The organism is Mechercharimyces mesophilus, assembly GCF_059818345.1.
Genome location: NZ_JCBAPH010000007.1, coordinates 1 through 57,671 on the forward strand (window position 1 = coordinate 1; position 57,671 = coordinate 57,671).

At 46.1% G+C, this 57,671-nt stretch carries 44 protein-coding genes (1 of these 44 running past the window's edge); 7 read left to right on the forward strand and 37 right to left on the reverse strand.

Annotation, left to right across the window (positions count from 1 at the left end):
- Nucleotides 1-257: 257 nt before the first annotated feature.
- The 4 genes from AC6RGY_RS15015 to AC6RGY_RS15030 form a co-directional block, all read right to left on the reverse strand.
- A complete protein-coding gene (locus AC6RGY_RS15015; protein ID WP_499864334.1) occupies nucleotides 258-1,100 on the reverse strand; it encodes a hypothetical protein in 843 nt (280 codons plus the stop codon).
- Nucleotides 1,101-1,221: 121 nt separating this feature from the next.
- Entirely contained in the window at nucleotides 1,222-2,292 is a 1,071-nt protein-coding gene (locus AC6RGY_RS15020; RefSeq protein WP_499864336.1) for a PDDEXK family nuclease, read from the reverse strand.
- Nucleotides 2,276-3,466, reverse strand: a complete 1,191-nt coding sequence (locus AC6RGY_RS15025; RefSeq protein WP_499864338.1) for a DNA cytosine methyltransferase — start codon at nucleotides 3,464-3,466, stop codon at nucleotides 2,276-2,278. Before AC6RGY_RS15025 ends, AC6RGY_RS15020 begins: the two co-directional genes overlap by 17 nt.
- Nucleotides 3,467-3,502: 36 nt before the next feature.
- Entirely contained in the window at nucleotides 3,503-3,781 is a 279-nt protein-coding gene (locus tag AC6RGY_RS15030) for a hypothetical protein (RefSeq protein WP_499864340.1), read from the reverse strand.
- 220 nt (nucleotides 3,782-4,001) lie between these two features.
- Between AC6RGY_RS15030 and AC6RGY_RS15035 the strand changes: the two genes are divergently transcribed.
- Nucleotides 4,002-4,289 (forward strand): S1C family serine protease, encoded by a 288-nt coding sequence (locus AC6RGY_RS15035; RefSeq protein WP_499864342.1) that lies wholly within the window; start codon nucleotides 4,002-4,004, stop codon nucleotides 4,287-4,289.
- Between the two features lie 589 nt (nucleotides 4,290-4,878).
- On the opposite strand, the gene AC6RGY_RS15040 is transcribed toward AC6RGY_RS15035, so the two are convergent.
- From AC6RGY_RS15040 to AC6RGY_RS15080, 9 genes are all read right to left on the reverse strand, one after another.
- Nucleotides 4,879-6,951: an SBBP repeat-containing protein gene (locus AC6RGY_RS15040; RefSeq protein WP_499864344.1), complete on the reverse strand. Its 2,073-nt coding sequence runs from the start codon at nucleotides 6,949-6,951 to the stop codon at nucleotides 4,879-4,881.
- Nucleotides 6,952-7,044: 93 nt separating this feature from the next.
- Complete coding sequence (locus AC6RGY_RS15045; protein ID WP_499864346.1) at nucleotides 7,045-7,302, reverse strand: hypothetical protein; 258 nt, start codon at nucleotides 7,300-7,302, stop codon at nucleotides 7,045-7,047.
- 129 nt (nucleotides 7,303-7,431) lie between these two features.
- Nucleotides 7,432-9,516, reverse strand: a complete 2,085-nt coding sequence (locus tag AC6RGY_RS15050) for an SBBP repeat-containing protein (RefSeq protein WP_499864348.1) — start codon at nucleotides 9,514-9,516, stop codon at nucleotides 7,432-7,434.
- Between the two features lie 530 nt (nucleotides 9,517-10,046).
- The gene (locus AC6RGY_RS15055) at nucleotides 10,047-10,385 is read right to left on the reverse strand and encodes a hypothetical protein (protein WP_499864350.1); all 339 of its coding nucleotides are present in this window, start codon (nucleotides 10,383-10,385) and stop codon (nucleotides 10,047-10,049) included.
- Nucleotides 10,386-10,535: 150 nt separating this feature from the next.
- On the reverse strand, nucleotides 10,536-10,823 hold the full coding sequence (locus tag AC6RGY_RS15060; RefSeq protein ID WP_499864352.1) for an SBBP repeat-containing protein: 288 nt from the start codon (nucleotides 10,821-10,823) through the stop codon (nucleotides 10,536-10,538).
- A complete protein-coding gene (locus AC6RGY_RS15065; protein WP_499864353.1) occupies nucleotides 10,808-11,005 on the reverse strand; it encodes an SBBP repeat-containing protein in 198 nt (65 codons plus the stop codon). The genes AC6RGY_RS15060 and AC6RGY_RS15065 overlap by 16 nt, the downstream gene beginning before the upstream one ends.
- Complete coding sequence (locus AC6RGY_RS15070) at nucleotides 10,999-11,187, reverse strand: SBBP repeat-containing protein (protein ID WP_499864355.1); 189 nt, start codon at nucleotides 11,185-11,187, stop codon at nucleotides 10,999-11,001. Before AC6RGY_RS15070 ends, AC6RGY_RS15065 begins: the two co-directional genes overlap by 7 nt.
- Nucleotides 11,188-11,207: 20 nt before the next feature.
- Complete coding sequence (locus AC6RGY_RS15075; RefSeq protein WP_499864357.1) at nucleotides 11,208-11,366, reverse strand: hypothetical protein; 159 nt, start codon at nucleotides 11,364-11,366, stop codon at nucleotides 11,208-11,210.
- Between the two features lie 432 nt (nucleotides 11,367-11,798).
- Nucleotides 11,799-13,859, reverse strand: a complete 2,061-nt coding sequence (locus tag AC6RGY_RS15080; RefSeq protein WP_499864359.1) for an SBBP repeat-containing protein — start codon at nucleotides 13,857-13,859, stop codon at nucleotides 11,799-11,801.
- A 75-nt stretch (nucleotides 13,860-13,934) separates the two neighbouring features.
- Between AC6RGY_RS15080 and AC6RGY_RS15085 the strand changes: the two genes are divergently transcribed.
- Entirely contained in the window at nucleotides 13,935-14,135 is a 201-nt protein-coding gene (locus AC6RGY_RS15085; RefSeq protein ID WP_499864361.1) for a hypothetical protein, read from the forward strand.
- A 321-nt stretch (nucleotides 14,136-14,456) separates the two neighbouring features.
- Nucleotides 14,457-14,642, forward strand: coding sequence for a hypothetical protein (locus AC6RGY_RS15090; RefSeq protein ID WP_499864362.1), 186 nt, complete (start codon nucleotides 14,457-14,459; stop codon nucleotides 14,640-14,642).
- 141 nt (nucleotides 14,643-14,783) lie between these two features.
- Here AC6RGY_RS15090 and AC6RGY_RS15095 read toward each other — a convergent pair whose 3' ends face one another.
- The 6 genes from AC6RGY_RS15095 to AC6RGY_RS15120 all read right to left on the reverse strand — a co-directional run bounded on the left by AC6RGY_RS15095 (nucleotide 14,784) and on the right by AC6RGY_RS15120 (nucleotide 24,734).
- Nucleotides 14,784-16,850: an SBBP repeat-containing protein gene (locus AC6RGY_RS15095; RefSeq protein WP_499864365.1), complete on the reverse strand. Its 2,067-nt coding sequence runs from the start codon at nucleotides 16,848-16,850 to the stop codon at nucleotides 14,784-14,786.
- A gap of 210 nt (nucleotides 16,851-17,060) precedes the next feature.
- The gene (locus AC6RGY_RS15100) at nucleotides 17,061-17,312 is read right to left on the reverse strand and encodes a hypothetical protein (RefSeq protein ID WP_499864367.1); all 252 of its coding nucleotides are present in this window, start codon (nucleotides 17,310-17,312) and stop codon (nucleotides 17,061-17,063) included.
- 89 nt (nucleotides 17,313-17,401) lie between these two features.
- A complete protein-coding gene (locus tag AC6RGY_RS15105) occupies nucleotides 17,402-17,941 on the reverse strand; it encodes a hypothetical protein (RefSeq protein WP_499864369.1) in 540 nt (179 codons plus the stop codon).
- Between the two features lie 157 nt (nucleotides 17,942-18,098).
- The gene (locus AC6RGY_RS15110) at nucleotides 18,099-20,243 is read right to left on the reverse strand and encodes an SBBP repeat-containing protein (RefSeq protein ID WP_499864371.1); all 2,145 of its coding nucleotides are present in this window, start codon (nucleotides 20,241-20,243) and stop codon (nucleotides 18,099-18,101) included.
- A 114-nt stretch (nucleotides 20,244-20,357) separates the two neighbouring features.
- The gene (locus AC6RGY_RS15115; RefSeq protein WP_499864372.1) at nucleotides 20,358-22,532 is read right to left on the reverse strand and encodes an SBBP repeat-containing protein; all 2,175 of its coding nucleotides are present in this window, start codon (nucleotides 22,530-22,532) and stop codon (nucleotides 20,358-20,360) included.
- Between the two features lie 117 nt (nucleotides 22,533-22,649).
- The gene (locus AC6RGY_RS15120) at nucleotides 22,650-24,734 is read right to left on the reverse strand and encodes an SBBP repeat-containing protein (protein ID WP_499864374.1); all 2,085 of its coding nucleotides are present in this window, start codon (nucleotides 24,732-24,734) and stop codon (nucleotides 22,650-22,652) included.
- 461 nt (nucleotides 24,735-25,195) lie between these two features.
- On the opposite strand from AC6RGY_RS15120, the gene AC6RGY_RS15125 reads away from it, so the two are divergent.
- Nucleotides 25,196-26,623: a fascin domain-containing protein gene (locus AC6RGY_RS15125; protein WP_499864376.1), complete on the forward strand. Its 1,428-nt coding sequence runs from the start codon at nucleotides 25,196-25,198 to the stop codon at nucleotides 26,621-26,623.
- 177 nt (nucleotides 26,624-26,800) lie between these two features.
- Here the strand turns inward: AC6RGY_RS15125 and AC6RGY_RS15130 are convergent, their stop codons facing one another.
- The 4 genes from AC6RGY_RS15130 to AC6RGY_RS15145 form a co-directional block, all read right to left on the reverse strand.
- Nucleotides 26,801-26,938 (reverse strand): hypothetical protein, encoded by a 138-nt coding sequence (locus AC6RGY_RS15130; protein WP_499864378.1) that lies wholly within the window; start codon nucleotides 26,936-26,938, stop codon nucleotides 26,801-26,803.
- Nucleotides 26,939-27,032: 94 nt separating this feature from the next.
- Entirely contained in the window at nucleotides 27,033-29,096 is a 2,064-nt protein-coding gene (locus AC6RGY_RS15135) for an SBBP repeat-containing protein (protein WP_499864380.1), read from the reverse strand.
- A 338-nt stretch (nucleotides 29,097-29,434) separates the two neighbouring features.
- Nucleotides 29,435-30,460, reverse strand: a complete 1,026-nt coding sequence (locus tag AC6RGY_RS15140; RefSeq protein WP_499864382.1) for a hypothetical protein — start codon at nucleotides 30,458-30,460, stop codon at nucleotides 29,435-29,437.
- 448 nt (nucleotides 30,461-30,908) lie between these two features.
- Complete coding sequence (locus tag AC6RGY_RS15145) at nucleotides 30,909-32,972, reverse strand: SBBP repeat-containing protein (RefSeq protein WP_499864384.1); 2,064 nt, start codon at nucleotides 32,970-32,972, stop codon at nucleotides 30,909-30,911.
- Nucleotides 32,973-33,397: 425 nt separating this feature from the next.
- Here AC6RGY_RS15145 and AC6RGY_RS15150 point away from each other — a divergent pair, with 425 nt between their 5' ends.
- Nucleotides 33,398-35,431: an SBBP repeat-containing protein gene (locus AC6RGY_RS15150; protein ID WP_499864385.1), complete on the forward strand. Its 2,034-nt coding sequence runs from the start codon at nucleotides 33,398-33,400 to the stop codon at nucleotides 35,429-35,431.
- A 123-nt stretch (nucleotides 35,432-35,554) separates the two neighbouring features.
- Here the strand turns inward: AC6RGY_RS15150 and AC6RGY_RS15155 are convergent, their stop codons facing one another.
- The 5 genes from AC6RGY_RS15155 to AC6RGY_RS15175 form a co-directional block, all read right to left on the reverse strand.
- The gene (locus AC6RGY_RS15155) at nucleotides 35,555-35,797 is read right to left on the reverse strand and encodes a hypothetical protein (protein ID WP_499864387.1); all 243 of its coding nucleotides are present in this window, start codon (nucleotides 35,795-35,797) and stop codon (nucleotides 35,555-35,557) included.
- Nucleotides 35,763-37,859 carry a DUF7948 domain-containing protein gene (locus AC6RGY_RS15160; protein ID WP_499864388.1) on the reverse strand — a complete coding sequence of 699 codons (2,097 nt, stop codon included), beginning with the start codon at nucleotides 37,857-37,859 and terminating at the stop codon, nucleotides 35,763-35,765. Before AC6RGY_RS15160 ends, AC6RGY_RS15155 begins: the two co-directional genes overlap by 35 nt.
- Nucleotides 37,860-38,014: 155 nt before the next feature.
- The gene (locus AC6RGY_RS15165; protein WP_499864389.1) at nucleotides 38,015-38,353 is read right to left on the reverse strand and encodes a YolD-like family protein; all 339 of its coding nucleotides are present in this window, start codon (nucleotides 38,351-38,353) and stop codon (nucleotides 38,015-38,017) included.
- A 571-nt stretch (nucleotides 38,354-38,924) separates the two neighbouring features.
- Nucleotides 38,925-39,221, reverse strand: coding sequence for a hypothetical protein (locus AC6RGY_RS15170; RefSeq protein WP_499864391.1), 297 nt, complete (start codon nucleotides 39,219-39,221; stop codon nucleotides 38,925-38,927).
- A gap of 411 nt (nucleotides 39,222-39,632) precedes the next feature.
- Nucleotides 39,633-41,708, reverse strand: coding sequence for an SBBP repeat-containing protein (locus tag AC6RGY_RS15175; protein ID WP_499864392.1), 2,076 nt, complete (start codon nucleotides 41,706-41,708; stop codon nucleotides 39,633-39,635).
- Between the two features lie 137 nt (nucleotides 41,709-41,845).
- Between AC6RGY_RS15175 and AC6RGY_RS15180 the strand changes: the two genes are divergently transcribed.
- Entirely contained in the window at nucleotides 41,846-43,384 is a 1,539-nt protein-coding gene (locus tag AC6RGY_RS15180; RefSeq protein ID WP_499864393.1) for a multicopper oxidase family protein, read from the forward strand.
- An 89-nt stretch (nucleotides 43,385-43,473) separates the two neighbouring features.
- Here the strand turns inward: AC6RGY_RS15180 and AC6RGY_RS15185 are convergent, their stop codons facing one another.
- Complete coding sequence (locus tag AC6RGY_RS15185; RefSeq protein WP_499864395.1) at nucleotides 43,474-44,163, reverse strand: Bax inhibitor-1/YccA family protein; 690 nt, start codon at nucleotides 44,161-44,163, stop codon at nucleotides 43,474-43,476.
- A 170-nt stretch (nucleotides 44,164-44,333) separates the two neighbouring features.
- Between AC6RGY_RS15185 and AC6RGY_RS15190 the strand changes: the two genes are divergently transcribed.
- Complete coding sequence (locus tag AC6RGY_RS15190; RefSeq protein ID WP_499864396.1) at nucleotides 44,334-45,617, forward strand: MFS transporter; 1,284 nt, start codon at nucleotides 44,334-44,336, stop codon at nucleotides 45,615-45,617.
- 148 nt (nucleotides 45,618-45,765) lie between these two features.
- On the opposite strand, the gene AC6RGY_RS15195 is transcribed toward AC6RGY_RS15190, so the two are convergent.
- The 8 genes from AC6RGY_RS15195 to AC6RGY_RS15230 all read right to left on the reverse strand — a co-directional run.
- Nucleotides 45,766-46,422, reverse strand: coding sequence for an NUDIX hydrolase (locus AC6RGY_RS15195; RefSeq protein WP_499864398.1), 657 nt, complete (start codon nucleotides 46,420-46,422; stop codon nucleotides 45,766-45,768).
- 99 nt (nucleotides 46,423-46,521) lie between these two features.
- Nucleotides 46,522-47,949: an NAD-dependent succinate-semialdehyde dehydrogenase gene (locus AC6RGY_RS15200; RefSeq protein ID WP_499864400.1), complete on the reverse strand. Its 1,428-nt coding sequence runs from the start codon at nucleotides 47,947-47,949 to the stop codon at nucleotides 46,522-46,524.
- 233 nt (nucleotides 47,950-48,182) lie between these two features.
- The gene (locus tag AC6RGY_RS15205) at nucleotides 48,183-50,270 is read right to left on the reverse strand and encodes a DUF7948 domain-containing protein (RefSeq protein WP_499864402.1); all 2,088 of its coding nucleotides are present in this window, start codon (nucleotides 50,268-50,270) and stop codon (nucleotides 48,183-48,185) included.
- Between the two features lie 207 nt (nucleotides 50,271-50,477).
- Nucleotides 50,478-52,493, reverse strand: coding sequence for a DUF7948 domain-containing protein (locus AC6RGY_RS15210; protein ID WP_499864404.1), 2,016 nt, complete (start codon nucleotides 52,491-52,493; stop codon nucleotides 50,478-50,480).
- A 43-nt stretch (nucleotides 52,494-52,536) separates the two neighbouring features.
- The gene (locus AC6RGY_RS15215) at nucleotides 52,537-53,559 is read right to left on the reverse strand and encodes a sensor histidine kinase (protein ID WP_499864405.1); all 1,023 of its coding nucleotides are present in this window, start codon (nucleotides 53,557-53,559) and stop codon (nucleotides 52,537-52,539) included.
- Entirely contained in the window at nucleotides 53,556-54,257 is a 702-nt protein-coding gene (locus AC6RGY_RS15220; protein ID WP_499864407.1) for a response regulator, read from the reverse strand. The genes AC6RGY_RS15215 and AC6RGY_RS15220 overlap by 4 nt, the downstream gene beginning before the upstream one ends.
- Before the next feature lie 56 nt (nucleotides 54,258-54,313).
- On the reverse strand, nucleotides 54,314-57,121 hold the full coding sequence (locus AC6RGY_RS15225) for an ABC transporter permease (RefSeq protein WP_499864409.1): 2,808 nt from the start codon (nucleotides 57,119-57,121) through the stop codon (nucleotides 54,314-54,316).
- A protein-coding gene (locus tag AC6RGY_RS15230) for an ABC transporter ATP-binding protein (protein WP_499864411.1) crosses the window boundary here: on the reverse strand, nucleotides 57,109-57,671 show its 3' portion. The gene runs 166 nt beyond the window's last position; the window shows 563 of its 729 coding nt (coding positions 167-729); its start codon lies off the right edge, out of view — the gene reads right to left on this strand; the stop codon is at nucleotides 57,109-57,111. The genes AC6RGY_RS15225 and AC6RGY_RS15230 overlap by 13 nt, the downstream gene beginning before the upstream one ends.

Sequence of the window (57,671 nt, forward strand, 5' to 3'; positions counted from 1 at the left end):
CTTCGCATTCATCGCAGATATAGAGGATTTTATGGAGCTTGACTATTCGCACTTCATCTACTAGCCCATTTCCAAAACATAGAGGGCAAACCACCCTACCTTTAAATATTTCCATTACTTCGTACTCCTTTCACCTTGCAACAATTTTACCACACTAAACATCGTCACCTCTTTCTTAAATAACCTTAAACTCTCACTCAGCATCAACCTCACCTGCACTTCTCTGTCAAGAACATGCCCATTCATCTACTTAAAATTTATCGCTTTCTCTTCTTCTTAATCGCAAACATCTCCGTCAACGTATCGTCAGGCTTACCGTTTTTTCGATAGAAGATCCAGGGATTCAACTTGTAGTATCGCTTACGCCCTACGCTCACCTTAGCGAAGACGTACTGATCTCCGACAGTCAGACGAAGATACCGCGACATCTTTGCGTTAGAGAGGTCACATAGCTCCGCGATTTGCTCTCCCATTAGCTGCTCAATCTTTGCGGGATTACGTTCAAACGGATTGGAACAGATCGTATTCGTATTCTGATGAATATACGGCAATAATTTGTAGATCATACCGACTTCATGCGGTTTTAGCTCTTCGGCCATCTCCTTAAGCCGATTCGTAAACGTCTTGATGACACGCTTGTTCTCCGGTAATTCGTTGCGGAAATGATAGCGTGGATTCACTCTCAACACGACTTCTCCGTCTTCATTCGCGGTTCTTTCGATGATGTCGTTGTTTAGCATAGCCTTCTTGAAATCCGTCATGGAACGCTTGCTAACGTTGAGTACCTTTCTCGCATCGTCCCACGACATGTACTCCTTGTCTTCGCGGATCAGGAACCCCGTATACAGCTCCATGTAGCATTGTAAGTGTAATAAGTGACCGCAATGAGCAGTGGATAGCGTAGCAATCACCTCACGTATGTTCTCCATATCGGTAAACGAAAAATGACGGCGGTCTTTGCCGATGTTAAAGAACCTCTTTGCGGCTTCGATTTGCTGATGTGATTTGGCTTGGAATGGACGGCCAGATTGGTCAGCAAAGTTATTGCCCCCTATCGGGTATAACGGTCCATCAGGTTTATCCAAACGAATACGACGCATCCGCTCTCGTAGCTCTTCGATTAGTCATCGCCTCCTTGTTTTGTTTGCGTAATGAAGACACAAAAAACCCGCCACGCTGGACGGGTGATCTTCATAGATGTATGTAATTCAATAATGTACTTTACATAGTTAATTCTTTAAGTTTAGAAATGAGTGAAGTCATTGGATAAATGTATCCTTTTAAAGCAACATGCTCACGATACTCCTCAAGCACTTTTGAATCATCTGCTACAAAGAATAAATGTCTATATCCCCCCATCTCACCAATTTTTGTATCGGATAAGTCTCTGTCGTTATTAAGGAGATGTATAATATACTTAATTTTATATCTATCCATTAATGCAATTTCGGTTGAATAAGTTTGTTTCCAGCGCTCCCTTAGTGTCCTTTTTAAGCTAATGCCTATATACCATCCTTTTCTATCCTTAATCCAATTATCGAGTTCCATGCCCGCATTAAAATGTTCAGGACCACTAGCGGATTTGAATCCAAAGTAGTCAAGAATAAACGATGTTGCACTTTCCAAATCATTACCAGCTCTCTGTTTTCTTTTCTGACTGACTCTCCTTTCAAACTCTTGGCAGGTTGCAGTTAACACCATATCAAGTTCCTCGTTAGAAAGATTACCTTCAAATGATTTTTTCACTTCGATAAAAAGCCCATTTATTATTTCTCTTTCCCTGTTTAAACAAATATCTTCAGTAATTATGTCCCATTCTCTAATTAAATTAGATAAACCTTCCTCTTTTTTTTCATCCAAAACTGCTTTCGCATATGTTCTTGCAAAGTCAATTCCTTCTTTAGAGGGAACTTCATTAACTGCGCTGTTTGTTGGTAGAAGAACATCTCTAATCACAACAGCAAATACAAAAAAGTCCTTCGGGATTGTCAAAAAGTCTTCAAGACTCTTCAAAAAAGCTAGAGTCTGGTAGTATTTTTTTGTTTGCTCTCTAACACCCTCTAAGATAACTTCTTTCAGTACTTGGTACATTATTTTACATTTGATTTGATCAGAGTCCTCAGTGCTACATGTTCTCTGGTAGGACGCTAATAAAAATTCTTGGAGCTTGCTTAACTTTCTACCATCTCTATGCAAACCTCCATACCTATCAGTATTTACTAACATACGTAAGTACCAATATGACTTTTCCCAGCTCGACAAATCCTCTCTCGTCTTAAACGTTAATGACAATTCTCTCTACCTCTTTTCTATCTTCTGAGAGCATATTCTTTACGTGCAACGCAAGATGGTACGCTAACAAGGGAGGTACCGCATTTCCTATCTGCTTAAACATAGCAGTTTGAGAACCCGCAAACACGAAGTCATCAGGAAAACTCTGTAATCTTGCGGCTTCTCTAACTGAAATTGATCTTGCTTGGTCAGTATCAGGATGGATAAACGCTAAACCATCTTTATACAAATGAGCTATAATTGTGGGTGAAGGCCTTTTAAAGTCCATCTTCCTATAGAAGTCATGAAAACCCTTTCGCAACCTAATAGGTATAATATCAGGATCTAGGTCTTTCAACTTTTGAAACGGCTCTAAAGCCCTAAATAGCTCTCGGTCACGATCATTGTGAAATCTAGTTATATGGTTATAGATATGCCCTACTTTGTAATTGTTCTGCCTATTAATAGTTCCACCATTTAGCATATCAATATATTCATTTTTTGTATAGACATGAGGAATTTCGTATTCCCCATCTTTAATATCTAATACTGGTAAGTCTTTAATTGCATCTTCCACAGTAAAGTAATTATCATGACCGTAAACAGCCTCAGGAATACTTGCTTTTTTCTGAAGATCCTTCCTAACTCCAATAAAAATCAAGCGCTCCCGATTTTGCGGGACTCCAAATTCAACTGCCTTTACAATCCCAGAAACTACGTTATATCCTAAATACTCTCCGTTTGATCCGTCAATAGAGAAGTCTCGTTCAATATCATTTTTAACAGCACCATTATCCATTGAGTACAATCCAGGTACATTCTCCATTAGAAAAACCTTAGGTTGGAAATACCGAACATATTTTACAAACTCTTTATACAATTTATTCCTCGGGTCCTCACCAAACTCCCCGAATTTCTTGCTAGTCCCTAGTCTCGTACCAATCAATGAAAAGCCTTGACACGGCGGTCCGCCGATAACTAGATCAAACTCTTCTATATTTTCACTAGCTGCAAGTTGTTGTGGACTCAACTTAGTCAAATCCCCTTGTATTACTTTGGTTTCAGGATGGTTTTGCTGTTGTGTTTCACATGCTTTCGCTTCTATCTCAATTGATACTGCAACGTCGAATCCTGCTCTCACAAACCCTTCACTCAGTCCTCCACATCCGGAGAATAAATCCAAGACTTTATACAATTTGCTCACCCTTCTTGCCTATTAAAATGTTCCTGTCTAGAACTGCTTATTTTGATTATATACTTCGATTCTGGGAGGTGCAACGAACGGTATATTAACTGCGTATTTTCTGCAATTGGTATCAGAATATTCATCTCTTAGCCTACCGACTCCCTGATTGTGCGTAAGAAACGTTAAGGTCGGCTTCGTATGCTTCCGGATAAAGGCTTCGGATCTGCTTTGCGATGCCAGCGCCCATTTTTCCTTGACCATTGCATTGGTGGGCGATAATCGAGTAATCGGTTGAAGCCGATCGCCTTCGATGATAAGAATCATATGACGTTCCTCCTTTCGATTGCTTTCGATGGTAGTATAGCTAAACGAAGTAAACAGAAAAACTCCTTCTATAACGTATAGCCGTCTGAAGGAGTGAGATACAAGTGGTTGCGAGATTTATTTTTTATTTTTTTTCGGCGGCGAATAGATGCCTCTATGTTACATAATAACGAAGAGCACCAAATATGGCGTAGATTCAACGTCTTGTTGCTTATAATTTATGGTCAATTTACGTGCTGTCGGAAATCCACTAGGCCTGGATCATACGGTCACCTTGGGTGTAATCAGCGGAAAAGATCGACCGCTTAAGGTGGGAGACCGCTTCTATAGCAATGTCATTCAAACCGATGCGGCCATTAATCCAGGGAATAGCGGCGGACCCCTGATCAACATTAAAGGAGAGGTCATCGGGATCAATACACTCATCATCTATCCCTCGCAAAGCATCGGCTTTGCTATTCCCATTGACGAAGTGAAACGGCTCATGGATCGCGGGTTTCGGGAGTAGAGAGAGCAAGAGGAAAATGAGAGGCTTCTGCATGGTCAATGGACGGCGCTAGGGAGCGCTTTTTTTATTGGAGCAAAGCGGAATGGATGACCGTTACGCTGGGAGCGAGTTTGCTATGCTTGGCGCCTTTGGTCACGCTATTAGTGTAATAAGTGACCACAATGAGCCGTCGATAGCGTAGCAATCACCTCACGTATGTTCTCCATATCGGTAAACGAAAAGTGACTACGGTCCTTGCCAACGTTGAACTTTCTTTTCGCGGCATCCATTTGACTCTGCGTACGAACGACACATAGGCGCCCTATTTCACCCAAACATTTGTCATTGTATACCCGAGTCAAAGTTTCATACGGTTAATCCAAGCGAATACGACGCATCCTCTCTCGTAACTCTTCGATTAGTCATCGCCTCCTTTTATTCGCGTAATGAAGACACAAAAAACCCGCCACACTGGACGGATTTTGAGCTATTGTTTTCTTCGCTTAGGTGTCGGAGCAGAAAAAAACTCCCTCGTAACGTAGAGCCTTCTAAGGGAGCAACATACAAGTGGTTTACGGGAACTATTTTTTCTTACGAAGATGGGTAATTGCTAAGCACTAAACTCTCCGCCACCTGTGCCACGCGGACCTCTTGGTCCTCTCGGACCACGCCTTCCTCTCGGTCCTCTTGGACCTTGCGCTCCGGTGGCTCCGGCCGGTCCTGTTGCACCCGTTGGACCCGTTGCCCCAACAGAAGTGAGTTGCCCGACTTTGGTGACGAAGGCATCACTATTTCCTCCGAATATCGATTGGAAAGCATTGAAAGTAACAGGAAAGTCGGTGGATATGGTAGAACCCGTAAAATAAGCCGACTCGGCGGAGTCAACAGCGACACCATTTCCACGATCGGTAGCCCTTCCTCCCAGATACGAAGAAAACGACAGCCCCTGACCGGAAAAGCTCACCTGCGTGACGAAGGCATCGAATGAGCCCGCTAGACGATTCTGAAAGGCATTCGAGGTGACGGGAAAATTCGTTGATACTGTTCTTCCCGTCACCCAAGCCGCTCCGAAGGCATCGACTGCAATACCCAATCCTTGGTCAAGCAAACTCCCGCCTAAATAAGTGGAGTAAATCAGAGCGCTTCCCACCGCATTGAGTTTGGTAACGAAAGCATCCTGCTCTCCTTGCAACACTGTCTGAAAGGCATTATTGGTGACAGGGAAATCAGTAGAAAAAGTTCCTCCTACAACGTAGGCATTATTCGCTCCATCGAGATCAATGCCTCGTCCCCCATCAAGATTCCTTCCACCCAAGAAGGTGGAATACACCAACGAGGACCCTGCGGAATTCAACTTGGTAATAAAGGCATCGCAGGCGCCAGCAAATATGGTTTGAAAGGCGCCGGAAGTAACGGGGAAATCAGAGGAACGGGTGCTCCCTGTCACATAAGCACTCCCAAGACTATCTACCACAATGCCGTTCCCCAGATCTTGATTGCTCCCTCCTAAGAAGGTTGAATACACTAGCGAGGTTCCTAGAGTATTCAATTTTGTCACAAAGGCATCACGTACTCCTCCCCCAAATATGGTTTGGAAGGCACCGGGTGTCGTCGGAAAGTTGGTTGCAGCTGTAAGTCCTGTTACATATGCATTAAGATTTCCGTCTAGTGTAATACCAAATCCTGTGTTTATTCCAGCCGAGCCACCGAGGTAAGTCGAATACACCAGCGAGGACCCTGCGGAATTCAACTTGGTAACGAAAGCATCCTGTAAAGCTACCGAGAGAATCATTGTTTGAAATGCTCCAGATGTCACGGGGTAGTTAGTGGAACTAGTTAATCCCGTTACGTAGGCACTGTTCGAGGAGTCCACAGCAATACCCATTCCAAAATCCGGGAATCTCCCACCAATATACGTTGAATAGACAAGGGAGCTCCCCGCCTCATTGAATTTGCTGACAAATACGTCCCGATTCCCCGCATTCATCACCTGAAACGCACCCGATGTGACGGGAAAATTAGTTGAAAGCGTTTGCCCCGTTACATAGGCGTTCCGTGAAGAATCCACCGCTATTCCGTTTCCTTTGTCATTAGCCGATCCCCCTAAGTAGGTAGAGTAGAAGACGATGGGATCGATAACGAGTGCTTTTGCCGAATCATAGGTTGTCTTATCCACTGCAAATCCGATGGATTGATCCTCTTGGATGTGAAACTGTGTTGGAACGGTTTGTTTTCCTCCCGCTGTCCATTGAAAGCTAACCGGCTTGCCTTCGCGGAGGACACCTTGTTGCGTGTGAACAAATAAGTCACCATATTCATCAATGCTTACCGTCCCTCCACCCTCATATCGCAAGCGAACATCTGCAACGCTAGCCCCAGGATAGACCATAACATCATACTTTAACTGTTCCTCGTTTCCTGAAAAAATGAGGTCAATTCCCTCCCAGATCCCTTTATACGTAACCTGGTTCTCTTCGTCCAACTGCATGTCGACATTCGGATGAGCATCGATAAATCGGAGAGCCAGTTTCGCGTCCTCTTCATCCACTGCAAACTGAAACTCTACGCGATCATGGAGAAAGGTAAATCGACAACCTTCTCCGTCTGCGCGGTAGCAATACTCTTCGTTACACCCTTTTTTACTTGACACAAACATAAGGGAACTGGAAACGTTTTTATTCACTTCACACATCTCCTTTAGATTTCCGGTCCATATGGGATTTCCACATAACCACCCTATTCCTTTCTCCAATAAGAGGTGTGGGCGAATGTTGTTTTATAGGAGTTTTATAGGAGTTTTATTAGCGTTCGCTTCGGTTAAAGAGATGCCGATTCCCCGACTGCGCGTAAGAGACGTTACCCAGACGTTGTTCTCCGAAAGGAACAGAAAGTTACGCTCGGCTTCGTATGCTTCCGGATAAAGGCTTCGAATCTGCTTTGCGATGCCTACACCCATTTTCCCATGACAATTGCATTGGTGAGCGATAACCGAGCAATCGGATTGAAGTAGGTCGCCTTCGATGATATGGATCATTTGCGTCCCTTCTTTCGTGATTAAACGAAGAAAACAGAAAAAAACTCCCTCTATAACGGTTAGCCGTCTGAGGGAGCAACATACAAGTGGTTTACGGGAACTATTTTTTCTTACGAAGATGGATAAATGCTAACCGCCAAATTCTCCCCCACCTGCACCACGCGGACCTCTTGGTCCCCTCTGACCTCTCGGTCCTCTTGGACCTTGCGGTCCAGTAGCTCCTGCCGGACCTGCTGGACCTGTCGATCCCGTTGAACCTTGCGGTCCTGTGGCTCCTGCTGGACCTGTCGGACCTGTTGCACCAACAGCGGTTCGTTGCCCTATTTTGACGACGTAAGCATCGGTTCCTCCGCCATATAGAAGCTGGAACGCATCCAAGGTAACAGGGAAATCGCTAGAACTGGTGCTACCTGTAAAATAGGCAGACCCAGCGGAGTCAACAGCGACATCATTTCCAACATCTATATTCCCACCTCCAAGATAAGAAGAATACGACAGCCCCTGACCGGAAAAGCTCATCTGTGTGACAAAGGCATTGGTGAGCCCAGCATTACTATCTTGAAACGCATCTGAGGTAACGGGAAAATTGGTTGAACTCGTTCTCCCCGTCACCCAAGCCTCTCCGAAGAAATCGACTGCAATACCAAATCCTCTATCATTAGAAGTGCCACCTAAATAAGTAGAGTAACTCAGGGCGGTCCCCTGCGGAATGAATTTGGTAACGAAAGCATCTTCTAATCCTCGAGACACCGTCTGAAAGGCATTATTGGTTGTGGGAAAGTCTATAGAGTTTGTACCACCTGTGACATAGGCGTTAGTCGCTCTATCGAGATCAATGGCCCTTCCCGTTTCGGTACTACTCCCACCCAAGTAGGTAGAATACACGAGGGAGGAACCCGAGACATTCAATTTCGTAATAAAAGCATCACTAGGGCCGGCTAACGTGGGTTGAAAAGCGTTCAAAGTGGGGAAATCAGTGGAAAAGGTTTCCCCTGTCACGTAGGCACTCCCTGAGCCATCTACCACGATGCCATATCCAATATCAACATCACTCCCGCCCAGGAAGGTAGAATACACCAGCGAGGTTCCTGCGGAATTGAACTTGGTAACGAAAGCGTCTAAGACACCTCCAAACATCAATTGGAAGGCACCCGCTGTTGTCGGAAAGTTGGTTGCATCTGTCTGTCCCGTTACATACGCGTTCAGGCTTCCGTCTAGTGCAATACTATTTCCTCCCGTCGATCCAGCCGAGCCACCAAGATATGTCGAATACACCAATGAGGAACCTGCAGAATTCAACTTGGTAACGAAAGCATCTTGTGTTCCGAGTAACATCGTCTGAAACGCTCCCGATGTCACGGGATAGTTAGTGGAACTAGTAAATCCCGTTACGTAGGCACTGTTCGAGGAGTCCACTGCTATTCCATTTCCGAAATCAGATTGGCTCCCACCAATATACGTCGAATAGACAAGGGAGCTTCCTGCCTCATTCAACTTGCTGACAAATACGTCCGAACCTCCCGAAAACATTGTCTGAAACGCTCCCGTTGTAATAGGGAAATTAGTGGAAATGGTGAACCCCGTTACATAGGCATTGCGTGCAGAATCCACTGCTATTCCATTTCCTTGATCAAAAGATGATCCCCCTAAGAAGGTAGAGTAGAAGACGGTGGGATCGATAACAAGCACTTTTGCCGAATCATAGGTTTCCCTATCCACTGCAAATCCGATGGATTGATCCTCTTGGAGGTGAAACTGCGTCGGAACCGTTTGTTTTCCTTCCACTTTCCATTGAAAGCTAACCGGCTTGCCTTCACGGAGTACACCTTGTTGCGTGTGAACAAATAAGTCACCATTTTCATCAACACTTACCGTCCCTCCACCCTCATATCGCAAGCGAACATCTGCAACGCTAGCCCCAGGATAGACAATAACATCATACTTTAACTGTTCCTCATTTCCTGAAAAAATGAGGTCAATTCCCTCCCAGACCCCTTTATAAGTAACCTGGTTCTCTTCGTCCAACTGCATGTCGACATTCGGATGAGCATCGATAAACCGGAGAGACAGTTTCGCGTCCTCTTCAACCCCTGTAAACTCAAACTCCACGCGATCACGGAGAAAGAAAAATCGACAACCTTCTCCGTCTGCACGATAATACTTCCCATCTTTACTTGACACAAACACAAGGGAACTGGAAACGTTTTTATTCACTTCACACATCTCCTTTAGATTTCCGGTCCATATGGGATTTCCACATAACCACCCTATTCCTTCATCCCAAAAGAGGTGTGGGCGAATGTTGTTTTGTAGGAGTTTTATTAGCGTTCGCTTCGGTTAAAGAGATGCCGATTCCCTGGTTGTGCGTAAGAGATGTTACCCAGACGTTGTTCTCCGAAAAGAACAGAGAAGTGCAATCGGCTTCGTATGCTTCCGGATAAAGGCTTCGGATCTGCTTTGCGATGCCTGGAAATTACATTAGTGAGCGATAATCGAGCAACCGGATTGAAGTAAATCTCCTTCGATGATAACGTAGCAAGGCGAAGTGAACAGAAAAAAACTCCCTCTATAACGTATAGCCGTCTGAAGGAGTGAAATATAAGTGGGTTGCGAGATTTATTTTTGTTTATTCTTCATAAAAATTGTAATAGCGCTTTTCAGCGTCTTTTCGCCTTTATATCTACTCTTCTGTAGTCACTTTACTGACCGCAGGTGATCCCATCGACTAATAAAGAAAGAGGTTATTATCTAATTATCCAAGAAACACGGGCAAATTCATCTCTCAAAGAAGACCCCGTCGTAACAAAAAATATTCCTCTATTTATAACTTGATTAAAGGATGGGAATGACTGATCAAATAAGATAAGCTCCTTAAATGGATTTACAGTTGGGTCAGTTAAATCTTGATCTATGATGATAGAAACATTAATAGCTTCACTAGGAATACTAATTGAAGCAGCCTCACCTCTCCTAATCGCTAAATGTAACACTTGAATAGGGAGCGGAATATCCGGAATATTGTACTTGATCATTAAATCAACTACAAATGTACTATTATTCTTTAGTGCAACTACTTTAGCCACCACATTACCTCCACACTTTCAGCTTCGCCATAGTATATTAACAATTAATGTGAAGTGATTATACGTTTGCCATTCCACTTTTCAAAAAGGCTCCGAATGTGGGATATATCCATATGAAGGAAGGAAATATGTCATCTTGAAAACTATCTTTTATTTTTTATTTTCGAGAGAAGAAGAAAACGACAGCCCCTGACCGGAAAAGCTCATCTGTGTGACAAAGGCATTGGTGAGCCCAGCATTACTATCTTGAAACGCATCTGAGGTAACGGGAAAATTGGTTGAATTCGTTCTCCCCGTCACCCAAGCCTCTCCGAAGAAATCGACTGCAATACCAAATCCTCTATCATTAGAAGTGCCACCTAAATAAGTAGAGTAACTCAGGGCGGTCCCTTGCGGAATGAATTTGGTAACGAAAGCATCTTCTAATCCTCGAGACACCGTCTGAAAGGCATTATTGTTTTGGGAAAGTCTATAGAGTTTGTACCACCTGTGACATAGGCGTTAGTCGCTCTATCGAGATCAATGGCCCTTCCCGTTTCGGTACTACTCCCAGAATACACGAGGGAGGAACCGGAGACATTCAATTTCGTAATAAAAGCATCACTAGGGCCGGCTAACATGGGTTAAAAGTGGGGAAATCAGGAGAAAAGGTTTCCCCGGTCACGTAGGCACTCCCTGAGCCATCCACCACGATGCCATATCCAATATCAACATTACTCCCGCCCAGGAAGGTAGAATACACCAGCGAGGTTCCTGCGGAATTGAACTTGGTAACGAAAGCATCTTGTGTTCCGAGTAACATCGTCTGAAACGCTCCCGATGTCACGGGATAGCTAGTTTCGCGTCCTCTTCATCCACTGCAAACTGAAACTCTACGCGATCATGGAGAAAGTAAAATCGACAACCTTCTCCGTCTGCGCGATAATACTTCCCTTCTTTATTTGACACAAACACAAGGGAACTGGAAACGTTTTTATTCACTTCACACATCTCCTTTCGATTTCCGGTCCATATGGGATTTCCACATAACCACCCTATTCCTTCCATCAATAAGAGGTGTGGGCGAATGTTGTTTTGTAGGAGTTTTATAGGAGTTTTATTAGCATTCGCTTCGGTTAAAGAGATGCCGATTCCCCGACTGCGCGTAAGAGACGTTACCCAGACGTTGTTCTCCGAAAGGAACCGAAATATTCCGATCGACTTCGTATGCTTCCGGATAAAGGCTTCGGATCTGTTTTGCGATTCCTGCGCTCATTTTTCCGTGACAATTACATTGGTGGACGATAATCGAGCAATCGGATGGAAGCAAATCGCCTTCGATGATAGCAAAAGCCAAACGAAGTAAATAGAAAAAACTCCTTCTATAACGTATTGCCGTCTGAGGGAGTGAAATACAAGTAGTTTTCGGGAATGCTAACCACTAAACTCTCCACCACCTGCACCACGCGGACCTCTCGGTCCTCTCGGTCCACGCCGTCCTCTCGATCCTCTTGGACCTTGCGCTCCGCTGGCTCCCGTCGGGCCGGTTGCACCCGTTGGACCGGTTGCGCCAACAGAAGTGAGTTGCCCTACTTTCGTGATGAAGGCATCAGTGCTTCCTCCAAATAGTGACTGCAACACTGCAAAAGTTACCGGGAAATCACTCGACCTGGTAAATCCTGCGAGATAAGCACTTCCTAAAGCATCGACTGCCACATCACTTCCGATATCGAAACGGCTCCCACCCAAATAGGAAGAGAAAGACAGCCCTTGACCGGAAAAACTGACCTCCGTAACGAAGGCATCCCCATCGGTAGAAGCTAGACTGTCTTGAAAAGCATCGGAGGTAATGGGGAAATGCGTAGACAAAGTAAACCCTGTCACCCATGCCGCTCCGAAGGCATCAACGGCAATGCCAAACCCACTATCCACATCCCTCCCACCTAAATAGGTGGAATAAATCGGTGCGCTCCCCGATGCATTGAGTTTGGTTACAAAGGCATCTGTTACACCAGCAAACAGGGTTTGAAAAGCATTATTCGTTGTGGGGAAATCAGTCGAACTCGTCCCCCCTGCAACATAGGCATTATTCGCCCCATCTAGGTCAATGGCACTACCCATGTCTCCACTTCTCCCACCCAAATAGGTGGAGTAGAGGAGCGCAGACCCTTGGGCATTCAGTTTTGTAATAAAGGCATCTGTTGCACCAGCAAATAGGGTTTGAAAGGCTCCCGAAGTAACAGGGAAATCACTAGATTCTGTACGTCCTGTTACATACGCACTCCCCAGACCATCCACCACAATATCATTTCCTATATCAACCCCACTCCCACCTAAAAAAGTGGAGTACACCAGTGTCGTCCCCAACGCATTGAATTTGGTCACGAAGACGTCTAGGAGTCCTCCGCTAAAGATGGTTTGAAAGGCACCTACTGTTGTTGGGAAGTTGGTTGCTAATGTTAATCCTGTTACATACGCATTGAAACTACCATCTACGGCTATGCTAAACCCTTGGGTACCACCACCAGTGCCACCCAAGTAGGTCGAATAAACAAGTGAGCTCCCTGTAGCATTTAACTTTGTTACAAAGGCACTTGGGTTTCTCTGTAACATCGTCTGGAAGGCGCCCGATGTTACGGGATAATTCGTGGAGGAGGTATCTCCCGTGACATAAGCCTGATTCGCGGTATCTACCGCCATTCGAATACCAAAATCACCATCATTTCCTCCTATAAATGTAGAGTAAAGGAGAGAGCTTCCCGTCTGATTCAGCTTGCTAACAAACACATTGATACCTAACAAAATCGTCTGGAAGGCACCCGTGGTTATGGGAAAGTTCGTAGACGCAGTAAACCCAGATATATAGGCATTTCGCGCAGAATCCACCGCAATTCCTGTCCCTAGGTCAATATTCGATCCCCCTAAATAGGTGGAGTAGAAAACGACGGGATCAATAACCAGCACGTTTGTCGGATCATAGGTTGCCCTATCCACTGCAAATCCGATGGATTCATCCGGGTGTACAAGGAACTGCGTCGGAACGGTTTGCTTTCCTTCCGCTGTCCATTGGAAGCTAAACGGCTTCCCTTCACGGAGTACACCTTGATGAGTGTGAACGAACAAATCTCCTTTTGCATCAACATGAATGGAGTCTCCACCTTCATAGTACAAACGGATATCCTCCATGCACGCTCCAGGATAAACATTGACGTCATACTTTAATTGTTCCTCGCTTACTGAGAAAATAAGGTCAATTCCCTCCCAGACCCCTTTATAAGTAATCTGGTTATCTTCGCCTAACTGCATATCTACATTCGGATGAGCATCGATAAACCGGAGAGCAAGTTTCGCGTCCTCTTTACCCACTGCAAACGGAAACTCCACGCGATCACGGAAAAAGGTAAATCGACAACCCTCTCCGTCTGCGCGATAATTCTCCTCGTTCCCTTCTTTACTTGACACAAACACAAGCGAGCTGGAAACGTTTTTATTCACTTCGCATTCCTCCCTCAATTCCGGTCCCTATTGGATTTCCTGGTAACCATCCTATTCCGTTACCCAAAAGGAGGTATGGGCGAATGTTGTTTTGTAGGAGTTTTATTAGCGTTCGCTTCGGTTAAAGAGATGCCGATTCCCCTGATTGTGCGTAAGAGACGTTACCCAGACGTTGTTCTCCGAAAGGAACCGAAATATTCCGATCGGCTTCGTATGCTTGCGGATAAAGTCTACGGATATGCTTGGCAATGCCTGCGCTTTGGGTATCGGGAGTAGAGAGAGCATGAGGAAAATGAGAGGCTTCTGCATGGTCAATGGACCGCGCTAGAGAGCGCTTATTTATTGGAACAAAGCGGTATGGATGACCGTTACGCTGGGAGCGAGTTAGAGACGGAGATGATCTTTTGCATAGGAAAAGCCAAGCGAGGAAACCCTCACTTGGCTTTGTCGTCAGTATAGCTTACTTAATCATTCTGTAAAAGCCTCGCACATGTAATAGATTTTATCTACCTCATTTTAGTAAGTAAAGGGTTGTATTTGGATTTCTTTTTTACTAGAGTCTTTACTATATTTCTTATTTCCAAAGGAGGTTATAAAATGACGAGGAATATTTTCATGTTCACCGTACTCTTTAGTGTCATAGGGACTGGATTATTTTTTTTAACCGGATGGATTATCGGTGGGATAGTAGCGTTTGGAATAATAGGAGGTTTGTTAGCTAGTATATTGAGTCATTTATTTGAGACCTCAAAAACGGAGGATGAGCAGGACACATCTTCATAAAAAGCTTTTTATGACAACGGTTTGTGCCGTTGCCTCTGTACCCTGCCCCATTGATATCATAATAAGAAACTCCTAGCCGTCTGAGAAAGTGAAATACAAATGGTTTACGGAAACTATATTTCTTATGAAGATGAGTAGATACTAACCGCCAAACTCTCCGCCACCTGCTCCCCGCGGACCTCTCGGTCCTCTTGGACCACGCCGTCCTCTTGGACCTTGCGCTCCGATCGCTCCGGTCGCTCCAGCTGGACCCGTTGCTCCTGTGGCTCCGGTCGGACCCGTTACTACGACTACTTGCTCGCCTACTTTTGTGACGAAGGCATCTTGCCCTCCCGCATTTTGACTCTGGAAGGCAATAGAAGTAACTGGGAAATCAACTGAAACCGTCTGTCCAGTAAAGTAGGCATCCCCTTCTTCGTCCACGGCGGTATCAAAACCCATATCAGTAGAAACTCCTCCTAAATAGGAAGAAAAGGACAGCCCTTGACCGGAGAAGCTCACCTGGGTAACAAAGGCATCCATAGCACCCGCCAGGCTGTCCTGAAATGCATCGGATGTATTGGGGAAATTGGTTGAGTTTGTTTGCCCTGTTACCCAAGCACCGCCAAAAGAGTCTACCGCAATGCCATCCCCTACTTCCGAACCATTTCCACCTAAGTAGGTTGAGTACACCAGGTTACTTCCCACCCGATTCAATCTAGATACAAAGGCATCCCTCGTACCTTGCAAGGTGACCTGAAACGCATTATTCGTTATCGGAAAATCTGTGGACTGCGTGGAACCCGTCACATAAGCATAATTGCCTCCATCCAAATCAATGGCAAACCCTCGATCGTTATTCTCTCCTCCCAAAAAGGTGGAATAGACAAGCGAGGAACCCAGGACATTTAGTTTTGTAATGAATGCATCACTACCGCCAGCAAATACCGTTTGAAAAGCTCCCGAAGTAACAGGGAAATTATTCGAATTTGTTTCTCCTGTCACATACGCATTCCCTGAACCATCCACCGCGATGCCCTCCCCTCGATCCGAACTACTCCCACCTAAGTAAGTTGAGTACACCAGTGACGTTCCAAACGGATTGAACTTTGTGGCGAAGACATCATTCGCTCCGCCACCATAGACAGTTTGAAAAGCACCCCCAGTGGTCGGAAAGTCGACGGACGTTGTCTCGCCAGCTATATACGCGTTGAGGCTACCATCGAGGGCGATGCTTGCCCCGATATCAAGACCCGATCCACCTAAGTAGGTCGAATAAATCAGCGAGGATCCGATGGCGTTTAGCTTCGTAACAAAAGCACTATTTTGGCCTCCCAGCATTGTTTGAAAAGCTCCCGATGTGACAGGATAGTCAGTCGAGGTCGTTAATCCTGTCACATAAGCATTGTTGGAATCGTCTACCGCAATCGAATTTCCACTTTGTGCATTAACTCCACCTATAAACGTGGAGTAGATCAAGGAACTCCCGGACTCATCAAACTTGGTGACAAACACATCAAGTGCACCTGCAAGCATCGTCTGAAAGGCTCCCGATGTCACAGGAAAATTCAGAGAGTTCGTTCCGCCTGTTACATACGCTTGACGCTCAGAGTCCACGGCTATGCCATTCCCGAGATCACTATTCGATCCACCTAAGTAGGTCGAATAAAAGACAATGGGGTCAATCACAAGCACCTTGGCAGGATCATATTTCACCTTTTCCACAGTAAATCCAATGGTTGCATCTGGATACTGATAGAAGTGCGTCGATATGATCCTTCTCCCTTTCTTCGTCCATTGAAAACTAACCGGTTTTGCTTCACGAAGAATGCCTTTACGTGTATGAACAAACAAGTCTCCACTTGAACCAATGCTTACTGTATCCCCACCTTCATAGCGCAAGCGAATATCCTCCATGCATGCTCCCGGATAGACAATGACATCATACTTTAATTGCTCATCATTCCCTGAGAAAATAAGGTCAATCCCATTCCATATCCCTTTATAAGTAACCTGCTTCCCTTCTTCCAACAGAATGTCTACGTTCGGATTAGCGCCTACTAACCGCAAAGCAAGATTCGCCTTCCCTTCATCCTCTTTAAAGCAAAATTCCACACGATCACGGTAAAAGGTAAATCGACAACCCTTTCCGTCTGCACGGTAGCAATACTTTTCGTTACACCCTTCTCTGGACACAAACACAATCGAGTTGGAAACATCACTATTCATATCACACACTCCTTTATAATTTCCAATCCAGTCGGATCACCTAATTGACACAGTATTCCAACAATCAAAAGGAGGTGTGGGCTAAAATATTCCGCTTCAGATGTAGCCCGGTCACCGTACTAAAGAAGATGAGATTCAAGTCAAGCTCCATGATACTTCTGAACTACTTGAACGAAGTCCAAGGGAACTTAATACCCTATCTTAGTTCTACTAACTGAATTGTTTCAGGTAAAATACTTTATTGGCTGTCTGATCTAACTCCATCTTCGTCTGTGGATGAGGGTTTACAAGCCTCAGGGTAAGATTCGCATCCTCATCAGCAGCGTCGAACCGGAATTCCACGCGGTCACGATAAAAGGTAAACCGGCATCCTACTCCATCTGCTCGATAATGATATTCTGTCTTCCTTCTCTCTTCTCCACTCGATACAAAAACAAGTGAGCTCAGTGCTCCCTTATTCATTTCGTATTTCTCCTTTCCACAAACAAAAACAGCCTGACACCCATAGATGTCATGCTGTTTTGAAATTTTAATTTAGATTTCTTTAGAGCTTACTCAACTTCAAATTGGGTGGTGTTCGTATTGCTGACCTCAAAGTCATCCCCATCTAGATACAATGACCAAGGAGCATCAGCAAAGCGGAATGAATCAACCTCAGTGAAGGAGATTTGGCTTGTTTTGTCGATGCAGCTTGCTGAGTCAGAGTTGATATAGTACATATCAGACCAACTTTTACCATAAAACACGGTGGAGGTTTCCCCTGCTAGTGAGTAAACATAGTCACCACTCTCGTCATCGGCAATTGAAATTCTTACAATATCGCCATTCTCAATGCAACTTTGACTATTAAAAAAACTTTTGTACAACAGGTGGATATCCAATTGTGTTGCATCTGCAAGATCCGATGTCCCACTTACCGTACCATGAATGGTTGGGTGCGAATAGTCCGTGTCCACTTTCACATACGTGTCCCCACTCTTTAGATAGACATCGTTTAAGTCCTGCGATGTTCCAGCATGAACTGTCCCCGAAAAAGAAACCCCACACACAAGAGCGACACCCAACATGATTGACAATATTGATTTTTTCACAAATATAGCCTCCTTTTAGAAATCCATGAATATTATAGCATTTTATTTTCTGAAGTGCAAGTCAGTAATTTTTTTAAGGACAGACGCCTCACTTTGGATTGGATTTGTCCTGCAGAAAAAGCACCCGCTTTCCGGATGCTCTCTTCTCCGTAAAATACTAACCGTCAAATTCTCCTCCTTCCCCTGCGCCACTCCGTCCCCTCGGTCCCCTTGGACCTCGTGGTCCAGCAGGTCCAGTCAATCCCATTGGACCCGTTGCTCCTAACGAAGCGAGAGTACCAACTTTGGTGACAAAGGCATCGGTTTGCCCTCCAAATATCAATTGAAAAGCATGAAAAGTAACAGGGAAATCAGTCGATTCAGAATATCCCATAAAATAAGCCGATCCAGCGACGTCAACAGCGACATCATTTCCAGCGTCGCTTCCCCTTCCTCCCAGATACGAAGAAAACAACAGTCCCTGGCCGAAAGAGCTCACCTGCGTGACGAATGCATCCAATGAACCCGCTAGACGATGCTGGAAAGCATCTGAGGTGACTGGAAAATCGGCTGAAAGCGTTTGCCCCGTTACCCAGGCCGCTCCGAAGGTACCCACGGCAATACCCAATCCACTATCATCAACATTCCCACCTAAATAAGTGGAGTAAATGAGAGTGCTCCCCTCTGCATCCAGTTTGGTGACGAAAGCATTCCTCACTCCCCCTTGAAACACCGTCTGAAAGGCATGATTGGTCACCGGGAAATTCGTAGAACTTGTAGAACCTGTAACATAGGCATTGGTCATTCCATCGAGGTCAATGGCATTACCAAAGTCCTCCCTGCTCCCTCCCAGATAAGTCGAGTACACGAGCGAGGACCCTAAAACGTTTAATTTCGTAACAAAAGCATCCGTGCCACCAACAAATACAGTTTGAAAGGCTCCCGAAGTAACAGGAAAATCAGGGGAAAGGGTTAACCCTGCTACATATGCACTCCCTAGACGATCCACCACAATACTATTTCCTCGATCATTCACATTCCCACCCAAGAAGGTCGAATAAATTAGCGAGGACCCTGTGGAATTCAACTTGGTTACAAAGGCATCATTGCCTCCCCCAAATATGGTTTGGAAGGCACCCGATGTGATCGGAAAGTTTGTTGCATTTGTCTGCCCAGTGACATACGCATTTAGACTTCCATCTATTGCGATACTGGTTCCACTACTCGGCCCACCTGTGCCACCGAGGTAAGTGGAATACTCCAGCGAGGACCCTGTGGGATTCAACTTGGTAACGAAAGCATCCTGTCCAAATGTGGGAGACAGCTTCGTTTGAAACGCTCCAGATGTGACCGGATAATTAGTGGAAGTAGTAAATCCCGTTACGTAGGCACTGTTCGAGGAGTCCACAGCCATTCCAAACCCGATATCCAAATTCACACCACCAAGAAAGGTTGAATAGACAAGGGAGCTCCCTGCCTCATTTAACTTGCTTACAAATACATCAAAATCTCCTCCTTTCATTGTCTGAAATGCTCCCGTCGTAATAGGGAAATTAATAGAAAGTGTCTGCCCCGTTACATAGGCATTGCGCATAGAGTCCACCGCAATACCACGACCCCTGTCACTTCTGCTACCACCTAAATAGGTCGAGTAGAAAACAACCGGATCAATAATGAGCACTTTTGTGTGATCATAAGCTGACTTCTCCACTGCAAATCCGATGGCTTGATCCTCTTGGATGGAGAAATGCGTCGGAACACTTCGCTTTCCTTGCCGTGTTTCTTGATAGCTAACCGGCTTGCCTTCGCGAAGGACACCCAGGCCTGTGTGGACCATTAAGTCGCCTTGGTCATTGAGCGTCACACCATCTCCACCTTCATACTGCAGACGAATATCTTCAATACAAGCACCTGGATGGACAATGATATCGTACTTTAACCTTTCGTCGTTGCCAGAGAAGATGAGGTCGATGCCTTTCCATACCTCTCGATAGATCACCCTGTTTTCCTTCCGTTCTAACGCTATGTCCACTTTCCGATTGGCATGGATAAAATGCAGAAAAAGGGTTTCATCCTCTTTGGCATGGTCAAACTGAAACTCCACACGATCTCGATAAAAGGTAAAACGGCATCCAGCTCCTTCCGCGCGATAACCATACTCCGTCTCTCTTTGAGCTTCACTCGATACAAACACCATTGAACGCAACACTTTTGGCTCCACTTTGTCTGCCCCTTTCAGATGCGGATACTCCGTAGAAAATTCTTCTATCCTAGTTATACGCCGCCATCCAAAAGAAGGTGTCTGCGTGACAAGCTTGTTCACTTTCCTCGCGCTTCCCCTTCACTAGCTTCGTTCTTCATTTGATCCCTCTGTTCGTTTTTGCCTGAACAAAGAAAAAAGCATCCGCTTTCCGGATGCCTACTCTTTCGTAAAATACTAACCGCCAAATTCCCCTCCCCCTGTGCCACGTGGACCTCTCGGTCCCCTTGGACCCCGTCGTCCTCTCGGTCCTCTTGGACCTTGCGGTCCGGTCGCTCCTGTTGGACCTGTGGCACCCGTTGGTCCCGTTACACCTAATGCAGCAGGGGTTCCGACTTTCGTAACGAAGACATCATCACCCACTCCACCCAGTTGAGACTGAAAAGCTTCGGCAGTGACGGGAAAATCATTTGATGAAGTCCGACCGGTAAAATAAGCCGATCCAGTGGAATCAAGAGCGACATCATTTCCAACTTCAACACTCCCTCCTCCGAGATAAGAAGAGAAAGACAGCCCCTGACCAGAAAAGCTTACTTGTGTCACAAAGGCATCCGATGAACCCGCTAGACGCTCCTGAAAGGCATCCGAGGTAACAGGAAAATTAGTGGAACGCGTTTCCCCCGTTACCCAAGCCGCCCCGAACAGGTCCACAGCAATACCACTCCCCAAATCATCCCCCCTCCCTCCTAAATAGGTGGAGTAAATCAGGGCACTCCCTCCAGCATTTATCTTGCTAACAAAACCACTAAAATTGCCCCCAGGAAATAGCATCTGAAACGCATTGTTGGTTGTGGGGAAGTCCGTAGATTGTGTCTGCCCTGTGACATAGGCGTTATTCGCTCCATCTAAATCAATGGCAAGCCCTGTATCATTCTCACTCCCACGTAAGAAGGTCGAATACACCAGCGTGGAACCGAACAAATTCAACTTGGTAACAAAAGCATCACTCCCACTAGCAAATAGGGTTTGAAAGGCGCCAGAAGTAACAGGGAAATCGGTCGAAGTCGTACTTCCTGTCACATAGGCACTCCCTAGGCCATCCACTGCCATGCCATTGCCCAGATCTCCCCCAATTCCGCCCAAGAAGGTGGAATAGACCAGCGATGTTCCCATTGGGTTAAACTTCGTCACGAAAGCGTCCGAATCTCCTCCCCCAAATGTGGTTTGGAAGGCACCGGCGGTTGTCGGAAAGTTGGTTGCAGTTGTCTGTCCGGTTACATACGCGTTCAGGCTTCCATCGATTTCTATACCCAATCCAAAGGTCGTTCCAGCTGAGCCACCCAGGTAAGTGGAATACACCAGCGCGGACCCTGTGGGATTCAACTTGCTAACGAAAGCATCTCGATTTGCCAGTAAGGTTTGAAAGGCGCCAGAGGTCACCGGATAATTGGTGGAAAACGTCAGACCCGTTACGTAGGCACTAGCCGAGTCATCTACCACAATGCCAAATCCGCCATCGCGATTGGTCCCACCAAGAAACGTGGAATAGACAAGGGAGCTCCCTGTCTCATTGAACTTGCTGACAAATAGATCTTGGTCCCCCCGGTTCATCGTCTGAAACGCACCCGAGGTAATGGGGAAATTGGCTGAAGATGTTTCCCCCGTTACATAAGCACGAAGCAACGTATCCACAGCAATCGCAACTCCTGTATCGCCTTCCGATCCACCTAGATAAGTGGAATAGAAAACAACCGGATCAATAATGAGCACTTTTGTGTGATCATAAGCTGACTTCTCCACTGCAAATCCGATGACTTGATCCTCTTGGATGGAGAAATGTGTCGGAACACTTCGCTTTCCTTGCCGTGTTTCTTGATAGCTAACCGGCTTGCCTTCGCGGAGGACACCCAGGCGTGTGTGGACCATTAAGTCGCCTTGGTCATTGAGCGTCACACCATCTCCACCTTCATACTGCAGACGAATATCTTCAATACAAGCACCTGGATGGACAATGATATCGTACTTTAACCATTCGTCGTTGCCAGAGAAGATGAGGTCGATGCCTTTCCATACCTCTCGATAGATCACCTTGTTCTCCTTCCGTTCTAGCGCTATGTCCACTTTCCGATTGGCATGGATAAAATGCAGAAAAAGGGTTTCATCCTCTTTGGCATGGTCAAACTGAAACTCCACACGATTACAATAAAAGGTAAAACGGCAGCCGGCTCCTTCCGCGCGATAACCATACTCCGTCTTTCTTTGAGCTTCACTCGATACAAACACCATTGAACGCAACACCTTTGGCTCCACTTTGTCTGCCCCTTTCAGATGCGGATACTCCGTAGAAAATTCTTCTATCCTAGTTATACGCCGCCATCCAAAAGAAGGTGTCTGCGTGACAAGCTTGTTCACTTTCCTCGCGCTTGCCCCCCTTCACTAGCTTCGTTCTTCATTTGATCCCCCTGTTCGTTTTTGCCTGAACAAAGAAAAAAGCATCCGCTTTCCGGATGCTTACTCTTTCGAAAAATACTAACCGCCAAATTCTCCTCCCCCTGTTCCACGTGGACCTCTCGGTCCCCTTGGACCCCGTCGTCCTATCGGTCCTCTTGGACCTTGCGGTCCGGTGGCTCCTGTTGGACCGGTGGCACCCGTTGGTCCAGTTGCGCCTACCGAAGTTAATTGCCCTACTTTCGTGACGAAGGCATCATTTGCTCCTCCTCCATATTGACTCTGGAACGCATCGGGGGTAACAGGGAAATTGTTTGAACCCGTTTGTCCTGTAAAATAGGCACTTTCAAGCGAATCGATGGCTACGTCATTTCCAGTTTCATTAGAAGTTCCACCTAGATAAGAAGAAAAAGTAAGTCCTTGGCCTGAGAAACTCACTTGTGTGACAAACGCATCGGAAACTCCCGCCAAGCTATCTTGAAAAGCATCCGAGGTAATAGGGAAATCCGTTGAATCTGTCAACCCTGTCACCCAAGCCGTTCCGAACGAATCAACCCCAATTCCCCTTCCCCCATCTTCAGAAGACCCACCTAAATAGGTAGAGTAGATGAGGTTGGTTCCCGCCGTATTTATCTTGGTGACAAAGGCATCCGTGCTTCCCGATAAGGTGACTTGAAAGGCATTCGAGGTGGTCGGAAAGTTGGTAGAAGATGTATTTCCGGTTACATACGCATTGCCAGCACTATCTAAATCAATGCCTCTTCCCCTTTCTCTATCTAATCCTCCCAAGTAAGTGGAATAAACCAAAGCCGCTCCCGACACATTCAAGCCGGTGATAAATGCATCCGTTGCCCCACCAAATATCGTTTGAAAAGCATTGGCCGTGGTAGGAAAGTCCGTTGAACTCGTACTGCCGGTTACAAATGCCTGATTATCATTATCGAGTACGATCCCAAATCCAGCATCAAAACCTGCTCCTCCTGATCCTCCTAAGAACGTGGAGTAAATCAAAGCCGATCCTGTTCCATTCAGTTTGGTTACAAATGCATCAGAAATACCATTAAAAACTGTCTGAAAGGCACCTGTTGTCGTCGGGAAATTACTGGATAATGTAAACCCTGTCACATACGCGTTGTTGGTCTCGTCTACAGCAATTCCAAGCCCATTATCTATAGAGTTCCCACCTAAATAAGTAGAATAAACTAGAGAGCTTCCATCTACACTAACTTTGCTTACAAATGCATCCTGAGATCCTGCGTTTATGGTTTGAAAAGCACCGGGTGTAACAGGAAAATCGGTAGAGCTTGTAAATCCTGTAACATAAGCATTAAAAGAACCATCCACAGCGATACTAGCCCCACCATCCGAATCGTTACCTCCAATGAAGGTAGAATAGAGGAGTGAGCTCCCATTCACACTAAATTTGCTTACAAATCCATCATCCGATCCTGCGTTTACGGTTTGAAAGGCACCTGTGGTGATAGGGAAGTTGGCAGACAATGTACTGCCTGTTACGTAAGCGTTCCGAGAAGAGTCTACGGAAATACCCGCACCAGTATCAGAAAGATTCCCCCCCAGATACGTCGAATAAAACACGACAGGATCGATGACAAGCCCCTTCGTGGGATCATATGCTTCCCCCACCTCAAACCCAATCGAACCATCGGGGGAAAGTTGAAAGTGCGTTGGTATGTCTACCTTTCCTCGCTCCGTCCACTGATAACTAACCGGTCTTCCCTCGCGCAAAATCCCTTCTCGTGTAGAGACAACCAAGTCCCCTTGTTCGTTTAGTGTGATCCCCTCTTCCTTTTCATACCGAAGGCGGATAGAACCCAACCTCGCACCAGGACGAACCATGACATCATACTTTAGGTGCTCTTCATTTCCTGAGAAAATAAGGTCAATTCCTCTCCATACTTCGTTGTATATCACCTTGTCTGCAGCCGAATCCAACGTCATCTCCACTTGGGGATTGGCCTCTACAAAACGCAAGGTAAGATCGGCTTCCTTCTTCCCCTGGTCAAACCGAAACTCCACGCGGTCTCGATAAAAGAAGAACTGACACCCTTCCCCCTCTGCGCGATAGGAATCTTCCGCTTTCTCTCCCCTTTCACCCACCGTAAAAAGAAGCAACCGTTGCACTTGTTGATTCCCTTCTTGGTTCACGCTGTCTTCCCCCTCGGATGATATCATATGAAGCATTTCCCTAATATAAGCTATATTTTGTCACCCGAGAGGTTATGTGGACGTACAAGTTCATTATCTTAGAAAGGTGCATACTTCGTCCAAGTCTTCGGCTTATTTTTCTGTTATTTTATAGGATTTTTAAAGGCTTTCGCTTCGGTTTAATCGATATTCTTCACTTCGCGAAAGAAACCGAAAAGTTCCGATCGGCTTCGTATGCTTCCGGATAAAGACTTCGGATCTGCTTCGCGATACCGCACTTATTTTTCCATAGCAAACAAAATCCTTTCATTTAATACGAATATTTAATACGAATATTTTTCTATTAATTTTATCTTGGTTAATGCTAGACGAATCCATGATGATATTAGTAGAATGAAGGTGTGATATTTTTAGAATTTTAAGTACTACCATCAATCTCGAATGAAGAAGGAGGAACAGAAGTGAAACAGGGTTTTCTCATTGCTGTATGTTTTGCACTATTGGCAACCGTCTTCCCGATGGACGCTTCACCTGCCCAGGCGATCACCGAGGGAACGAACAGTCACTATACTAAGGATGAAAAACTAAAATTGATACAGAAATACGCTCCACAGGTATGGTTCGACAAAAACGAACAATACTTCCCTTCTTCAGTGGAATGGTCATTTGACTACATGGAACGGTACCAACAAGCGGGGAGTAATAAATACTCTTTACGCTCCAAAGAATCTTTAGACGACCCGAATGGGACGCTGGACTTTTTTCATGGAGATTTGGACTCCGCTCGTATTTACGTGGGCTGGCGTGAATCAGGTCCATCTACCATCGACCTGAAATATATGATCTGGTATCCATATAATCGCGGGAAATTGCCTTCCAATCTAGAAACACTGGCGAACTTTCTACCCTCTTGGCTCGCACCACAAGCAGCGGGTTTTGGTCATCATGTCGGTGATTGGGAAGGGATTGAAATTCGCTTGGTCAATGAGGAAGCGACACAAGTAAAATTAAATTATCATTCTTTTAACACCAAACTCAACTGGAGCGACTTCGAAAAAGTAGAAGATACCCACATTGTCACCTACTCTGCCCAAGGCTCTCATGGAATGTGGAAAGAACCTGGTAACCATACGTATATCAATCTTTTCATCGATAAACTACAAGATATCACAAGCAAAGGGACCTCATGGGACACATGGGACGCCGTTGAAGCCTATGATTTTGATCAAAAGGAAGGTCTCTCAGGCAAAGAGTGGCCAGCATGGTTAAGTGCAGATACAACCTCGACTGTTTCCGGTATGGACCCCGCAGATCCAGCTAGTGGCGGGATCGATCGCTGGGGAAATGAAGAGAGTGGTTGTGGTTTACAGTTTGTTTGCGTTCTCGGTGGGGGTCCAGGAGGACCTGATGAGAACACAAATTGGACGGGTACATTTGGAAAACCAGCTACTTCCCTTTTTAATGTGTCTTTTCGCTCAGATCATGGGAAGTACCTCGTAGCAGAAAAGAATGGGGACGAAAATGTGAATGCCGATCGCTCGCAAGTGGGAAATTGGGAGCGGTTTAACCTGAAAGTCATCAATTCTGCAAATAATGATGGTAGTGGTTGTGTGAAGGGCGGAGATCTCGTCAACATCGATACAGGTGGCGGGTATTACTTGCGCGCAACCGATGACGGGGAACTTGATGCGAGAGCAAGTAAGCCGCAATCATGGGAAGAATTCCAACTGATAAACCATACAGATGCTACCGGATGCTTAGAAAGTGGCGATCAGATATCTTTAAAAAGTAGTCACGGGAAGTATGTTGTAGCAGAGAAGAACGGAAGTGCGAACGCGAATCGTTCTGAGATTGGCTCCTGGGAGAAGTTTATCATCGAACTTCACTGATATTGTTTCTTAGTTGATAGAAAAAGAAATGGAATAATCGATGGGTGAATGGGAGGTCATTTAAAAATCCTCCCTTCGCCCTTTTTTCTTTATAGCAAATACCCAATCAACGCGTTGAACATGGATTAAAGTAAAGTTACATTCGGCTTCGTATGCTTCCGGATAAAGACTTTGAATCTACTTTGCGATTCCTCCTGCACCCATTTTTCCGAAGCAATTACCTGCGTGAGCGATAATCGAGTAATCTGTTGAAGCCGATCGCCTTCGATGATTTGGATCATATGACGGGAGATGCGATTCTTCTACAATATGCATTCCACACCTCCTTTCGAGGACGGTTATGACAAGAGAAAAGGCATCCGTTAGGCATGATGCTAACGAATGCCCGTTTACTTTCTCCTGGCGAATACTAAAAAAACATTTCTCCTCCGCCCCCTGCACCACGTGGACCTCTTGGTCCCCTCGGACCACGCCGTCCTCTCTGTCCCCTTGGACCCTGCGCTCCGGTCGCTCCGGCAGGACCTGTTGCACCCGTTGGTCCCGTTGCACCTAATGCAGCGAGAGTTCCCACTTTTGTGACGAAGGCATCACTGCTTCCCCCGAATATGGATTGGAAAGCATTGAAAGTGACAGGGAAATTGGTGGATGAGGTAAAACCCGTGAAATAAGCCGACCCGACGGAGTCAACAGCAACATCATTCCCAACATCGTTATCCCTCCCTCCGAGATAAGAAGAGAAAGACAGCCCCTGACCGGAAAAACTCATCTGTGTCACAAATGCATCAATTCCACCAGCCAAACTATCTTGAAAAGCATCCGAAGTAATAGGGAAGTTCGTTGAATTCGTTCGCCCCGTCACCCATGCCGCTCCGAAGGCATCGACCGCAATGCCCAATCCTCGGTCAGTCAAACTCCCGCCTAAATAAGTGGAATAAATTAGAGCGCTTCCCACCGCGTTTAGTTTGGTAACAAAAACATCCCTAAATCCTCGAAGCATTGTCTGAAAGGCATTATTGGTTACTGGGAAATCCGTAGATCTTGTGAGGCCTGTGACATAGGCATTAGTCGCTCCATCCAAGTCAATCGCATTCCCCTGGTCATCACCGCCCCCACCCAAGAAGGTCGAATACACCAGCGATGAACCGGAGACATTCAATTTTGTAATAAAAGCATCTGTGCCACCAGCAAATACGGTTAGAAAGGCGCCAGAAGTAACGGGAAAATCTAAGGAACCGGTGATCCCTGCCACATAAGCACTCCCTAGACTATCCAAAACGATCCCTCTCCCCTGATCAAAACCACTCCCTCCTAAGAAGGTCGAATACACCAGCGAGGTTCCTAGGGCATTGAATTTTGTCACGACAGCGTCAAATCCTCCAGATATGATGGTTTGAAAGGCACCCGATGTTATCGGAAAGTTACCTGCAGATGTGCTTCCCGTTACATACACGTTCAGACTTCCGTCTAGTACAATACTAGCTCCTACCGTCAATCCAGCCAAGCCCCCTAGGTAAGTCGAATACATCAGACTGGACCCTACGGAATTCAATTTGGTTACAAACGCATCTTGTACTCCGAGCAGCATCGTTTGAAACGCTCCAGATGTCACTGGGTAGTTTGCAGATCCCGTCGTTCCCGTTACGTAAGCATTACTCAAAGCATCCACAGCAACTCCAATTCCTATATCGAAACTGTTCCCACCAATATAAGTCGAATAAACAAGCGAGCTGCCCGCCTCATTCAACTTACTGATAAATACATCCCGACTCCCCGCATTCATCGTCTGAAACGCACCCGTTGTAATGGGGAAATTAGTAGATTGCGTTTGTCCCGTTACATAGGCATTCCGCGCAGAATCCACCGCAATACCATTCCCTTCATCGCCATCACTTCCCCCTAAGTAGGTGGAATAGAAGACGATGGGATCAATGACCAGCACTTTTGTCGGATCATAGGTTGCCCTATCCACTGCAAATCCGATGGATTGATCCTCTTGGATGTGGAACTGCGTCGGAACGGTTTGTTTTCCTTGCGCTGTTTCTTGATAGCTAATCGGCTTGCTTTCGCGGAGGAAGCCTTGTGATGTAGAAACAAACAAGTCTCCGTGTTCATTTACGCTTACTTCGTCTCCACCTTCATATCGCAAACGAATATCCTCCATACACGCTCCAGGATAGACAATGACATCATACTTTAGTTGCTCATCGTTTCCTGAGAAAATAAGGTCAATGCCATCCCAGACTCCTTTATAAGTAACCTGGTTATCTTCGTCCAGCTGAATCTCTACGTCTTGATTCACGTCTACAAACTGTAGAGCAAGATTTGCCTTCCCTTCACCCGCTGGAAACCAAAACTCCACGCGATCACGAAAAAAGTAAAATCTACATCCCTCCCCGTCTGCACGATAAGTATACTTTTCGTTACCTCCTTCCCTGGGTACAAATACAAGCGAGCTAGATATGTTCTTATTCACTTCACACACCCTCCTTGGATTTCAGGTTCATATTGGATTTCCTCATAGTCACCTTATTCCATCATCCACAAGAAGTGTGGGCGAGTGTTGTATCTATAGGGGTACACTTCGGTTAATAATTTACCGATTTCCTGACTGCGCATAGGAAACATTGCCTAGTCGCTGTTCTTCAAGAGTTACGATCGGCTTCGTATGCTTCTGGATAACGTCTTCGGACCTGCTTTGCGATGCCTATGCCCACATTGCCTAGCAATTACATCGTGAGCGATAATCGAGTAATCATCTCTTCATAAAAAATAGCACCACTACAGGTGCTATTCGTATTGCATCGATTCTTTTTACTCAAAATCCTCGTAAATACGCATCAAAAGAACCGCTCTTAATTCCACGAGTTCCGGATAATCGTAAAAGAATGCTATCTTTTGATTCGCTATCGTTTTGAGGTTAGCGGGTTTAGGTTTAAAAATGAAGTGAGTAAATGATTCTGCAATGTCTTCCGTGGGATTAGTCACAGCATAATCAGAAACAAACTTGGCTTGGTGCTTGTAATAGAAGTTCCAATAGTGACTATCATTGTTCTCTATATCGAGCGACGACCACTCATCTTCAATGTCAATCCAATATTTCTCACGGAATCGATTTAAGTATGAATGTGAAGCACTGCACCCATAATCATCCGTGTAGTATGTAGACGTGCATTCATCTTTAAATACCACATACCTGTATTGGTCTTCGCTCAATGTTAGTATGTGAGCGAGCTCATGAGAAGCAACAAAAAGAAACTCCGTTTTTTTATTTACTAACTCTTCATTGAATCCTATCGTCCACTTCCCACTATATTCAAGAACATATCCCCCGGTTTCACCGTCCTCGAACAAAATATAACTATCTATATCATTCCTTTGACTGGACGGAACAATATCTGTGAAATCTCCCCATAACTCTTTTGATTTTTTTTCAAATTCCTTATACTTGGCACCGTGTTCCTGTACCTCAATTTCATTCCCTTTTACATCATAGCTATATAAGTCTCTTTCAGCTACTTCGCTCGGCATTTGTCCTGAGATTGCATGGATTATATTTCCGTATTTCTCAGTAACTTTTTGTAAGTATTCATCACCGATATCCATACATTCATCAGGCAAACAATACAATCTCTCTTTATCTTCAATATCCTGTTTTTTCACATCCCGAAAGTAAGCCTTTGCTTCGTTAATCTCTGCAGCACGAATCATCGCCGGTGCCGGTTCTTCCTTTTTTGCTTTAGCGGGTTTATTTTCTTCCGGTTTCGTATCAGCTTGTAAGGTACAAGAATTAAGGATGAATGAAGTAATACAAACGATCAATAGTAAACTCTTTCGCAATCTTCTCTCCCCTATGCTAGATTGATATACAACACTACATATTAGCATAAAAACAATTTACTTCAATGAAAAAAATACCTCCAACCAAGTCAGATTTCTCCATATCAATAACATGGGTGAGCGATAATCCGGTAATCAGATTGAATTAACTTTTGATGATAGCATAGCAAAATGAAGGAAACAGAAAAAACTCCTTCTAAAGCGTATAGCCGTCTGAAGGAGTGAATCCAAGTGGTTTTCGAGAGGGCACCAAATATAGTGTAGACTCCAGGCCTTCTCACTCACACTTGACTGTCCGTAGATAATCCACTAGGCCTGAATCATACGTCACCTTGGGGGTGATCAGAAAGAATCGACCGCTGAAGGTGAGAGTTCGCTTCTATTGCGATGTCATTTAAACCGATGTGGCCATTATTCCAGGCAATCGTGGTGGTCCACTTTTTAGCATTTAAATTCCCATTTCTCCGCCTCCACCACTTCCCCGCGGTCCTCTCGGTCCTCTCGGTCCGCGTCTTCCTCTCGGTCCTTGTGGACCTTGGGGTCCAGTAACCCCTGCAGGACCGGTTGCGCCCGTGGGACCCGTTGCACCGATGGCAGTTAGTTGCCCTATCTTCGTGACGAAGGCATCCGTTGCTCCTCCAAAAATGCTCTGAAAAGCATTGAATGTAATAGGGAAATTATCGGAAGTTGTAGAACCAGTAAAGTAAACACTTTCCTGATTATCGACGAGGATATCATTTCCTACATCACCTATCCCGCCACCTAAATACGAGGAGAAAGAGATACCTTGACCGGAATAGCTTATCTGCGTAACAAAGGCATTAATGCTACCAGCCAAGCTATCTTGAAAAGCATCAGAAGTAAGGGGGAAATTTGTCGAAAAAGTTCCACCCGTCACCCATGCTGCTCCAAAAGCATCCACAGCAATGCCAAAACCAAAGTCTTGACCCCCTCCCCCCAGGTACGTTGAATAGACCAGGGCACTTCCTAAGCCATTCAATTTAGTAATAAAAGCATCCTCAAAGCCGGTTAGGCTGGTTTCAAAAGCATTGTTTGTTATGGGAAAGTTAGTCGATTGAGTCGACCCTGTTACATAAACATTCCCCCCACCATCCAGATCGATAGCAAACCCTCTATCATCATCAATGCCACCTAGATAGGTAGAGTACACAAGTGCTGACCCTATCGCGTTTAACTGAGTAGTAAACGCATCGGTCATTCCTCCAAATTTTGTTTGAAAGGCACCTGTCGTTACAGGAAAATTGTTTGACTCTGTTAGCCCAGTGACAAACACTTGATTATTCGAATTGATCACAATGCCGTTACCAAAATCCCCACTATTTCCGCCTAAATAGGTAGAATAGATGAGATCACTCCCTGTGGCATTCAACTTTGTAATAAAAGCATCCGCTCCACCCCCATTCTGGGTCTGAAACGCACCCGTGGTTGTGGGAAAATTAGTAGAGAAAGTAGAGCCAGTCACGTAAGCATTATTTGTCCCATCGAGGGCAATACCGCCACTCATCTCTCTATCACTTCCACCCAGGTAGGTGGAGTATAGAAGAGAGGTGCCGGTTGCATTTAATTTCGTTACAAAGGCATCCGTTGCGGTGTTAAAAAGTGTTTGGAAAGCACCTGAAGTAACTGGATAGTTAGTCGAAGATGTCTCACCTGTCACATACGCGTTGTTCAAACCATCCACAACCAGGCTTTCTCCCCGTGCCCCCTGGTTTCCTCCAATAAAAGTAGAGTAAAGGAGAGAGCTCCCCCCCTCATTAAATTTACTGACAAAGACATCTCTTGTTCCTAATTTTATGGTCTGAAAAGTACCCATGGTAATCGGAAAGTTGTCCGACCCCGTCGTACCTGTTACATACGCGTTGTTCTCAGTATCCACAGTGATGCCATTTCCTTGGTCATCTCCTGTGCCCCCTAAATAAGTTGAATAGAAGACAATCGGATCAATGACGAGCGGACTGGAGACGTCGTACTGTTCTTGCTCGATAACAAATCCAATGGAACCATCTGCATTTTGCTGAAAATGAGTCGGAATCAACCTCTCTTCTCCCGCTATCGATTGAAAACTAATCGGCTTTTCTTCACGCAGGATGCCGTTTGATGTATAAATGATCAAGTCACCCTGTTCATTTACTCTTACTTCGTCTGCGCCTTCATATCGCAAACGAATGTCCTCTATACAAACCCCTGGATGAACGATAATATCGTACTTCAGTTGCTCCTCATTGCCGGAGAAAAGAAGATCGATTCCCTTCCATACGCCGTGATAAATCAGCTTGTTCTCAGTCGAATCCAACCTGATTCTCGCATGTGGATCGGCATCTACAAAGCATAGGACCAGATGTCCATCCGTCTTGTCACCGTCAAACTTAAACTTCACACGGTCTTGACAAAAGTAAAAACGACATCCTTCTCCATCTGCTCGGCAAAGATACTCCGCGCCACTCCCATCTCTCTGTTCAAAGACAAGCGACCTAGACATTTTTTGCTTCACTTGGTCTGTCCCCTTTCAGATGAATTCCGTACGTTATTCCTCACCCTAGTTATACGTCGTCATCCGAAAAAAGGTATAGGCGTGTAGAACCCATTCGAAAAGGAACGATCAGTTTGTAAAGCACTATCTAAAACTGTCCGGCGAACTATCTTGAAAAGCATCCGAGGTAACGGGAACATATCTCAATCATGTCTCACCTGTCATCCAGTTCGCTTCGAACTCATCAACTGCTATACCCAATCCTATCTCCACGACTTCCACCTAGATAAGTCGAATAGACAAGCGCTCTCCTACCATTCAACTTGAGCGAATGTTTCAATCTACAACGATGTCCAATCCCCCTGCATTTATTGATCATATTCTTACTATATACACAAATAAATTACTATGATTACCCATCTAGAAAGGAGAAATAGAGAAATACCATGCATAAAAAACTAAGTTCACTTCCAGTTTCATCGAATTCTCTCCTTACAGATGAAAGAGAAACCACGCTACTTTATCATATAGAAAAGAAAGGTGTTCAGCTCTATTGTTATCCCGATTGCATAGACTTCTGTTTCCCTTCTATCCCTAAACCAGAACAATTTCGTCTATGTTTTATAAACGCCAACCCAAAGCCAAGAGTAACCTCCAATCTAACAGCAAAGAGTATTACCTATAACGAGCTATGGCAGGGAATTGATTTTATCCTTTCTGAAAAAGACGGCCAACTCAAATACGATGTTCTTGTGCATCCCGGTGCATCTGTAGATGATGTTCGCTTTACCTATGAAGGAAAAGACGGAATCCATCTCAGTGAGGAAGGGGATTTATTCGTTTATACCCGACAGGGCATCTTGCGCGAGGAGAAACCCGTCAGTTTCCAATGGGAAAGTGGAAAGAGGAAGACGATCTCCACCTCCTTCTGTTTACATGCTGACGACTCTTTTGGCTTCTGTCTAGAGGAGAAAGTTGATCCCCTGAAGCCACTCCTGATTGATCCTGTTGTCTTCTACTCCACCTATTTGGGAGGTCTGCAGGGCGGCGATTCCATTATCAGTATCGCAGTGGATGATCAGCGGAATGCATATGTGACAGGACTCGCCGCAAGCGGATTTCCCATTACAACGGGTGCCTTTCAATCCATCTATCCTGGGGGAGAGTTTAGTGCATTTGTTACAAAGATCAATGATACAGGAAGTTCTCTGATTTATTCCACTTATCTTGGTGGCAATAGCAATGATCAGGGAAACTCGATCGCCGTGGATGCAGAAAGGAGCGCCTATATCACTGGAGCGACCAATTCTCCTAATTTCCCTGTAACGCCTGGTGCCTTTCTAACCACTCCTCCCTCCTTTGATAATGTTTTTGTTAGCAAACTAAATGAAGATGGAAGTTCACTCATTTATTCCACCTACTTAGGAGGTTCCAGCAACGGAAGTGGAATTGCGGTCGATGCAGATCTAAGTGCTTATGTAACCGGATTTACATCCTCTACGAACTTTCCCACAACGACAAATGCCTTCCAAACACAGTATGGAGGAGGACTCATCGACGTATTTGTTACCAAGTTGAATGCGACTGGTTCAGGGCTGGAGTACTCCACCTATCTTGGGGGACGTGCGCGTGATCTCGGAAAAGGTATCGTGCTCGATGAACAAAAGAACGCTTATGTCACAGGAAATACCGATTCAACTAATTTCCCTATAAGTGCAAACGCTTTTCAAAGTATACTTGCCGGCGGTAGTGATGCGTTTGTCACCAAGTTAAATGCGACCGGAACTTCCCTTGTCTACTCCACCTATATCGGTGGGAGTGGTGTTGATGCAGGGAATGCAATTGATCTGGATGGAGGAGACAATGCGTATATTGCCGGCAAAACAAATTCCACCAATTTTCCCACATCACTCAATGCCTTTCAAACGGTGTATCCTGGGGGGGCTAACAGCGCCTTCGTCACCAAATTAGATATGGATGGCAGTGGTCTCATCTATTCCACTTTCCTAGGTGGGGGAGATACGGATGTAGGAAATGGAATTGGAGTCACCTCCTTCGGAGAAGCATGGATAACAGGGAGCACCAATTCGACCAACTTCCCCATCACATCGGATGCTTTCCAAGACAGCTTAGGGAGAGATTTGAATAACGATGCGTTTGTTACCCAGTTAAGCTATTCTGGGCAAGGCCTTTCCTTCTCCTCTTATTTGGGCGGAGATTTCGATGACTTTGGAAATGCCGTCGCTATGGATGCTCTGAATAGCGCTTATATAGGTGGCTTTACCCTCTCTTTTAATTTTCCCGTCACCTTCAATGCCTTTCAGCGTCAAAGTCAGGGATTCGAGTCCTTCGTTGCCAAAGTAGGTCCACTGGTCGCAATTGGACCCACCGGTGCAACTGGAGCGATCGGACCTCGTGGTCCAAGGGGACCACGAGGAGCGAGAGGTCCACGCGGTGGCGAAGGAGAATTAGGAGGATAATTCAAAGAGAGATTGACGAAAACGGATTTTACCTGATCCATCTAATTGGGATAGATTCGAACCTATCGGTTCTAAAAGAAAAAAGCATCCGCTTTCGGGATGCATCCTACTTCAAGAGAGGTCTTAGCCACTAAACTCTTCGCCACCTGTACCACGCGGTCCTCTCGGTCCACGTAGACCTTGCGCGCCAGTGGCTCCTACCGGCCCCGTTGCGCCCGTTGGACCCGTTACACCGACGGAAGTGGATTCCCTAATTTTTGTCACAAAGGCATCATCTAGCCCCCCTGACATTGATTGAAACGCATTAAATGTCACAGGGAAATTCGTCGGTTTACAGCCCCATTTCTCCGCCACCACTTGCGCCACGCGGGCCTCTCGGCCCCCTCGGACCACGCCGCCCTATCGGTCCTCTAGGGCCTTGCGCTCCAGTCGCACCTATTGGTCCTGTTGCGCCCGTGGGACCCGTTATACCGAGAATAAGGTCCCCTACTTTGGTAACGAAAGCATCCATGCTTCCTCCTCCATAGATGGACTGAAATGCTGCAAAAGTGATGGGAAAATCTGTAGAAGCCGTACTACCGGTAAAATAAGCAGAGCCATCTGGGCCCACCGCGGCATCGTTTCCTGTATCACTTCCCTCGCCTCCAAGATAAGAAGAAAACATGACTCCCTGACTGGAAAAACTCATCTGTGTGACGAAGGCATCATTGCTACCAGCCAAACTATCTTGAAAAGCATCCGAGGTAACAGGAAAATTGGTCGAATCCGTTTGTCCTGTCACCCATGCCACTCCAAAATTGTCCACCGCCAGGCCCTTCCCATCTTCATTGCTACTCCCACCTAGATAAGTAGAGTAAACCAGGGCACTTCCCAATCCATTTATTTTTGTAACGAAGGCATCTGAGTTCCCTTTGATGGTGGTTTGGAAAGCGTTATTTGTTATGGGGAAATCAGTAGATCTTGTCGTCCCTGTGACATAGGCATTGTTCGCTCCATCCAGATCAATGGAACTTCCCATGTCTCCACGTCCCCCACCTAAATAGGTCGAATACACAAGCGAGGAACCAGAAACATTGAATTTCGTAATAAACCCATCATAGATGCCATCGGCAAATACCGTTTGAAAGGCACCTGAAGTAACGGGAAAATTATTTGATCCTGTAAATCCAGTTGCATACGCACTTCCCAGGCTATCCACGGCTATATCCATTCCGATAGTAAAAAAATCCCCTCCTAAAAAAGTGGAGTACACCAGTGCCGTACCCAGGGAATTGAATTTTGTCACAAATGCATCCTCAACCCCTCCCATCTGGGTTTGGAAGGCACCTGAAGTTATCGGGAAGTTGTTTGTATTTGTAAAGCCTGTTACATAGGCATTCAAGCTATCGTCTACAACGATCCCATTTCCTTGAGTCGCACAAAATTCTCCCTCATCAAAACCACCTGGACCATTTAAATAGGTTGAATAAAGGAGAGAGCTTCCGGTCGCATTCAGCTTCGTAACAAAGGCACTCCCGAATGCCTCAAACATCGTCTGGAATGCTCCCGATGTTACAGGATAATCAGTGGACTTCGTACATCCCGTCGCATAAGCCTGGTTCATTGCATCCACCGCAATCCCCTTCCCTTCATCCTCGCTTCTTCCGCCAATAAACGTCGAGTAAAGGAGAGAGGTTCCCGCTACATTCAACTTACTCACAAATACATCACTCATACCAGCATAATTTGTTTGGAAAACACCGGAGGTAACGGGAAAGTCGGTAGAAAAAGTCGTTCCTATGACATACGCATGGTGCGTCGTATCCACTGCGATACGATTTCCTTCATCGCTACTACTTCCACCTAGAAACGTTGAATAAAAAACAGTGGGATCAATAACAAGCACTTTTGTTGTATCATACTCCTCTTTTTCCACCACAAACCCCAGCGATTGATCCGAATGCAGACAGAACTGGGTCGAAATATTTCGTTTCCCTTGCAACGTCTCTTGAAAGCTAATCGGCTTTTCTTCACAAAGCATGCCGTGAGGCGTTCGGACAAACAAGTCACCCTGCTTGGTTATTGAAATTCCCTTCCCACCCTCATAACGCAAACGGATATCGTCCAGACATGCCATGGGTTGAACAATAATATCGTATTTTAGTTGCTCGCCATTTCCGGAGAAAAGAAGATCAATTCCTTTCCATACCTCTCGATAAATCACCTTTCTTTCCGTCACATCCCATGCCATCCTCACATGTGGATTGGTGCCCACAAACTTTAAAGTGAGGATCTCCTGCTCATCCACACCGTCAAACCCAAGCTCCACGTAATCTCGATAAAAGGTAAATCGACAACCTACTCCATCTGCGCGACAGAAATAGTCCGTCTCCCTTTCCTCTTCTCCATCCGCTACAAATACAAGCGAACGAAACACTGCCTTCTCCACTTTGTATCCTCCTATTGGGTATTTGATGGCTACATTTGGCGTTCTTCCTTATAGCCAACCTATGTCATGATCCAATAAATGGTGTGGGTACAAGTGTGTCGCTTCACGGGCGTTGCTTCGCTACCGTATTCGGGATACATACATCCACTGAATAGCTACACTTCCTCTACACTTACCATCCGTTGAAACGGAATTAACTCATAATCCCCTTCACTTTCTAGCTTAATCCACCGCTCATTCGCATTAATCTTCGTGATGATCCCGCTTTGCTGCTCTACTCCATATTTTCCTGCATAACAAACCCTTACTGGGCAACGTTCTATCATCGATTTTTCAATGGCATATCCGATTTCACTTATAGCGTCCTCCGACAACTCCGGTTTCACGTACTCTTTCGCCTTTCGATTCTGTTCGTGAAAGCGAGCGACGTGCTCGGGCAATACCATCCGATGCCCTTCCCACATTTTATTACCACGATCAAGTATACGGGACATTCTTCATCACCTCACCTCTATTATACACGAACAATAGTTCTCACAGAACAAACGATCGCTATAAAAAAGTGCCCAATCTTAGTAGCAGACCCTCATCGCAATAGATCTGATAAAAGAAGCGCCGTGCCCAGTCCGATATCTCCATCTCTTCCCCCTAGATAAGAAGAGCACGGTATTCCCTGACCAGAGTAGCTCATCTGGGTAACAAACGCATCAGATCCTTCGCTTGCGAGTTATATAGAATCCCTCATAGCACTCTAATCTATGATCGAAAAGGAGGTATCGGCGTGTGTAAACCTTACTCGGAGATGGAGTCAACGGACCGATTTCTTCACTTTGAAACTTGATCAAAAAAGAGCATCCACCTTCGGGATACCCTTTTTCCATCAAAGTACGATCCTATCCGCTTCATTGGGGTGAGAGCGGAGAAGCCTATTTATATTTCAAGAGAAATGGATCGAGGATGATACAGAGGAGAAGAAATAAATAATGGAAGCGCTCATCATATTTGCACTTATAATCGTACTTATCCTAAGAGTATCCTCACCAACTTAACATAAGTGAGAGAGGTTCAACTGGACTGACTCAGCATCTGACGCAAATTCAAAATCTCCAATTCCTTCTCCCCAATAATCTTTTTTAATTTTTCCATTTCTTCTGATAAATTATAGTACTTTCCGTTTTTATCACTCCCATTTCCTTTTCGGGACTGCTTACGGAGACGACGATCGGTAAAATTCCCACCCTGATGCTGCTGGACCCATTGACTTAATGTTTCAGAAGATATGTGATAATCGTTCGCCACCCCTTCATAGTCTCCACTTATCAAAACTTGTTGCACAATATCCAATTTTCTCTTCTTACTCATCTCTCTTTCTCTCACTGTAAATCTCCTCCCAAACCCTAGATAGAACCGAAATACCTAACCATCCATCTGAGCAATCGGTCCCTGTACCTCTATTCTATCCACAAGAAGTCCAACATGTTTTAGACTCCTTACTCGAAATAAATAATTTAATCAATATACCTAAAGAAAGATCAATAAGTCTCCTTATGGATGAGGCATCTATACATAGGACCTCCTACCTATAGTGATAGGAACACCATGAAAAACACCTACCCTATGAGAAAAGTGCCTCTAGGTTCACTGCTCTCTTCGACTTCTGACAAAAGAAAAGCACCCGCTATCGGATGCTTGGATGCTTCCTTTTAAAGTGAATATTATCCATAGTCATCTCCGCCACATACCACGCGCTCTTCGTGGGCGGATGCCACAAGATTAGACACCCATCTCGCCTTCTCCCATTCCACGCGGTCCTCTCGCCCCTCTTGGTCCCCTTGGACCACGCCGTCCTCGTGGCCCTTGTGGACCTTCTGCTCCGGTTGTCCCCGCTGGACCTGTCGCACCCGTCGGTCCAGTCACACCGACCATGGCCCCTAATTTCACAGCGAAAGCATCGTTGGCTCCACCGCCAAAAAGAGTCTGAAATGCAGCAAAGGTCACAGGGAAGTTGGTGGAATTCGTAGTCCCGGTAAGATACGCATTATTTTGTGTATCAACCGCAATACCACTTCCACTCTCATTCAGTGTTCCTCCGAGAAAAGAGGAGAAAGAGATTCCCTCACCAGAAAAACTGAGTTGCGTTACAAAAGCATCTTGTGGTCCATTTAAATGAGCCTCAAAGGCATCGGAAGTAAGTGGAAAATCGTCTGACTGTGTACTCCCTGTCACCCATGCATAGCCGAAAGAATCCACCGCAATCCCCATACCCAAATCCTCCGAACCCCCACCCAAATAGGTGGAGTAAACGAGAGCGCTACCTGCTGCATTCAACTTTGTAATAAATGTATCCGTACTTCCCCCAGACAGGAGGGTTTGAAAAGCATTGTTGGTTACCGGAAAATCAGTAGAATTGGTAGAACCAACCACATATGCCTGGTTGGCACCATCCAGGGAAATCCCCCTTCCTCCTTCAACCTGTGTCCCACCTAGGTAGGTAGAATAGATCAGAGAGGAGCCCAAGGCGTTTATCTTGGTGACGAAAGCATCCGTTGAGCGGACCAGTGTTTCTTGAAAGGCACCCGACGTTATAGGAAAATCAGTCGAGTTGGTATTCCCTGTAACATAGGCTTGAAAGCTATCATCTACCGCGATAGAGAATCCCGCATCACTTCTTCTCCCGCCCAACAGTGTCGAGTAACTCAGCGAACTTCCATCCGTATTCAACTTGGTGATAAAGGCATCCACAAACCCTCCGGAAACGAGCGTTTGCTGAAAAGCCCCCGTTGTCGTTGGGAAATCAGTTGAAGAAGTGAAACCCGTAACATACGCCTGGTTCAATGAATCCTGCGTAATCCCATTCCCGATATCAGAAGAAGAACCTCCCAGATATGTGGAGTACAGAAGCGAACTCCCCGATATATTTACCTTCGATACAAAAGCCGAGCCTCCACCACCAGGATTAACCGTCTGAAAGGCTCCTGATGTAACAGGGAAATCGGTCGAAAACGTTTGTCCCGTCACATAAGCATTGGAGGAGCTATCCACTGTGATGCTATTCCCCCGATCCGTAGTGCTTCCCCCTAAGTAGCTAGCGAATAGGAGAGAGCTTCCATCTGTATTCACCTTAGCGATATAGGCGTCAGATTCTCCTCCGCCGAAATTCGTCTGGAACACTCCAGAGGTAATCGGAAACCCTCCACCCGTTTCCCCTGTAATATAAGCCTCACCCGTACCATTTACCGCGATGCTCGTTCCGGAATCATCTCCTGTTCCTCCCAGAAAGCTGGAGTAAAAAACAATCGGGTCAATGAGAAGCTCCTTTGACGGATCATAGCCTTCTACTATAAAGCCAAAAGAATCATCATGATGCAAGCAAAATACCGTTTGCAGTCTCTTCTTCTTCCCTGCCACTTCTTGAATGCTAATCGGCTTCTCTTCACAGAGAATACCTAAGTGAGTATGGACAACCAATTCTCCCTTTTCATTTATCCCAACTTCTCTTCCGCCTTCATACCTCATGCGGATCATCTCCAAACATGCACCCGGATGAACGACAAGGTCATATTTTAATTGTTCATCCTGTACAGTAAATAGGAGATCGATCCCAGACCAAACACCTTTATAAATCAGCTGTTCCTTTACAGAGTCCAGCTTCATCTTCACCTGGGGTTGAGCATGAAGCAATCGAAGAGTGATTTTCTCTTCTTCACCCCTATCATTGAATTGAAACTCTACTCGATCAGGAAAAAAGCAAACACGCCCTCCCTCTCTGATTACGGTATAAGAGACATCGCTATTCCGTTCTTCTCTGTTCTTCTGAAAAATAAATGATTTAGATAACTTCGATCTCATTTTCCCACCCCTTCTTTTATCCCTCTCCACCAGTGGCAGAACACTCATATGACCAGTTATATGTTGGTCAAATGAAACAGGTGTGGGCACATCTGACACTGGAACACGATAAAAAAAAACAACACCGAGGTGATGAGATGCACTTGCAAAAATTTATGGACCCGCTACCGATCCCGCCGAATGCACGCCCTACCGGGACCTATTGTGGTTATTCTTACTATGAGCTCACCATGACGCAATTTAAACAATCACTCCATTCCAGCCTCCCCAAGACGACCGTCTGGGGGTTTAATGGAATCTATCCCGGTCCCACTTTTGACGTGACTCCCTATCATCCGATCTATGTAAAATGGCGAAACCATCTTCCAGATAAGCACCTGTTGCCCATTGACCACTCCATCAACGGAGCCGGGACCCATATACCCGATGTACGTACCGTCACCCATTTACACGGAGGAGTCAATCCCCCGTTCTTCGATGGTTATCCGGAGGCATGGTTTACACGCGATTTTCAGCAAACAGGGCCCACCTTCACCACAGAGATCTACCAGTATCTCAATCCGCAATCTCCGGCCACCCTCTGGTATCACGATCACGCCTTAGGCATTACGCGCTTAAATAATTACGCGGGACTCTCCGGACTTTACCTCATTCGTCATCCTCAAGAGTCCCTGCTTCGCCTTCCGAGTGGCCCTTATGAGATTCCCCTCGTCATTCAAGATCGGTCTTTTCATCCAGACGGCTCTCTCTACTATCCCGCTCAGCCTTCGTATGCTCAACCCGATTGGCCTCATCCCTCCATTGTCCGATACTTTTTTGGTGATACCATCGTCGTAAACGGAAAAGTGTGGCCCTATGTGGAAGTGGAGCCTCGCAAATACCGCTTTCGTATATTAAACGGGTCCAACTCACGCTTCTTACGCTTGCGACTCAGTTCAGGCGATCCCATCATACAAATTGGTACCGATCAAGGTTTTCTTCCCCAGCCTGTTCCCATTAACCAACTCCTCTTGGGACCCGCTGAGCGAGCGGATATTCTAATCGACTTTCACCACCATTTCGGACGAAACCTTCTTCTTATGAACGATGCCCCCACTCCTTTTCCTGATGGGGACCCTGTTCCTCCTGAAACAACCGGCCAAGTCCTACAATTTCGTGTTCAGAAACCACTTCAGCGAACAGATACGAGCTGTATTCCTCCAATGCTCGCTCCCATTCCAACCCTTCATCCAACTCCGGCCACGACTGTTCGCTTTCTTACACTTAATGAAACAAAGGATCGCTATGGGCGCCCGCTCATGCTTCTTGATAACCAACAATGGCGGGACCCCGTCCGTATCCGACCCAAGTGGGGAACGACAGAAGTGTGGAATTTCATCAACCTAACAAAGCTCGCACATCCTATTCATATTCATCTGGCTCCTTTTCTCATCCTTTGTCGCAGGCCATTCGATCGAGACAGTTATCAAGCGGGGGGTCCCATTCCCTATACCCAACCCGCCATTCCTCCCGCTCCCAATGAGAGAGGGTGGAAAGATACCGTGATTGCCCCACCTGGCGAAGTAACCAGCATTATCGCTCACTTTGCACCTTACGCAGGCAGGTACATCTGGCATTGTCATATGCTTGAACATGAAGATTATGAGATGATGCGCCCCTTTATCGTAGAAGGATAGATAGAGGAGACTCGTAACCAATGTAAGGACAAAAAAAAGAAGCATTCATCACCTACCCGTGTGAATGCTTCTTTTTTCTATAGATTTCTCTAATCTCTGTTTCCCAAGATGCGCAACAAGAAGATAAACATGTTAATAAAGTCAAGATAAAGCTCCAACGCTCCCAAAATAGCTACTCTGGTGGTCGTATCTTCATCCATCGTCAACTCTGCTTGCATCCGCTTAATCTTCTGCACGTCAAAAGCCGTTAAACCACAGAAGATGAGGACTCCAACGTAGGAGATCACCCAGTACAATACACCGCTTGCCAAAAAGATATTAACCACACTAGCGATAATCAATCCGATTAAAGCCATAAACAAAATACTGCCTAGCTTGGAGAGATCCCGCTTCGTTACATAGCCAATAAGGGCCATCGCTCCAAACATAACCGAGGTAACACCAAAGACAGCAGCGATCGATCCCACTTCATAAATAGCCAACAAGGGCGTTAAGGTTACACCATTCAACGCCGCATACAAAAAGAAAAGAAAACTAGCCGTACCTACTGCTAACTTATGTACTCGTGCCGCAAGGAAAAAGACCAAGATGAGTTCGCCAATCAATAGCCCGAAGAACACCATCATGTTTTGTTCAAAGTAACGAATCAGGCTACCGTCCGCAAGGACAATAGCGGAAACGACGGCAGTCAAAAATAATCCAGCAAACATCCAACCAAAAACACGTGTCATTAATCCAGTGCCCGCAACCTGGTTTTGTGAATCTACTTGGGGATTCATCGAATCAGACTCCTCTTCTTCTATCTACAAATATAATATTATACAATCAGGCATTCGTCTACCACTTCTCAGTAAGAAAAACTTATATTCTCCTATTTTCACCATGCTTATTGACCCTCAGTACATATCGTGATAATATATCGTCATGATATGTTGGGAGTGAATTTAAAATGAGTCAAATAGCTTCTCAGTCATCACTTTTAGGCAATCGTCGCTTTCGCAACCTTTTTTTCGCTCAAATATGCTCTGATTTCGGTAATTGGTTTGATTTCATTGCGATTTCCAGCTTAATCGTCTATCAATGGCAATTAGGAGCCACCGCACTTGCTGCCTATGCCGTCAGTGGTGCATTGCCATGGATTTTGGTCGGTCCGCTTGCCGCAGTATGGGTGGATCGCTGGCCACAGCGTACGACAATGATCCTATGCAACTTACTCCGTATCCTCGTCATCGTCGGATTCATTTTCTCCCCTAATTTGTGGATCTTATTGCCACTCGTATTTTGTAAAGAAGTGCTGGATGCGCTCTTTGATCCTGCTAGACAGAGTACACTACGTCTCATCGTTCCTTCTGAAGACCTCATGAAAGCCAACAGCTATAGTCAGTTTTCTATGAATAGCGCAAAAATCTTCGCAGCATTTCTCGGTGGAATCATTACCGCGGCAGCAGGAATCACGACTGTCTTTCTCATTGGGATCGTGGTCTTTGCTGTCTCGACCATTTTTCTCTCCCAACTCTCCATTCCTAAAAATGCACTCAAAGTAGAAGAGGAGATTCCCTCCTCTACTTACTGGTCTGATTTACAAGCAGGATTTCAAGCTATTCTTCACAATCGTATCCTCTTGTTTCTAGTCACTGTGATGGGAATGGGGATGTTCTTAACCTTTCTCTGGGATACACTCATTCCTCTCTGGCACGCAAACCAGTCGTTTGATGAAAAAGAGTTTGGCATCAGCATTACGATCGTTGCCATTGGCAGTCTGACTGGAGCCATGGTATTGGGGAAATGGAGTAAGTTTGTGCAAAAACCATTTCTCCTCATGATCCTTGGTGGACTGTTGGGAGGGGTGGCCATCGTAATCCTCGGCTTAGGGGGAACCACCCTCATTCAGCTTCCATTTGCTCTATGGTTAGTCATTTGGCTCATTCTAGGATTCGTTGGCCCCTTCTTCGCTATCCCGAGTGCCACCATACTTCAACAGGAAACGCCACCAAATTTAATGGGGCGGGTCTCTTCGCTCAACAATGCTATACAAAATGGAGCCATCCTTACTGCTCCTTTCATTGGAGGGTTATTGGCCGATAGAATCGGTCTCGGAAGTGTCTTTATCCTCGCCGGTATGGGTCTTATTCTCCTTTGCATAGGAGCCAGTCTCATAGCCAAAGCTAATAACCTTTCACCCGGTAGTTCTGCCATAAAAGAAGATCCGGTGGGAACGGCCCATATAGGTTAGAGCAAGGAGTTGCCTTCTCCTTCACACACAAAAAAAGCACCCTACTCTCTGGGTGCTAATCCTCTTGTTTACGCAAAGGTATCTTGCAAACTCAACAGCAAAATCGCCCTCAACCAGCTTCGGATAATCATAGAAGAAAGCAACCTTCTTATCCGAGATCGAGGACTTTCCTACTTTTGCATATTCCATCAATAACCTGATGAAAGTAATGGGGTTGATGAGGAACGAAATCTGCTTGTCCTACTTCTTTTTGAACGTATACACGCTCACCCTCCTCATTCATAGAGAAACCTGTTACATTTACTCTCTCCTGCTTGCCTTCCCACAGTTCGCAGAAACCCGCAAAAGAAATCGTCACGATCCCTTTCACCTCAGCAGGTTGTAGTTGGAATTGCTCTATGGAAGGTGAACTTTCATACAAGAAGACATGCGCGCGCTCGTTATCAATAAAGTTTTTCTCCCTTAAACAATCATGAATTACTCCCAAGGGTACCAATTCCTCTAACGAGACGGAGATCCCTATTTCTTCTTCGATCTCCCTTACCCCGTCCGTTATCGCTTCATGCGCTAGCAGGTGGCCCGCAGCTGTAATGTCTAATCGGTCAGGATAATCCTTCTTGTTATGACTACGAATCTGCAAGTAAAGTACATCCACACCGTCCACTTGCCCCATCATCCAACAGTGAAACGTCTCATGCCAATAACCTTTCCGATGTACCTCATCTCTTGTTCGCACCCCCAGAGGTTCGCCTTGTTCCGTAAAGGTCTGAATATATTCTATCTCCATCAGATTCTCCTTCATCATACGGGTTCACCCTACTTCTCAGTTTCTCATGTCGATCACCATTCGAGCCCCTAATGATTCTATCAGGGGCTCGCAGCTTTCTTCCAATCTATTTTCTTTCTACATATCTCCAAGCGAGATATATTTCACTTCTAAGTATGGTTCAATCCCAAAGTGACTGCCTTCACGGCCAAAGCCACTCTCTTTATAACCTCCAAAAGGGGCCTGCGCCGCCGAAGGAAGCCCGTCATTGATCCCGATCACGCCATACTCCAATCCATCGGCTAACTGCATCGCTTCTTTCATATCGTTTGTATATGCATACGCCGCCAAGCCAAAAGGACTGTTATTAGCGCGAGAGATCGCTTCGTCTAGATCTCGATATGTCGTAATGGGCGCCAGCGGACCAAAGGTTTCTTCCCGCATACAGAGCATGTCATCAGTCACATCCGTAATCACAGCGGGATTCATGAAGTAACCCTCTTCTTCCCGCACGGAATCACCACCGAGGACAAGCTTTCCGCCCAATTTCTGTGCGTCCGAGAGATGTTCCTTCACTTTTTTTATCGCGGCTTCATTAATGAGCGGTCCAATATCCACTTCTTCGTGTAACCCATTTCCTACAACCAAGGAAGAGGCTTTTTCACAAAAACGTTTGCTAAAGGCATCCGCCACCGCTTCATGTACATAAAAACGATTGCTGCAGATGCACGTTTGTCCTGCATTACGGAATTTGGAAGCCATTGCTCCTTCCACTGCCTGCTCAATATCTGCTCGCTCTGTTACGATAAAGGGAGCATGTCCCCCTAACTCCAAGGAGAGGCGCTTCATCGTGTCGGCTCCATCCTTCATCAAGCGCTTCCCGACCGGCGTGGAGCCCGTGAAAGTCAATTTCTTCACGCGTGAATCCGCTTGCCATGCCCCAACAATAGTCGCCGCATCTCCCGTCACTAAGTTGATCACCCCAGCAGGAATACCTGCTTCCTGCGCTAACTCCATTAGCTGAATCGCTGTAAACGGAGTCTCACTTGCTGGCTTCATCACCACGGTACATCCCGTCGCCAGTGCAGGGGCCACTTTGCGAGTAATCATCGCCGCTGGGAAGTTCCACGGCGTAATCGCAGCCACAACCCCTACCGGTTCCTTCTTCACAAAGATTCGTTTTTCTGAAGAGGAAGCCGGGATGGATTCACCGTAAATCCGCTTCGCTTCCTCAGCGTACCATAAGATATAACTATTGGCATAATCGATTTCCCCTCTTGCCTCTCTCAATGGCTTCCCTTGTTCAATGGTCATGGTTCTGGCCAATGTTTCTTTATTTTCATTGATTAATTGGTGCCATCGATAGAGAAGACGGCTCCGCTCATCAGCCGTCTTCTCTGCCCATGAACGAAACGCATGATGTGCCGCATCCACTGCTTGTCCTGCCTCTTTCTCTCCGCTAACGGGCACGCGTCCCACCACTTCTTTGGTCGCAGGATTCGTTACGGTCATTTGCTCCTTCGTGGAAATCCATTTGCCGTCAATCAAGTTCTTATTCGTAAACACATCTATTCCTCCTCGGTTTCTTATATGAGCCGTCTATGCCAGAAAATCTATTTCACTCCCACCTTGTATCTTGTTTATTCCCAAACAGCGTCCAACCTAAAACGTGATGCGTTCATGAGGGAACAGAAAACATCCCTTCCATGACAAGAAGCAACCTTTGTCTGCTGGACAGCAAATCAGGTTGCTTCCCACTTTCTTCTTTTCTAATGATCATGTTGTTGATTCTCCCGCAACTACAAGCCCATCTCTCCTTCTCCTCCACCGATACCACGCGGTCCCCTCGGTCCTCTAGGCCCACGCCGTCCTCTAGGTCCACGTGGGCCTTGCTCTCCAGTAACTCCAGCAGATCCCGTCGCCCCCGTTGGACCTGTCGCTCCAACGGAAGTCAAATTGCCCACTTTGACCACATAAGCGTCCGCCTGCCCGCCAAATAAGGATTGGAACGCACCGAAGGTGACGGGAAAGTTAGGCGAAGCAGTAATACCTGTAAAATAGGCACTCTCTCTTGAATCAAGTGCCACATCTATTCCCACTTCAAATCCACTTCCTCCTAAATAAGAAGAGAAAGAGATTCCTTGGCCCGAGTAGCTGACTAGCGTAATAAATGCATCTGAAGGACCATTTAAACTATCTTGAAAAGCATCCGAAGTGACAGGAAAATTGGTTGAATTCGTTATCCCCGTAACCCAGGCACCGCCGAAAGAGTCTAGCGCAATGCCAATCCCTCCATCATCACTGTTTCCCCCAAGATAAGTAGAATACACCAAGGCGCTACCCGCCACATTTAATTTTGTGACAAACGCATCGTCTGATGTTCCTGAGAGCAAGGTTTGAAAGGCATTCGGAGTCGTAGGAAAATCAGTTGAATTAGTTCGTCCCGTCACATAGACATGATTGGTACCATCTATATTGATCCCCGCGCCAGTATCTGATCCCCTTCCACCTAAGAATGTAGAATAGATAAGAGAGCTCCCCAGCGCATTTAATTTACTTACAAAAGCATCTGAACCCCCTGCTTTCGTCGGCTGGAAGGCACCTGAAGTGGTAGGAAAGTCCGTCGAACCAGTATCTCCTGTGATATAAGCATTGTTATTTTGGTCCACCACAATATCAAAACCTGAATTATTACCTGTTCCGCCCAAATAGGTCGAATAGACCAGGCTACTGCCAGCTACATTAAATCTAGTGATAAACGCATTCTCGGCAGTTCCTGCTAACTGGGTTTGAAAAGCGTTTGGATTTGTGGGGAAATTGGTCGAGTTCGTGAAACCTGTGACATAAGCCTCCTCTGACTCATTCAGAGCGATTCTCGCACCGAAGTCTCCCCCTCTTCCTCCAAGAAAAGAAGAATACACAAGGGAGGAACCTGCAGGGTTCAATTGGGTAACAAACGCATCCACCCCTCCCCCAAATATCGTCTGGAAGGCACCCGACGTGACAGGAAAGTCCGTCGACCCCGTTTGTCCTGTAACAAACGCATGATTGTTCGCATCCACCGCAATTCCATTAATCTGGAACGCAACTTCAAATCCTGATCCTCCTAAGTAGGTCGAATATCTAAGAGAGGTACCAGCCCCATTGAGACGAGTCACAAAAACATCATTCGTCCCACTCAATACTGTCTGAAAAGCCCCCGTCGTCGTTGGGAAGTCCGTCGAAGACGTCACCCCCGTCACATAAGCCTCGCCAGCAGCATTTACGGCAATACCTTGTCCCTGATCAGTAGAACTCCCCCCCAGATAAGTGGAGTATGAGACCACCGGATCGATCCAGAGAACCCTATGCGGATCATAATGAGAAACCTCAAAACCGAAGGAGCCATCTTGAAAGAGACGAAAAGCACTGGGGACGAAATGTTTTTTTCCTTCGATCCACTGAAAACTAATGGGCTTTTCTTCGCAAATCATTCCTTGACCTGTGTCAATCAGCAGGTCTCCCTGATCAGTAAGGGTACTCTCTTGTCCCCCTTCATATCGAAAATGAATATCACTGATACGCGCTCCCGGTTGCACAATGACATCGTACTTCAAAGCTTCCTCGTTTCCTGAGAAGATAAGATCAACCTCGGGCCAGACCGCTTCATAAATCACCCGCTTAAATCCCTGTCCGTCTGGATTCATCCCTCTAGGAACAACCTTGGAAGACGCCTCTACAAAATGTAATTTCACCATAGAGGACTCCTCTAACTCAAACCTGACACCTTCTGGTGAAAACAAGTAATGCATTCCTCTGCCTTCAGCAATGAAACCTTCTCCTGTGGTTCTCTCCTTTTCCAATGGTTCAAACAACAGGGACGGAATCTTTTCCTTCACCTCAGTCATCGATATTCCTCCAATGTAAGTCTTTTATCCTGCTCTATCGTATGCTCCCTTCCTGTGTTTGGGTAACAAAGTTATCCATCCATTCCACCCAATATCTGCAGAAGATAACAAAAGGCAACCTTCATCCGATAGAGAACCGAACGAAAGTCGCCTCTTATTTATCTACCTATTCTGTCTAATCTTGATATTCTTCTCTCTATTCAACGACTATAATCCCATCTCATCTTCCCCACCACTGTTCCCACGCGGTCCCCTCGGTCCTCTAGGCCCACGCCTTCCTCTGGGTCCACGTGGACCTTGCGCACCGTCCGCTCCCGTAGCCCCTGTCGCTCCTGTGGGACCTGTCGCTCCTGCGGAAGACACAGAGCCCACTTTGGTGATAAAGGCATCTGACACACCGTCAAATTGAGATTGGAATACACCGACAGTGACAGGGAAGTCGGAGGAAGATGTTATACCAACAACATACGCATTTTCTCTGGTATCCACCGCAACATCTACTCCTTGATCCGTATTGCTACCTCCTAAATAAGAAGAGAAAGAGATTCCCTGTCCAGAATAGCTGACTAGTGTTATGAATGCATCTGTCACACCATTTAAACTGTCTTGAAAAGCATCTGAGGTTACTGGAAAATCGGTTGACTCTGTAAACCCACTCACCCAGGCGCCACCAAAGGAATCTACCCCCATTCCAAAACCTCCATCATCGCTCTTCCCTCCAAGGAAAGTGGAATACACCAAGGCACTACCCGTCGCATTTAATTTTGTGACAAATGCATCGTCTGAGGCTCCTGAGAGGGTTTGAAACGCATTCGGAGTAATAGGAAAATCTGTCGAGTTCGTTCGTCCCGTCACATAGGCATGATTCGCACCATCAAGATCAATTGCAAAGCAAGCGTCATTACCAATCCCACCTAAGAAAGTAGAATAGAGAAGCGAGCTCCCTAGCGCATTTAACTTACTTACAAAAGCATCCACCCCCCCTGCTTTCGTCGGCTGGAAAGCACCCATGGTCGTGGGAAAGTCAGTGGAAAATGTACCCCCTGATACATACGCGTTATTATTTTGATCCACCGCAATGGAAGTAGACAAATCGTCATCGGTTCCACCTAAATAGGTTGCATATTGCAAGGCACTTCCAGTTGCATTGAAACGAGCAACATAGGCATCTGATGCGCCAGAGAGCATCGTCTGAAAGGCATTTGGAGTGGCAGGAAAATTGGTCGAAGTCGTACTCCCTGTGACAAATACTTCACCGGAGTCATTCAAAGTCAAATCTAGCCCTGATTCATCCCCGTTTCCTCCTAGATAAGTGGAGTAGACGAGAGAGGAGCCTGCCGGGTTAAGCTTCGTAATAAAAGCATCTTGCATTCCTCTTAAGACGGTTTGAAAGGCACCGGATGTTACGGGGAAGTCAGTGGAGCGCGTCTGTCCAGTAACATAAGCGTTGCTGATAATATCCACGGCAATACCACTCGCGGGAATAAAATCTTCAATTTCATTCCCACCCAAAAAGGTGGAATAGACCAGAGATGTGCCTGCTGCATTAAGGCGGGTCACAAAGGCGTCACTTGGCCCACCAGCAAAAGCGGTCTGAAAGGCACCTGTCGTCGTAGGAAAATCCGTCGAATCAGTTATTCCAGTAACATAAGCATCTCCACCTGCATCCACCGCAATCCCTAATCCCACATCCATCTGGCTTCCACCAAGGTAAGTAGAATAAAAAACCACCGGATCGATCCATAACACACTATTCGGGTCATACTTAGCAACATCAAAGTGGAGGGAGCTATCGCTCAATAAGCGGAATGAACTGGGAATCCATTCTCTCTTCCCATCGATCCACTGATAGCTGACCGGTTTCTCTTCACAAAGCACACCGTGATCCGTATAGACAAACAAGTCACCTTGCTCACCGAGTGCAGTCTCTATCCCTCCCTCATACCGCAGACGGATATCGTCAACATTGGCACCTGGTCGCACGATAACATCATATTTCAGTTGATCTTGCTTCCCTGAGAAGAGGAGATCAACTCCCGGCCATACCTCTTCGTAAACCACTCGCTTATATCCATGCTGAACAGGTCCTATTCCCTTGGGCATCACGCTAGTGCCCGAGTTCAGAAAGCGCAACCATAATGAGGAGGATTCAGCCAACTCCATGCGGACACCCTCTGACAAAAATGTATACTGGACTCCCTGCCCCTCAGTCATCACCCTCATATTACTGCATCTTATGTCCTCCTTCTTTTTTTGTATGGGCGGTTCACGCTGGAAAAATCGGCATATGCATTGTAAAGCTTGTCCCCACTCCCACTGTGCTAAAGACGGCGAGTGAGCCCCCGTGCGCATCGACCATCTGTTTCGCAATAGCCAATCCCAGTCCCGCTCCTGCTCCAGCAGGTTCTGGAGCGGATGCCGCACGTAAATAGCGCTGAAAGAGATAGGGCACCTTCTCATGTGCAATCCCAGGACCATTATCGGTAAGATGGATCAAAAGTTCTCCTAGCTCCTCGCTGGCTTCTAGGCGTATCTTCCCTCCCACCTGAATATAACGAATACCATTTCCAATTAAATTTATAAAAACCTGCTTCATGCGAGGTGAATCCCAATAAACTTCTGTGTCCGGCGCACCATCTACTTCGAGGATGATACCCTTTGCATCCGCTTCCCCTTGCAAAACCTGTACTATCTCTCGTAGCCAAGGTGAAAAAGAGAACCAGGTTTGCTGTAGTTTTAATTGACCCACTTCGACTAAACTCAGCTGTTGCAGATCGGTTAAAAGCGAAGACATGCGTAGGGTCTCATCTACTAACGAAATCAAGGCCCATGGTTTCACCATTTCCCCACTCTCTTGAAACTGCTCCACTTGACCACGGATAATCGTAAGTGGTGTTTTTAATTCATGCGCCACCTCAGCAACGCGTGCTTGTCGTTCCTTCTTTTCCCGTTCCTGCCTGTCGAAAAGAGGAGAAATCTCCTGTGTAAGCGGGAGCAATAATTTTACCGGTGGGGGTGGAGAAGCGATAGGAGAAACCGCATGATACCCTGTTCGTCGTTTTGTCCACGCCACCACTTCCTGAATCTCGTGCTTCAACCACCACCAACCACTTAATACGAGCAAAAACCAGAGGAAAGAAAGTAGGAAGAACAACCACCACCATAAGTCGGTCGCCATCCCTTTCATATGTACACCTTGCAGCCCCATTCCCACACCCATCATCAGTATCGGAAGGACAGTTATTCCTATCAAAAAAAGAATGACTTGGGTACTAATCGCTCCCTTCATAGCGTTACACTCATCGTATAACCGACGCCAAATACCGTGCGAACCCGCTCACCCGCTCTTTCATCTGCCCCATTTAATTTCTTGCGCAAGTTATACATATGTGTATCCAAACTTCGATCGTAGCCGATGTATTCACTACCTAGAGCGATTTCCAGCAACTGCGCTCTGCTGAAAACCCTTTCCGGTTTCTTCATTAGCGTTGTCAAGAGAGTGTATTCCGTCGGTGTTAATAGAACTTCCCTGTCATGTGCCCATACCTTCCGCTGTACCAGATCTACTCTAATGGACTCCACCTCCAGTCGCTCTTCTTCCTTAAATGCATGTTCATCTTGATAGGCTCGTCGCAACACCATCCGAATGCGCGCACTTAATTCCCGTATCGAGAAGGGTTTCGTTATATAGTCATCCGCCCCCATCTCCAAACCCACTACCTTATCCATCTCATCCGTTTTCGCGGTTAAAAAGATAATGGGAACATCGGAAAACCTACGAATCTGACGGAATAACGTCAAGCCATCTATTTCTGGCATCATCCAATCGAGTAAAATCAGATCAGGCACTCCCTCTACCCGAAACCGCTCCAGTACGTTCCTGCTGTTGTTTTCCGTTACTAAATCGAATGCCTCCTCCGCTAATCCTGCTTGGATCCAAGAGAGAATCTTCGACTCGTCATCAATCGCCCACACCGTTCTGCGCATGCACACACGTCCTTCTTTCTCCCATCTGAGATTTGTTTCTATTTAAGAGAAGCCGCTTATCCCACTCGTCGAGTCGCTTCGATAGGCAGGAGTTGACTCGCCTTGTGTGCAGGAAACCCTGCACACACCAGCGCAACAAGAAGGGTCACTCCAAAATATAATGATAGTTTAAGTAGCGGGAAGTGAACAGCAAAATCTCCTCCTAGCCAGTCTATCAATAGATAGGCATTGTACACTCCCATCAAGATCCCTATAATCATGCCCATACAGGCAATTCCTGCACCTTCAAGAAAAACGGTTGCGAAGATAAACCTTTCTGATAATCCCACTGTTCGCAGCATGCCCATTTCCTGACGACGGTCACTTACCACACGGAACATCAAGACCATCAAGCCGACCAGTCCCAATCCTGAGCTAAGAAACGTAAACCCTTCGAACAACAGAAAGAATGCTTTTAAAAACAACTTTCCATTCTCATAATCGGTTTGAGGATCGCGTAGAGAGAAGATATTTTTCAGATTCAACGTCTTTTCTAACCCTTTTTCTATTACTTTTCGATTGGCTTCCTCACTCTTCTGGAATAGGAGGGTAGATTGTACCGTCCATCCTTCATTTGACGACAAAAGGTCTTCACTCGTGCTTCGATTCATCCAAACACGGTCAAAATCATCTAGGTATTGCGCCCGCTCATGATCACCTGCCGTGATTCCAATCACCTTTTTTCTGGCTACAACCTCTCCTTGTATCATCACCGGTAAGGTGTCCCCGATCTGAAGGGGTTGTTGCCGAGCAGAAAATCCATTTTCCGCATCCAAAGCATGCTGCGCGATCCATTCACTGATGATAACCTCATCCTCATTCGTCGCCAGTCGCTCCCACACTTCCTGATCATCCGAAAACACAGTCGACCGTTCCTGTAAGGGAATTTCATTATGGTAAGCAAAGGACTCATCTATGCCAAGGAGAGCGTGTGAATCATTCGATCTTTCATGGTGAATAAGTAGACTGGCACCCGTTACTTGCTTTGCTCCTATATAATCAGATTTCCTTAACATCTCTTGAAGTTGCTCCATGGACATTGGCTGTGGCGTGGTGGCGATCCAATCATATCCTCCAGTCAATAAACGCCCCTCTTTATCTGCAAATTGTTGCGTAAAAGTAGCGCTGAACACACTAGAAAAGCTCATCAGAAACAGAACCAGCGCAAACATCAACACCAACAAGCTCGTTCTCTTTCGCTGCACGAGAGGGAAACGAAAGGAGATCCGAATAAGGTTTACCCACTGAGGAAAAGGACGTGCCCACTTGCTTAACCTCTCCACCAAAAAAGGCCACATCGACAGCACACTGCCTAAACAGAGGCAAAAGAGAGAGGGCCCCACAAGAAGTGGAGATAAAAAACCTAAATCCAACTGCTGATACCCCTCCGATGTTGAAATCAGAAGTAGAAAGAAAAACCCACCACAGCAAAAAATGCTCCAGAGCACTTGCCAACGCCTGTCCTGCACTAACAAGCGCCAGGACCGATCATCCACCGTAGATAACAACTTCACAATGGATCGCTTCGCCGCTTGATGAGCTACCCAACAAGCGGACAAGTAAATAATCCAGACACCAAGACAAAAACCGAACAGAAGAGAGCTCACGTCAGACGAAAAGGTGTAATCTAGGGTAAGCCCCTCCATCTGTTGAGCTCTCTGCAAGATCGCTTTCAAAGGGAAGAGGAGCAACCAGGTCAGTCCCATTCCAACAACCACTCCCCAAAAGGAAGATACAATCGCAATCATCAGTCCTTCCACACGCGTAAGGCTTGCCACCTCTTGGCGATTCAGCCCCATCGCACGCAACATCCCCCACTCTTGGCGTCTTGTTTCCGCCATCATGTGAAACAAATTTTGAATCAACATGACTCCCATCAAAATAGCCACTAAACTGGCGATAAAGAAAAAGAGCACAAACTTAAATGTTTTGACTAACTCTGCTTTCGTTGAAGCTTGGACTAACTGCATCCACCAGCCGTCCACTCTTTCCTTCTGAGAAGAACCCACTCCTCCATCGAAGAGGCTCCAATCACTCTCTTCCAGTCGATTCGGCTCATGTTGAACCAGCACATTAGTATACTCCTCCTCGCTTACCCCACTAAGTAATCGAGCCGTCGTAGGAATAACCCAGGCAGTTGCCTCTGCTCCTGTTCCTCCTCGATAGAGAAGCCAGCCTTGTTCCACAAGCACGTGTGCCACCCGCAACGATTGTTCTTCTCCATTTTGATCCAGAGCGAATACCTCATCACCTGCCCTCACCTCTAGTTGATTCGCTATTCGCTTGGAGAGAATAACCTCACCGTCGGAAAGCGAGCTAGAGAGAGTATCGCTCCATAGTGGAAAGATACTTGCCGCCCGTGCTTGATCAAACCCATACAGAAGCGTGTTCGGCTGAAGTAAAAGAGGATTTCCTTCCTCATCTTCCTTCATCAAGGTCAACGTCATGTAAACCACTGGTAGTACTTCTCCATAACCCTTCTTCTTTACATCTGCTTTAATCTCTTCCACCTGGGATTGAGTAAAAGAGTCGCTTCCCTGTGCTTGCTGGGAAGCGGAAATGTCTCCTACAATGGAGCCAAATTGCTCTTGTAAGAAGCGATCCCCACTTGCAGTAAGTGAACTGGACAACAGCAAGGAGGTGGTAATTAAGGCGGTACCAATCATGGCGCCCAGCACGGTAGAAATGGTTGTTCGCTTATGTATCATCAGGTTGCGTCGCGCCATTCGTCTGATGTGTGGCCTTTTCCACAGTGACCAAGCGGTTACAAGGAACAAACTGAGTGTGAGCCCACAGAGAATAGACAAGACGATCAATTTCCCCACCTCGAATTCGTTTCTCCAAAGATCTGCGCTGAAACCCGCTCCTGTACAATGACTCCACTGTCTAGATAAAAAATCCGATCCATGCGCTTCGCAACATCCGGATCATGTGTCACCACAACCAGGGTCACTTGCTCTGTGCGGTGAATATGGTCGAAGAGATCCATCACCATCCGACTGGTCTGGCGATCCAATGCCCCTGTCGGTTCATCCGCCCAGATGACACGTGGACCGTGAACAAGTGCGCGAGCCAAGGCGACCCGTTGCGCTTGTCCACCCGATAATTGAGAAGGAAGGTGATCCGACCAACGTTTCAGCCCTACTCTCGCTAGGATAGCCAGTGCTTTCTCCCGTGCCCGTCTTGGGTGCTCTCCGAGGGATAATAAAGGCAACTCCACATTTTCCACTGCGGATAGCACAGGAAGCAAGTTATAGGACTGAAAAACAAATCCCATGTACTGAAGGCGATAGCGATCCTGCTGTTTCTCCTTCATCTGATGAAGATCTTGCCCTGCGATCGATACCGTCCCTGAGCTCACCCGGTCCATTCCAG

Coding starts and splice junctions, on each gene's coding strand:
- AC6RGY_RS15015 (WP_499864334.1), bottom strand. CDS start 1,100: ATGCGTCGTATTCGTTTGGATAAACCTGATGGACCGTTATACCCGATA.
- AC6RGY_RS15030 (WP_499864340.1), bottom strand. CDS start 3,781: ATGATTCTTATCATCGAAGGCGATCGGCTTCAACCGATTACTCGATTA.
- AC6RGY_RS15035 (WP_499864342.1), top strand. CDS start 4,002: ATGGTCAATTTACGTGCTGTCGGAAATCCACTAGGCCTGGATCATACG.
- AC6RGY_RS15045 (WP_499864346.1), bottom strand. CDS start 7,302: ATGATCCATATCATCGAAGGCGACCTACTTCAATCCGATTGCTCGGTT.
- AC6RGY_RS15065 (WP_499864353.1), bottom strand. CDS start 11,005: ATGTTAGCCGGCCCTAGTGATGCTTTTATTACGAAATTGAATGTCTCC.
- AC6RGY_RS15070 (WP_499864355.1), bottom strand. CDS start 11,187: ATGTTACTCGGAACACAAGATGCTTTCGTTACCAAGTTCAATTCCGCA.
- AC6RGY_RS15085 (WP_499864361.1), top strand. CDS start 13,935: ATGGGCGAATGTTGTTTTGTAGGAGTTTTATTAGCGTTCGCTTCGGTT.
- AC6RGY_RS15090 (WP_499864362.1), top strand. CDS start 14,457: ATGACGAGGAATATTTTCATGTTCACCGTACTCTTTAGTGTCATAGGG.
- AC6RGY_RS15095 (WP_499864365.1), bottom strand. CDS start 16,850: ATGAATAGTGATGTTTCCAACTCGATTGTGTTTGTGTCCAGAGAAGGG.
- AC6RGY_RS15100 (WP_499864367.1), bottom strand. CDS start 17,312: ATGAATAAGGGAGCACTGAGCTCACTTGTTTTTGTATCGAGTGGAGAA.
- AC6RGY_RS15130 (WP_499864378.1), bottom strand. CDS start 26,938: ATGCATATTGTAGAAGAATCGCATCTCCCGTCATATGATCCAAATCAT.
- AC6RGY_RS15150 (WP_499864385.1), top strand. CDS start 33,398: ATGCATAAAAAACTAAGTTCACTTCCAGTTTCATCGAATTCTCTCCTT.
- AC6RGY_RS15165 (WP_499864389.1), bottom strand. CDS start 38,353: ATGTCCCGTATACTTGATCGTGGTAATAAAATGTGGGAAGGGCATCGG.
- AC6RGY_RS15170 (WP_499864391.1), bottom strand. CDS start 39,221: ATGAGTAAGAAGAGAAAATTGGATATTGTGCAACAAGTTTTGATAAGT.
- AC6RGY_RS15175 (WP_499864392.1), bottom strand. CDS start 41,708: ATGAGATCGAAGTTATCTAAATCATTTATTTTTCAGAAGAACAGAGAA.
- AC6RGY_RS15180 (WP_499864393.1), top strand. CDS start 41,846: ATGCACTTGCAAAAATTTATGGACCCGCTACCGATCCCGCCGAATGCA.
- AC6RGY_RS15185 (WP_499864395.1), bottom strand. CDS start 44,163: ATGAATCCCCAAGTAGATTCACAAAACCAGGTTGCGGGCACTGGATTA.
- AC6RGY_RS15190 (WP_499864396.1), top strand. CDS start 44,334: ATGAGTCAAATAGCTTCTCAGTCATCACTTTTAGGCAATCGTCGCTTT.
- AC6RGY_RS15195 (WP_499864398.1), bottom strand. CDS start 46,422: ATGATGAAGGAGAATCTGATGGAGATAGAATATATTCAGACCTTTACG.
- AC6RGY_RS15205 (WP_499864402.1), bottom strand. CDS start 50,270: ATGACTGAGGTGAAGGAAAAGATTCCGTCCCTGTTGTTTGAACCATTG.
- AC6RGY_RS15210 (WP_499864404.1), bottom strand. CDS start 52,493: ATGAGGGTGATGACTGAGGGGCAGGGAGTCCAGTATACATTTTTGTCA.
- AC6RGY_RS15215 (WP_499864405.1), bottom strand. CDS start 53,559: ATGAAGGGAGCGATTAGTACCCAAGTCATTCTTTTTTTGATAGGAATA.
- AC6RGY_RS15220 (WP_499864407.1), bottom strand. CDS start 54,257: ATGCGCAGAACGGTGTGGGCGATTGATGACGAGTCGAAGATTCTCTCT.